The organism is Halomonas flagellata, from assembly GCF_022487945.1.
GTDB classification, from domain to species: domain Bacteria; phylum Pseudomonadota; class Gammaproteobacteria; order Pseudomonadales; family Halomonadaceae; genus Halomonas; species Halomonas flagellata.
The window spans coordinates 1-57,671 of the sequence record NZ_JAKVPY010000022.1; the positions used below are offsets into that span (position 1 = coordinate 1).

Annotated in this window: 29 protein-coding genes and 2 pseudogenes (1 of these 31 running past the window's edge); 22 read left to right on the forward strand and 9 right to left on the reverse strand. The window is 63.5% G+C overall.

What is annotated here, in order from left to right:
* Positions 1–126: 126 nt before the first annotated feature.
* Positions 127–270, reverse strand: a pseudogene (locus MKP05_RS16355) (transposase); the annotation flags it as partial.
* A gap of 255 nt (positions 271–525) precedes the next feature.
* Between MKP05_RS16355 and glmS the strand changes: the two are divergent.
* From glmS to MKP05_RS16415, 12 genes and pseudogenes are all read left to right on the forward strand, one after another.
* Positions 526–2,396, forward strand: a pseudogene (gene glmS, locus MKP05_RS16360) (glutamine--fructose-6-phosphate transaminase (isomerizing)).
* A gap of 223 nt (positions 2,397–2,619) precedes the next feature.
* On the forward strand, positions 2,620–3,786 hold the full coding sequence (locus MKP05_RS16365) for a DUF8607 domain-containing protein (protein WP_240569287.1): 1,167 nt from the start codon (positions 2,620–2,622) through the stop codon (positions 3,784–3,786).
* A gap of 189 nt (positions 3,787–3,975) precedes the next feature.
* Positions 3,976–5,412 (forward strand): glycosyltransferase family 4 protein, encoded by a 1,437-nt coding sequence (locus tag MKP05_RS16370; protein ID WP_240569288.1) that lies wholly within the window; start codon positions 3,976–3,978, stop codon positions 5,410–5,412.
* A 7-nt stretch (positions 5,413–5,419) separates the two neighbouring features.
* Positions 5,420–6,625 (forward strand): dTDP-glucose 4,6-dehydratase, encoded by a 1,206-nt coding sequence (locus MKP05_RS16375; RefSeq protein ID WP_240569289.1) that lies wholly within the window; start codon positions 5,420–5,422, stop codon positions 6,623–6,625.
* Between the two features lie 38 nt (positions 6,626–6,663).
* On the forward strand, positions 6,664–7,572 hold the full coding sequence (rfbD, locus tag MKP05_RS16380; protein WP_240569290.1) for a dTDP-4-dehydrorhamnose reductase: 909 nt from the start codon (positions 6,664–6,666) through the stop codon (positions 7,570–7,572).
* Between the two features lie 61 nt (positions 7,573–7,633).
* Positions 7,634–8,530, forward strand: coding sequence for a glucose-1-phosphate thymidylyltransferase RfbA (gene rfbA / locus MKP05_RS16385; protein WP_240569291.1), 897 nt, complete (start codon positions 7,634–7,636; stop codon positions 8,528–8,530).
* A 17-nt stretch (positions 8,531–8,547) separates the two neighbouring features.
* Entirely contained in the window at positions 8,548–9,102 is a 555-nt protein-coding gene (rfbC, locus tag MKP05_RS16390; RefSeq protein WP_240569292.1) for a dTDP-4-dehydrorhamnose 3,5-epimerase, read from the forward strand.
* Between the two features lie 24 nt (positions 9,103–9,126).
* Complete coding sequence (locus MKP05_RS16395) at positions 9,127–10,851, forward strand: class I SAM-dependent methyltransferase (protein WP_240569293.1); 1,725 nt, start codon at positions 9,127–9,129, stop codon at positions 10,849–10,851.
* 266 nt (positions 10,852–11,117) lie between these two features.
* Positions 11,118–13,862 (forward strand): glycosyltransferase, encoded by a 2,745-nt coding sequence (locus MKP05_RS16400; RefSeq protein ID WP_240569294.1) that lies wholly within the window; start codon positions 11,118–11,120, stop codon positions 13,860–13,862.
* Between the two features lie 14 nt (positions 13,863–13,876).
* Positions 13,877–15,358: a class I SAM-dependent methyltransferase gene (locus MKP05_RS16405; RefSeq protein ID WP_240569295.1), complete on the forward strand. Its 1,482-nt coding sequence runs from the start codon at positions 13,877–13,879 to the stop codon at positions 15,356–15,358.
* A 230-nt stretch (positions 15,359–15,588) separates the two neighbouring features.
* Positions 15,589–17,718 (forward strand): glycosyltransferase family 2 protein, encoded by a 2,130-nt coding sequence (locus MKP05_RS16410; RefSeq protein ID WP_240569296.1) that lies wholly within the window; start codon positions 15,589–15,591, stop codon positions 17,716–17,718.
* 70 nt (positions 17,719–17,788) lie between these two features.
* Positions 17,789–18,826 (forward strand): glycosyltransferase family protein, encoded by a 1,038-nt coding sequence (locus MKP05_RS16415; RefSeq protein ID WP_240569297.1) that lies wholly within the window; start codon positions 17,789–17,791, stop codon positions 18,824–18,826.
* 26 nt (positions 18,827–18,852) lie between these two features.
* On the opposite strand, the gene MKP05_RS16420 is transcribed toward MKP05_RS16415, so the two are convergent.
* The 8 genes from MKP05_RS16420 to MKP05_RS16455 all read right to left on the reverse strand — a co-directional run bounded on the left by MKP05_RS16420 (position 18,853) and on the right by MKP05_RS16455 (position 35,377).
* The gene (locus MKP05_RS16420) at positions 18,853–19,548 is read right to left on the reverse strand and encodes an outer membrane beta-barrel protein (protein WP_240569298.1); all 696 of its coding nucleotides are present in this window, start codon (positions 19,546–19,548) and stop codon (positions 18,853–18,855) included.
* A 412-nt stretch (positions 19,549–19,960) separates the two neighbouring features.
* Positions 19,961–21,313, reverse strand: a complete 1,353-nt coding sequence (locus MKP05_RS16425) for an aminotransferase class I/II-fold pyridoxal phosphate-dependent enzyme (RefSeq protein ID WP_240569299.1) — start codon at positions 21,311–21,313, stop codon at positions 19,961–19,963.
* Positions 21,310–28,833, reverse strand: coding sequence for a type I polyketide synthase (locus MKP05_RS16430; protein WP_240569300.1), 7,524 nt, complete (start codon positions 28,831–28,833; stop codon positions 21,310–21,312). Before MKP05_RS16430 ends, MKP05_RS16425 begins: the two co-directional genes overlap by 4 nt.
* Entirely contained in the window at positions 28,830–30,434 is a 1,605-nt protein-coding gene (locus MKP05_RS16435; protein ID WP_240569301.1) for an LTA synthase family protein, read from the reverse strand. The genes MKP05_RS16430 and MKP05_RS16435 overlap by 4 nt, the downstream gene beginning before the upstream one ends.
* Before the next feature lie 5 nt (positions 30,435–30,439).
* A complete protein-coding gene (locus MKP05_RS16440) occupies positions 30,440–31,216 on the reverse strand; it encodes an SDR family NAD(P)-dependent oxidoreductase (RefSeq protein WP_240569302.1) in 777 nt (258 codons plus the stop codon).
* A complete protein-coding gene (locus MKP05_RS16445) occupies positions 31,195–32,454 on the reverse strand; it encodes a capsule polysaccharide biogenesis protein (protein ID WP_240569303.1) in 1,260 nt (419 codons plus the stop codon). Before MKP05_RS16445 ends, MKP05_RS16440 begins: the two co-directional genes overlap by 22 nt.
* Complete coding sequence (locus MKP05_RS16450) at positions 32,455–34,350, reverse strand: capsule polysaccharide biogenesis protein (RefSeq protein WP_338072361.1); 1,896 nt, start codon at positions 34,348–34,350, stop codon at positions 32,455–32,457. It abuts the gene before it with no gap.
* Positions 34,351–34,660: 310 nt separating this feature from the next.
* On the reverse strand, positions 34,661–35,377 hold the full coding sequence (locus MKP05_RS16455) for a hypothetical protein (protein ID WP_240569305.1): 717 nt from the start codon (positions 35,375–35,377) through the stop codon (positions 34,661–34,663).
* A gap of 160 nt (positions 35,378–35,537) precedes the next feature.
* Here MKP05_RS16455 and MKP05_RS16460 point away from each other — a divergent pair, with 160 nt between their 5' ends.
* The 10 genes from MKP05_RS16460 to MKP05_RS16505 form a co-directional block, all read left to right on the forward strand.
* The gene (locus tag MKP05_RS16460; protein WP_439109002.1) at positions 35,538–35,744 is read left to right on the forward strand and encodes a helix-turn-helix domain-containing protein; all 207 of its coding nucleotides are present in this window, start codon (positions 35,538–35,540) and stop codon (positions 35,742–35,744) included.
* Complete coding sequence (gene pglW / locus MKP05_RS16465) at positions 35,741–39,913, forward strand: BREX system serine/threonine kinase PglW (RefSeq protein ID WP_240569307.1); 4,173 nt, start codon at positions 35,741–35,743, stop codon at positions 39,911–39,913. The genes MKP05_RS16460 and pglW overlap by 4 nt, the downstream gene beginning before the upstream one ends.
* 11 nt (positions 39,914–39,924) lie before the next feature.
* Positions 39,925–41,286, forward strand: a complete 1,362-nt coding sequence (locus tag MKP05_RS16470; RefSeq protein ID WP_240569308.1) for an AAA family ATPase — start codon at positions 39,925–39,927, stop codon at positions 41,284–41,286.
* A complete protein-coding gene (gene ptuB, locus MKP05_RS16475) occupies positions 41,279–41,908 on the forward strand; it encodes a retron Ec78 anti-phage system effector HNH endonuclease PtuB (protein WP_240569309.1) in 630 nt (209 codons plus the stop codon). Before MKP05_RS16470 ends, ptuB begins: the two co-directional genes overlap by 8 nt.
* Before the next feature lie 32 nt (positions 41,909–41,940).
* Positions 41,941–45,654: a BREX-2 system adenine-specific DNA-methyltransferase PglX gene (gene pglX, locus MKP05_RS16480; protein WP_240569310.1), complete on the forward strand. Its 3,714-nt coding sequence runs from the start codon at positions 41,941–41,943 to the stop codon at positions 45,652–45,654.
* Positions 45,655–45,673: 19 nt separating this feature from the next.
* Positions 45,674–49,393 carry a DUF6079 family protein gene (locus MKP05_RS16485; RefSeq protein WP_240569311.1) on the forward strand — a complete coding sequence of 1,240 codons (3,720 nt, stop codon included), beginning with the start codon at positions 45,674–45,676 and terminating at the stop codon, positions 49,391–49,393.
* On the forward strand, positions 49,393–52,233 hold the full coding sequence (gene pglZ / locus MKP05_RS16490; RefSeq protein ID WP_240569312.1) for a BREX-2 system phosphatase PglZ: 2,841 nt from the start codon (positions 49,393–49,395) through the stop codon (positions 52,231–52,233). The genes MKP05_RS16485 and pglZ overlap by 1 nt, the downstream gene beginning before the upstream one ends.
* A gap of 10 nt (positions 52,234–52,243) precedes the next feature.
* Positions 52,244–53,563 (forward strand): BREX system ATP-binding protein BrxD, encoded by a 1,320-nt coding sequence (gene brxD / locus MKP05_RS16495; RefSeq protein WP_240569313.1) that lies wholly within the window; start codon positions 52,244–52,246, stop codon positions 53,561–53,563.
* Positions 53,560–55,692 (forward strand): DEAD/DEAH box helicase, encoded by a 2,133-nt coding sequence (locus MKP05_RS16500; RefSeq protein ID WP_240569314.1) that lies wholly within the window; start codon positions 53,560–53,562, stop codon positions 55,690–55,692. The genes brxD and MKP05_RS16500 overlap by 4 nt, the downstream gene beginning before the upstream one ends.
* A gap of 193 nt (positions 55,693–55,885) precedes the next feature.
* Positions 55,886–57,671, forward strand: partial view of a tellurite resistance TerB family protein gene (locus MKP05_RS16505; protein ID WP_240569315.1) — the 5' portion only. 443 nt of this gene lie beyond the right edge of the window; 1,786 of the gene's 2,229 nt are visible here — the first part of the coding sequence; its start codon is at positions 55,886–55,888; its stop codon lies beyond the right edge, outside the window.

Consider the following 57,671-nt stretch of genomic DNA (forward strand, 5'->3'; position numbering starts at 1 on the left):
TCAGGGATTCAAAAGCCTCGCACTATCAGAATCTCGCTGCTCGGTAGCGAGATGGTGGAGGAACTGGCTGAGCGTTGCTGAGATGCCGGAAGTGCCGCTCAGCAAAGGGCCTGATGAAAGAGGCGGGCTTCTGCCGTGCCAGCTCATGGAACACCTCACCAAGGTGCTTGCGTATCCTTCCGAAAATCATTTTCTTACGCTTTTTAGGTATAAAACAACATGATACCTGCAATTCCATGTCGTATGGGAAAGACTCTGGTACTCTCTCATTGGGAACATCCTATCTCTTGGCCGAGATTGGAGGCTCCCTGTGACCGCATCACACGGTCAAACCTCGGGTAGTCCCCCGGCAAAGCCGGGGGATTACCTTATTTATTTAAAAAATTGCAAGCTTTTCTCTCGGTATTTTTTAAGCTTTTTAACATGTTTTTCTGCTGGTCTGGCTGTTTTTAGTGCCTTTGAATAATTTTTTGATGGGAATTTAGTAGATCTTCCTCTACCAATCACCACTCTACTGGAACCACCATGTGCGGAATTGTCGGCGCCGTGAGCGCAACGGAATGTACTCCCTTTCTTATCACGGGCCTGAGAACCTTGGAATACCGCGGCTATGACTCGGCGGGGCTGGCCTTGCTGGATGATTCCGGTGCGTTGCGGCGTGCCCGCGCCAAGGGCCGCGTTTCCGAGCTGGAGGTTCGGGTGGCGGAGCAGGGCGTGGCGGGCCGGGTGGGCATCGCCCATACCCGTTGGGCCACCCACGGCGTGCCGGCGGAGCGCAATGCGCACCCCCATGTCTCCGGGGGCGTGGCCGTGGTGCATAACGGCATCATCGAGAACTACGCCGAGCTGAAACAGCAGCTGCAGGGCCTGGGCTATGAGTTCACTTCGGATACCGATACCGAGACCATCGCCCACCTGGTGCAGGCGTGTCTGAAAGGCCAGATCGGTGAGGCGGCGGGGGATCTCTTCGCCGCGGTGCGCTGTGCCGTGGCGCACCTGGAGGGCGCCTACGCCCTGGCGGTGGTGCGGGAAGAAGAACCGGACTGCCTGATCGTGGCTCGGGAGGGCTCGCCGCTGATGCTGGGCGTGGGCGAGCAGGGCCACTATGCCGCCTCGGATGCCTCGGCGCTGCTTTCGGCCACCCGGAAGATGATCTACCTGGAAAACGGCCACGTGGGCCGCCTGACCCGGGAGGCCATCGAGCTGGTCGACGGCAAGGGCCAACCGGTCACCCGCGAGGTGGTCACCTCCAGCCTTTCGGCGGACGCGGTGGAGCTGGGTGAGTATCGCCACTACATGCAGAAGGAGATCTTCGAGCAGCCCCAGGCCCTGGGCAATACCTTGGAGATGCTGGGCGGGGCAGGGCGCCTGCAGCCGGGCATCTTCGGCGCCGAGGCTGAGGCCATTGTCGCCGAGGTGGATTCCGTGCTGATCTTGGCCTGCGGCACCTCCAGCTATGCGGGGATGACCGCCCGCTACTGGATCGAGCAGCTGGCGGGCCTGCCCTGTAACGTCGAGATCGCCAGCGAGTACCGCTACCGCCAATCCGTGGCCAACCCTCATCGGCAGCTGGTGGTGGTGATTTCGCAGTCCGGGGAAACCGCCGATACCCTGGCCGCGCTGCACCACGCCAAGGGCATGGGCCACCCCCACACCCTGGCCATCTGCAACGTGCCGGAGTCCGCCATCGTGCGCGAGACGGCGCTGCGCTTTATCACCCAGGCAGGCCCGGAGATCGGCGTGGCCTCCACCAAGGCCTTTACCACCCAGCTGGCCGTGCTCTTCCTGCTCACCCTGCTGCTGGCCAAGGCCAGGGGGCGCCTGGCGGATGATAGTGCCAATGATGGACTGGACGACTCGCCGGAGCAGGCCTTCCTCGCCGAGCTGCGCCACCTGCCGGTGGCGGTGGAGAAGGTGCTGGCCCTGGAGCCCAAGATCGAGGCCTGGGCTTCGCGGACAAGCAGCACGCGCTCTTCCTGGGTCGTGGGCACCACTACCCCATTGCCCTGGAGGGGGCGCTCAAGCTCAAGGAGATTTCCTATATCCACGCCGAGGCCTACCCGGCGGGGGAGCTCAAGCATGGCCCCCTGGCCCTGGTGGATGCCGAGATGCCGGTGGTGGTGATCGCCCCCAACGACGAGTTGCTGGCGAAGCTCAAGGCCAACATGCAGGAGGTCAGCGCCCGGGGCGGCGAGCTCTACGTCTTCGCCGACGGCTGCAGCCGGGTGGAGGCAAGCGACGGCATCAATGTGCTCACCATGCCGGAACACTACGGCCTGCTCAGCCCGGTGCTGCACGTGGTGGCCCAGCAGCTGCTGGCCTATCACGTGGCGCTGGTGAAGGGCACCGATGTGGACAAGCCGAGGAATCTCGCCAAGAGCGTGACGGTGGAGTAGCACGGTTGGGCCGGGTTTGTTCTAGCGGCACGCTTCAGCGAGTGAACCGCTGTGCAGCAGTGGAAGGTGGTAGTGCGGGTGTGGACATTGCCGATGAGGGGGGCATTGTCGGTGTGCTTGATGGTGCCTTCGCTCGGCAAGCGAGTTCCTATAGGGTGAGATCTCGCCAAAGTGCATTGAGCTTTTTTGTGTCCCCATCAGGGGTAAGAATGGAGCACCTAGTATGGTGCTCGAAGTGTATAAGAAAAGGGGAAGAAAGTTGAACGTAAAAAAATTAAATATCAAGAGCGCAGGGAAATCACTGACGCTGGCCGGCATGGCCGTGACAGTTATTGATCTTTTACAACCATTGGCAGTGTTTTCAGCATATGCCATCATTATCTCACTGATGGCTGTTGCCGTCCTTTGGATTATCAAGAAAAAGGCTGCGAGCTGGCACGAGGACTGGGTGGCTGGTCTTTATTTCTTTAGTGGCGTGCTGGTGCTTTCATGTGTCGTCTATTTCTATCAAGTCCAAGATGTTGAGGCAGAAGATAAGGGTGTGCTTGCCTCAAGCTTTACAGTGGTAAATAATCTTCAGCAATCACTTGGGCTTGTTAATGAACGGTTGGAAAGTATAGACTCGGGTGTTGCTATCATATCGAAGAATATAGTAAATGTAAAAAAGGAGGTGAGCTCTGATCCAAGGAAGGAGCTAGCTAATATGGGGGTTTCCTGGAGCTTCGATAATTTTTACGAGTCTATCTATAATCACGACATGAAAGTTGTTGAGCTTTTTTTGAGTGGCGGCATGAAACTTAAAAGTTCGCATTTTTCTCGCTATGTTCACGATGATTTTTCAGAAGATACCTCGGAGCTTTTGGTGAGATTCGAGGGGGTTGAGAACAGCGATGGTTGCCCGACACGTAGCTTTGAACATCTTGGTTTTTATGGGTTTAAGCCCTACTATGTTGCAGCTAAAGATGAGGATAGGTTAAGGTTTGTCCGGCATGTTTGTGCAACAGATCAGTTTATCGAAATCTTGGATAAAAAGATTGAAGAAGAGAGTGTGAAGATACAGGAGGTGGTTGATTACAATAGCTCTATTGATGAAAATATTGAGCGTTGCGTGAGGGGGCTTGAAAGCAAGCCTAAAAAGTACTTCTTGGATAGCGCTCCAAAGTTCAGCATGTTTGGCGATAATGAAGGCTTGAGCCCACGTGAGGCTTCAGTTGTAGGAAATATTTATGTTGCATTGCTGTCTGGTGATCCAGATTACAGGCGTGACCCTTTTGGTTATGTAGATGTGGCTATAAATAAAGCCTGCATTGATATATTCCAGGAGCGGGAAGTTGATTCAAATGAGCTTAAAAAACTCAAAGAAGTTAAAGAGATTCTTGTTGGTGCCTGACCATAGCCAGTGAGCTTTACGTCGTTGATAACGGCAGTGCCAGTGTTGCGGGAGGAAAGTAGTGGGAGCGAACTTCAGTTCGCGAATGGTGGGGCCACTCAAGGCTTGGGCAACACCGCCTTCGCGCAGCAAGCTGCGCTCCCACGGCAAGCTGCGCTCCTGCTATCACCCGCTGGATAAGGACATTGCGTGCACCTGCTGATTCCGGTCTTCTTCAATGCTCCCCAGGGTGGCCTGCACGAGAATGTGCGGGCCACCGTGCTGTTCATGCTGGTGCGGCGGCACCGGGTCACGGTGGTGTGTCGCCCGGGGCCCTTCGCCGAGCAGATGCGCGAGCACGGGGCGGGGGTGATCGCGACCGACTACGCGGAGGGCTCCTTCGCCGCGGCGATGGCGAAAATCCGTGCGCTGCATGAGCGTGCGCCCATCGATCTGGTGCATGCGCATCCGTTCATGGCCCGTCGGTTGGGGATGATCGCCGCCCGGGTGCTGGGGCTGCCTTGCGTGGTGACCATGCACGGCAAGTACCTGGATTCGCTGCCCCGGACCATCGCGCAGCTGGATGCGGTGTTCACGGTCTCCGAGGGGATTCGCCACTACCTGCTGACCGAGGGGGAGGTGGGCCAACCGGAGAAGCTTCAGGTGGTGCCCAACACGCCGGATGCGCGGCTGTTCAAGGCGGTGAAGGTGGCGCCGCCTGAAGAGGCCGAGGGGCGGGTGGTGGTATCGCTGGTGACCCGGCTGGACCTGGACAAGGCCTTTATCCTGGATATCTTCTACCAGGCGGTGGCACATGCCGCCGAGCGCTACCCCGGGCGCATCCACTGGCAGGTGGTGGGCCAGGGCAAGCTGTGGGAGGCCTTTGCCGAGCGGGTGGAGGCGCTGCGCGGCGAGAACAGCGTGAGCTATACCGGCTGGCTGCAGGGCGAGGTGCTGCGCGACGCCTACTGCCGCAGCGCGGCGGTCATTGCCCCGGGGCGCTGTACCCTGGAGGCGATGAGCTGCGGCGTGCCGGCCATCGCCCTGGGCAGCAAGGGCTACAACGGCCTGGTGGACGGCGAGAACTGGCAGCAGGCGGTATTTACCAACTTCGGCGGCGTGGGTGAGAAACAGGCAGGCTACAAAGAGGGTTCGGTGGAGCGGGATCTCGACCGGCTGATGCGCTCCCGCGCCGAACGCCGTCGGCTGGGCCGCTTTGGCCGCCAGGTGGTGCGCCAGTGCTTCAACGCCCGCGAGATGCATCAGCGGTTGCTGGGCTTCTATCGTCTGGCGGTGGCGGCGTACAAGACCGCCCCGCGCCCGCAGGTGGCGGAGGCGGAGTTCCTCGAGCTGCGCCTGCGCGGGCTCAACCAGCGCCAGCTGAGCCCGGACCGGTTGGCCGTTCGCCTGGAGTGCGAGCACGCCGAGGAACTGCAGTTCGCCTGGTACCTGCTGCGCGACGGCGAGGTGATCGAGAAGCTGGGCTATGGCCCCGAGCCGCACCGCGAGATTCCTCTTCCCGGCCCGGGGCGCTATCGGGTGCGCTGCTATATCAAGGATGGAGAAGGGCGCAAGATCGCCTTTCTCAGCCCGGAGGTGGCGGGGCCGGACGAGTCAACCAGCGATAGCGTTACATCTGGAGCCTGAGACCACTATGCCCAAGACCTTTCTGATCACTGGTGGCGCCGGCTTCATCGGCTCCGCGGTGGTGCGCGAGCTGATCGCCAACACCGACCATAGTGTGGTCAACGTCGACAAGCTCACCTATGCCGGCAACCTGGAGTCGTTGGAGGAGGTGGCCGATAGTCCACGCTACGCCTTTATCCACGCCGATATCTGCGACGCGCCGGCCATGCATCGAGCCTTCGCCGAGCATCGGCCGGATGTGGTGATGCACCTGGCCGCGGAGAGCCATGTGGATCGCTCCATCGACGCCCCCGCCGAGTTTATCCAGACCAACGTGGTGGGCACCTCGGTGCTGCTGGAGGCCGCTCGCGGCTACTGGAAAGCGCTGCAGGAGAGCGATCCCGAGAAGGCCGCCGGCTTCCGCTTCCATCATGTCTCGACGGATGAAGTGTATGGGGATCTGGGCGAATGTGAGGAGAGAGGTGTGAGGAGTGAGGGGCAAAGCGGAGAGGAGAAACCCCTCGCCAGCGAAGCGCTCACCCCTCACACCTCACAAGCGCGTAGCGCGCTTACAAGCCCGCAGGGCGCTCACAAGCCCGCAGGGCGCTCACTCTTCACCGAGGAAACCCCCTACGCCCCAAGCTCCCCATATTCCGCCAGCAAGGCCGGCTCCGACTACCTGGTACGCGCCTGGCAACGAACTTTCGGTCTGCCCACGCTGCTTACCAATTGCTCCAATAACTACGGGCCCTACCAGTTCCCCGAGAAGCTGATTCCGCTGATGATCCTCAACGCCCTGGCCGGCAAGCCGCTGCCGGTCTACGGCGACGGCCAGCAGGTCCGGGACTGGCTCTACGTGGAAGACCATGCTCGTGCTCTGATCAAGGTGGCCACCGAGGGTCGGGTAGGGGAGACCTACAATATCGGTGGCCACAACGAGAAGGCCAACCTCGAGGTGGTGGAGGCGATCTGCGAGATTCTGGACGAGCTGGTGCTGGATGAGGGGAGAGGAGTGAGGAGTGAGGAGAATAACCCCTCACAAGCGAAGCGCTTACCCCTCACCCCTCACCGGGAACTAATCACCTTCGTCGCCGACCGCCCCGGTCACGACCGGCGCTATGCCATCGACGCCGGCAAGATCGAGCGCGAGCTGGGCTGGGTGCCCCAGGAGACCTTCGAGACCGGCCTGCGCAAGACGGTGGAGTGGTACCTCGACAACCGCGAGTGGTGGTAGCGCGTGCTGGATGGCAGCTACCAGGGGGAGCGGTTGGGATGAAGATCCTGATAACAGGCGGTAGCGGCCAGGTCGGCTTCGAGCTGCAGCGCCAGCTGTGCCTGCTGGGCAGGGTGCTGGCCCCCACGCGCCAGGAGCTCGATCTCGCCGACGCCGATGCGGTAGTGCAGTGGCTGGCTCAGCATCAGCCGGAGTTGATCGTCAATGCAGCGGCCTATACCGCGGTGGACAGGGCCGAGGAGGAGCCTGTGCTGGCGCGGCGGCTCAACGCCGAGCTGCCCGCCCAGCTGGCCGCATATAGTGCGAGCCGAGGCCAGTGGCTGGTGCACTACTCCAGCGATTACGTCTATCCCGGTAGCGGTGAAACGCCCTGGCAGGAGCAGGACGACACCGGCCCGCTCAACGTGTATGGCCACACCAAGGTTGAGGGGGACGAGGCGGTGCAGGCTAGCGGTTGTGCGCACCTGATCTTCCGCACCAGCTGGGTCTACAGCGCGCGCGGCCACAACTTCATGAAGACCATGCTGCGTCTGGGCCGTGAGCGCGATGCACTGAAGGTGGTCAGCGACCAGGTCGGCGCCCCCACCCCGGCTCGGCTGATCGCCCAGGTGACGGCACTGGCCCTGCATCGACTCTCCCTCACGCCTCACGCCTCGGCCCCAAACCCTTGCATCCCCCCGGGGATCTACCACCTGGCCCCGCGCGGTGAAACCAGCTGGCATGGCTTTGCCCGCGAGATCTTCCGGCAGCTGCGTGAGCAGGGAGAGCCGCTGGCAATTTCTCCCGCTGGCGTGGCACCCATTTCCAGCGCCGAGTATCCTGTGCCCGCAGCGAGGCCGCTGAACTCGCGGCTGGCACTGACCCGGCTGGAACAGGCGTTGGGGCTGCGTATGCCTGAATGGCAGGAGCAGCTGTCACTGACCCTGGCCGAGGTGCTGGCCAGCTAGCAGGAATACGCCTGGGTGCTGTCTGCCTGTCGGCCCAAAGGATGAACAGGGGAGTGTTCGCATGGAGCGAAAGGGTATTGTGCTGGCAGGAGGCTCTGGGTCTCGGCTCTATCCGCTTACGCTGGGGATCTCGAAGCACCTGCTGCCTGTCTACGACAAGCCGATGATCTATTACCCGCTTTCGGTGCTGATGCTGGCCGGGATTCGCGAGATCCTGATCATCACCACGCCGGAGGATCTGCCCCTCTTTCAGCGGCTGTTGGGTAACGGTGACGCCTTCGGTGTTCGCCTGGAGTATGCCGTTCAACCCAGCCCCAAGGGCCTGGCCCAGGCCTTTCTTATCGGCGAGGCGTTCCTCGGTGACTCGCCCGTTTGCCTGGTGCTGGGGGATAACCTCTTTCATGGCCAGCACTTCACTGGTCAGCTGAGGCAGGCGGCTGCCCAGCCCAGCGGTGCGACGGTGTTCGGCCACTATGTGAACGATCCTCGGCGCTTCGGGGTGGTGGAGTTTGATGAGTCCGGGCGCGCGGTGTCGATCGAGGAAAAACCGGCTCAGCCTCGCTCGCACCATGCCGTTACGGGGCTCTACTTCTACGACAATCGCATCGTCTCGCTGGCCCGAGAGGTTACGCCCTCGGCCCGTGGCGAGCTGGAGATCACCAGCCTGAACAACGCCTACCTGCAGATGGGGGAGCTGGAGGTGGCTAGCCTGGGGCGGGGCTTCGTGTGGCTGGATACCGGTACCCATGACAGCTTGCTCGAGGCGAGCCAGTACGTTCAGGCGATCGAGCATCGCCAGGGGCTCAAGATTGCCTGCCTGGAGGAGATCGCCTGGCAGCAGGGATGGATAACCCTCGACAGCCTGGCGGCACGCGGGCGGACGTTCCACAACACCGACTATGGCCGCTACTTGTTAAATGTGGCCGACAATGCCAGTCGATACGGTGCCAACCGATAAGGAGAAGGGAGTTGCCGATGCAGGTCGTTGCCCTGGATATACCCGATGTGAAGTTGCTGACGCCCGACGTCTTCGGTGATGCGCGTGGCTTCTTCATGGAAAGCTATAATCGGCGCACCTTCGCCGAGGTCATCGGCGAAGAGGTCTCCTTCGTTCAGGACAACCATTCCCGCTCCGCGCAGGGAGTGCTGCGCGGCTTGCATTACCAGGTCCAGCAGCCCCAGGGCAAGCTGCTGAGGGTACTGCAGGGCGAGATCCTCGATGTGGCGGTGGACCTTCGCCGCGAATCTCCCGACTTCGGCCGCTGGGTGAGTGTGCTGTTGGACGCCGAGGCCCATCAACAGCTGTGGGTACCGCCGGGGTTTGCCCATGGTTTCGTGGTGTTGAGCGACAGTGCCGATGTGTTCTACAAGACCACCGACTACTATGCGCCCCAGCATGAGCGGGCCATCCGCTGGGATGATGCCGTGCTGGGCATCGACTGGCGGCGTGAGCTATGGCAATGGGGAGGCGAGCCACTGCTGTCGCCGCGCGATGCCGCCGCGCCTTCTTTTCACGAACAGACCAACTGAACCGTTCTGATGCCTCAATCCTTGATGACCGATACCGCCATTGAGCGGCGTGTTTCCGAGCAGGTGCTGATTCCTCAGCTGTCGCTGCAGTCGATGTTCTGGCGGCCCAAGTTCACCGACGACTCTGCATGGTACCCACATGTGCCGGTGGCCTTCTGGCTGATCGAGGCTCACCACCCCCAGCGAGTCGTGGAACTGGGGTGTGATGAGCCGGTGGCGTATTTCGCGTTCTGTCAGGCGCTGGAGCGCCTTAACCCGCTGTGTGAAAGCCTGGCCTTTACCACCCAGCCGCCACGACGGGCCTGGCTCGACTATAACGACGCCCAGTATCAGGAATTCTCTTCACTGCAGCAGGCTACCGAACAGCAGGCCTTGCAGGCCCTGGATGACGGCGATGTTGACCTGATGCATGTCTCGCCGAGTGCCGCCGCCGCGGTGCTGGAGAACTGGGAGGCGTGGGAGCGCAAGCTGTCTCCCTCTGGGCTGGTGGTCATCAGCGAGGCCCAGGGCCGTACGGGGAGTCACCATGGCGCGGAGCTCTATCGCTATCTCAAGGGGTATTTTCCGCATTTCCTGTTTGCGCAAGGCGCTGGTCTTGGCATCGTGGCCGTCGGCGATCAACAGTCCGACGTCGTGTCGCGACTGCTGGCGTTCTCTCCACGCGACCCTTCTGCGCGGCTGATTCAACAGGTCTTTTCGCGCCTCGGGTTGGCCTGTGCCCCTGTCTCGGCCGGCGATTCGCCCGCCGCGGGCAGGCCGAGTGCAGAGCTCGCCCAGGCGATCGCCGAGCGAGATGAGCGCATCGGGGAGTTGGCAACCCTCACCCAGCTGCTTGAAAGCGCCGAACGGCGTGAACAGCAAGAGCGTCAGCAGCGTGAACAGGTAGAGCAGGCGAGGGCGCGTGCAGCCGAGGAGCGCCGGCTCCTGGAGCGGGCTCACGCCGAGCTCGAAACCCAGCTGAAGGCGGTGTCCGCCGAGCTGGCGGCCCTGAAGCAGGGGGCTGACAAGGCCCGAGCCGACCAGCAAGCGGAAGTGAAGGCGCTCAAGGCATCTCTGGATCAACGCAGCCAGGAAGTCGCTGAGCAGCAGGCAAAGCGGGAGCGAGCCGAGGCGCGACTGACAACGCTTGAGACTGAGCTCGGGAAGGAACGCGCCGCCAGGCAGGAGGTCGAGCGGGCTGCCGCGGTCGAGCGTGAGCAGGCGGAGCATCGCCTGACGGCACTGCGTGAGCGTGCCGACCAGCTGGGAGCCCAGAACAGTTACCTGCAGGCTGAGCAGGCGCAACGCTTCGATGAGATCGCGCAACTGACAAGGATGCTGGAGGAGCGCCCTCCCGAGGTGCATGACGAGGTCAAGGCGGAGCCTGACGCCAGGCAACCCCAGGTAGCTGAAGCGCCGGTTGCTTCCGGGGAGGCAAGGAAGCCGCGCCTGGTGGAACGCTTCGTCATGCGTGGCAAGGATGCCCGCAAGCTCAAGCGCCAAGCCCAACTGGTGCAGGGCTCCGGGCTGTTCGATGCCGAGTGGTACCTGGCGACATATTCCGACGTTCGAGAGGCTGGAATGCCGCCCCTGGAGCACTTCCTGCGCTTCGGTGGCCAGGAGGGAAGGTCGCCCGGGCCGAACTTCGATAGCCACTGGTACCTGACCGAGTACCTGGATGTCGCCGAGTCAGGCATGAACCCGTTGTTGCACTATCTGAAGTTTGGCCGCTCCGAGCAGCGGTTGCCGGTGCCGGGAGGCGTGCGCTGAGACCTCGGGAACCGCTGCAACGCTCCCGTTGGGGGAGTTTAAGCCGGCGACTGGTGGCGAGGCTTGGCCTAGCGAAGAAGTCGTCTGAAGGCCCTCCGCCCTGGTTCGATGGGAATTGGTATCTGGCCGAGTACCCCGACGTAGCCGCCGCCGGAATGGACCCGTGGGTTCACTATTGTCGTCACGGTAAGGCGGAGGGACGCCTGCCGCGTCGCAACCGTGCCCTGGCCTGGGAGCACCACCTTTGGCGCGGTGGCGAGGCGGTGATGGCGCCGCGGCTGTTGGGGCTTGTCGAGAGCGGTGAGGCCACGCCGGAAGAGCAGGTCTACGCCCGTTGGGCGCTGGGACGCTGGCATGCCTTCAAGGGCGATTGGGCGCAGGTAGTGGCCTATCTGATGCCAGAGTGCCAGCCGGTGGCGATGTCCGGGCAGCCCGGCATGTTGCTGCTGGCCCTGGAGGCGCTTTGCCGGTTGGCCAAGGGTGAACCTGAAGTTCACTCCCACAGGGGGCTCGTGGGCCATGGTGTTGAGGAGGGGATCCAGAGGGTGCTGGCCGAGCTGAAGCAACGCTTCCCGCAACTGGCCGATACCGAGCTTGCCGAGGCCAATACCCTGAGCGTACAGCCACGGAGTGATAGGCAGCGGCTGGCCCTCTGCAATCGGATGTTCTCCCGGTTCGGCCTGATGCCCGTGAAGCTGCAAGATCCGGCATGCCCCCTCGGCCTGGACAACCTGGCGGTGGCATCCTTCACCCCTCACGCTTCACCCCTAGCGACTCAATCGCCTCCCCTCGTCTCGGTGATCGTGCCGCTCTACAACGCCGAGGCAACGATTGCCACGGCGCTGCACAGCCTGTTTGCTCAGACCTGGCGGCCACTGGAGATCATCGTGGTCGACGATGCCAGCGAGGATAACGGAGCTTTCGTGGTAGAGCGCTTCGCGGGTGAGTGCCCCGAGGGCCTGAGCCTGCGTCTGTTGCGGCATGGCGAGAACCGCGGTGCTTATGCGGCACGCAACGTCGGCCTGGCAGAGGCCCAGGGTGGGCTCATTACCACCCACGATAGTGATGACTGGTCGCATCCGGAGAAGCTGGCGCGCCAGGTTGAGGCACTGCTTGCGGCCCCGCAGGCGCTGGGGTGTCTGTCGCACTGGGTGCGTACCACGCCGTCGCTTTTCTTCCACCTCTGGCGAACCGAGCTGGAAGGCTGGACCTACCGCAATATCTCCTCGCTGATGTTCCGCCGCCGGGTATTCGATGCATTGGGTTTCTGGGACGATGTCACGGTCAATGCGGATACCGAATTCCACCAGCGGGTGTTGGCCGCCTTTGGTGATTCGGCAGTGGTTGATGTGCTGCCTGGCGTACCGCTGGCCTTTGGGCGAGCCGATGAGGGCTCGCTGAGTCAGCACAGCACGACCCATCTGATCACCCAGTTTGTCGGGGGGCGCCACGACTATATGGCCAGTGCGCGGCGCTGGCATGCGTCGGCTACCCACCCATCCGATCTCCACCTTCCCCGCCGGCCTGGCTATCGCCCCTTCGCGGCACCTGCCGCTATGTGCCGCCAGGCGCTGCCCGTGCGCTTCACTCATCCCATGGATGAGCTGCAGGCCTGTGGGCTGTTCGATCCTGGCTGGTATTGCCGTACCCATATCGACCTTCAGCATCACCGCATCGAGCCGCTGGTGCACTATTGGGAGGTCGGGGCATCCGAAGGGCGTGACCCCGGCCCGAGCTTCAGTACCTCGGGCTATCTGGCTCGCTACCCGGATGTGGCGGATTGGCTGGCGGAGAGTCGGCTCACTCCTCTCCATCATTTTGTGCGACATGGCCGCGAGCTGGGTCATGAGCCGCTCCCGGTCTTTGAAGGCCGGCAGCCGCACCGTGAGGGCAGGCCGACACTGCTGCTGGTGGGCCATGCCGCCGGGAAGGCCCTGTATGGCGCGGAACGTAGCCTGCTGGATCTGGCGCGTGGCCTCGAGCACCTGGAGCTGAATCTCGTGGTGGCCTTGCCGTCGGCGGTGAATGGTGACTACCTGCGCTCGCTTCAGGCGGTGTCGCTGGCCGTTGCCGTCTTGCCTTATGGGTGGTGGCAGAACGGCAAGGTGCCCGAACCGGCTACGGTTGGCCATTTTCACGACTTGATGCATCGCTTCCGGGTCGACCTGGTGCATGCCAATACCATGGTGCTGGATGAGCCCCTGGTTGCCGCACATGGGTTGGGAGTGCCGGCCCTGGTGCATGGTCGCGAGTTGCCCGAGCACGACCCGGCGCTTTGCGAGACGCTGAATGCCACACCGGAGCGCCTGCGCAGGCGGGTGCGGGAGAGCGCCACCGGGGTCATCGCCAACTCCCGGCATGTTGCGAAGTGGCTCGGTGATGGAGTGCCCACGGCAGTGGTCCCCAACACGATCGATATGTCGGCGCTGCTGGCGCTTTCTGAACCGACACTTGATGGAAGCCCCCCTGCAGTAGGCATGCTGAGCAGCAACCTGCCGAAGAAAGGGCTTGATGACCTGGAGGCGATGGCAGGTCATCTCGAGCCCCTGGTGCCCGACGCTCGGATCATGATCTTTGGGCCCCACACCCCTGCCGTGGAGGCGCTGCTGCAGCGGCAGGCGGTAGGCGAGGCGCCGCGTAATATTGAATATTGTGGCTATGTCGATGATCCTGCCCAGGCATTGGCTGAACTTGACGTTGTGGTGAACCTGTCGCGTTTTCAGGAATCCTTCGGGCGCACGGTGCTTGAGGCAATGACCGCGGCCAGGCCTGTTGTGGCATATGCCTGGGGCGCCTTGCCGGAATTGGTAGAACACGAGGTGACCGGATGGCTGGTGCCTTTCGGGGATCATGCTGCGGCTGCTCGAGCGGTGTCTGGTCTGCTTCTTGATCACGCTCTGGTGCGCAAGATGGGAGCGGCCGGTCGACAGCGAGCCATGGAGAGCTATGGTGCCAGAGCCTTTGCAGAGGCGCTGTGTGCTGCCTATGCGCCCTGGTGGCCAAACCGATAAGTGAGTTCAATGGAATGCAGTATCAATCTTTCCCAGGTGTAAAAGGCAGCTCGGATTCCCTACGGAAGCTGGCAGCGCTGAGGTTGCCCAGTCTGGCCGGCAAGCGGTGCCTGGATGTCGGCTGTAATGAGGGGTTCTTTGCCGGCTATGCGATTTTCGATGGTGCCGCGCGAGCCGTTGGTATCGACCGCTCGGCGGCTGCGATCCGCAAGGCCCAGCGCCGCTTCCCCGAGGCAGAGTTTATCCAGCAGAGCTGGGAGACATTGCCGGAGGGCGAGTATGAACTGATTACCCTGCTGTCGGCCTTGCACTATGCAGATGACCAGGAGGCCTTGATCCATCGCCTGATGGAGCAGCTTTCGGATGATGGCTTGCTGGTGCTGGAAATCAGCATGGCACCCCAGGCCGAGGATGCCTGGATCCAGGTGGAGCGCTCCATCGATCGGCGCTTCTTCCCGACTCGACGCAAGCTGGCCAGAGTGCTTGAGCCCTATGCCTGGAAGGTGATCGGTCACAGCGTGAACCAGCCCGGGGATCCCCTGCAGCGCTATGTGGTGCATGTGCGGAAGCTCAAACCCTGTGCCTATCTGCTGATGGGGCGTCCGGGGTCGGGCAAGTCCACCTTGGCTCGCAAGCTGTTCAAGAAAGCCAGGGTGCCGGTGATTTCGGGCGATGCCTTCTATCAGCAGGTTGCACAGGGCAAGCATGATGCCCCTGCGCCACTTCAGGAGCTGATCAGTGCTGACTTCTCGACGGCTAGTATAGATAGCACGACGCGCAAGGTGTTTGAAGCTGGACACGCTCGCGATATGGCAAGGCTGTGGAGTGCCTCCGTCGGCTATGAAGATTTCGCGCTGGATACCTATGTGCCCGAGGCCTTCCAGCCAGCGGTATGCGATGCCTTCGCCGAGGTAGGGTACTTCCCGGTGCGTATGGAGTGGGGCCTGGGTGAAGGGCTGATGCCGAGGCAGGATGCCGAGTACAGAGCCGATGCCTATGCACAGTATCTGGCCACCAAGCGTTTGCCCGAGATGCCGTTGGCCCGGGTCACACGGCTGGCTCGAGGTGATGCCGCACAGCAGCAGTTACGTTGGCACCTGGACTCTCCCGTGACGGGGGAGGAGTTAGAGGCCGGGGCACCGGTGATGCTGGCTGGCTGGATACTGACGTTGGATGGAGCAGGCGGTGAGGCGGAAGTCTATCTCGATTTGCCTGGAGGGCGAGAGGTGCAGGCGTTCAACAAGCCCAGGGAGGATGCCCTGAAGCATGTGTTCGGTACTGCCGAGTCGGTTCCCGTCTTGTGGCAAGAGCAGCCTTGTGGCTTTCGCATCGAGGTACCCGTTTCGTTGCTGACGGAAGGGGTGGAGATTGGCATCCTGCTGGATGGACAGCCCCTCCCTCTGGCGCGAGTTTCTCTGGAGATGCCTGATCAATCCGATACGTCGGGCATTGCCGGCAGGCTGTTCAAGAAACTGACATCCCGGCCTGGTTCATGAGTCCAAGCTACCCGACAAGGACCTTTCGTTCTCTGGCATGGCGGCTTGACCGTTACCTGCCAGGAGGCAAGGGCAACGGTGACCAGGACGCCTTGCCGTTCTGGCACCGAGCCTCACCGTTGCACCCCCTGGCGCAGGTGGAGTGGCTTGAGGCGTCTGCGGCGTGGATGGCGGCGGGTGACTCGCCTTCCTTCGAGCTGAAAGGTCCGCAGCCTTGGCCGGGCTGGAACATGCTGGAACTCGATATCGAAAGCGAGGTGATGCGCGGCCTGGCCGAGCTTGACGTGGAAACCGCCAAGGGGCGTTTTTCCGTGTCACTGCCATTGCGCCCGGGCAGCCGGTCCAAGCGGCTGGTGTTCATCCCCCTGGGGGTGAAGCGCATCACCATGACCCTGTTGGATGCCCATGGCCGTTTCAGGCTGACGCGCCTGCGCTGGGTATGGTTGACCCCTTGGTTTGCCCACGACCGCCTCGCGCGGCGGCTGGCCAATGTGCTGCCGGCCTACCGGGGGATGTCGGTGGGGCGCGTGAAGCGTGCGCTGCACCGCGAGTCGGTGGCTAGGGGGCTGAGCTGGCGTCAGCTGGCGCTGGCCGAGTACACCCAGTCATTCTGGCGCGCCTGTGCCAACCGTCACTATCCGTACTGGGTCGAGGAAGTCGAGCCCGTGCGTTGCCGGGCCTGGCTGGCAGGCAGGGCGCTTGAGGCGCTTAAAGAGCAGCCGACGCTCTCGCTGCTGCTGCCGTTGGATGACGCCATCGAGCAGGTCGGCATCGAGGGTCTGCGGCAATCGCTGGCGTCGCTGCAGGCGCAGAGCTATCCACGCTGGGAGCTCTGCGTGGTGCATTCGCCCGCGCTGGATGCGCAACTGGTGGGTCTGGTGGCGGAATGTCTGGGAGAGGACCCCAGGTCTCGGCTGCTCGAGGGGCATCAGCGGAGCCTGGCTGGCCTGACCCATCAGGCCTTTGTGGCGTCCTGCGGGGAGGGCGTGATGACCTTCTCGGCAGGGGACACCTTGGCACCGGCGGCCCTGGAGCGCGTAGTACGCGCCTGGAACGATTTTCCCGCTAGCCAGCTCTTCTATGCAGACCAGGACGAGATCGATGCCTCGGGCAGGCGCCTACACCCATGCTTCAAGCCTCGCTGGAATCCGGATCTTCTGAAGGGCACCGGTTACCTGGGCCGATTTGCCGTCTATCGGCGTCGCCTGTTGTGGCAGCTCGAGTCGTATCGTGACATTGGCCGACAGTGTCGCGAGCGGCTGTCTGCCGAGGAACTGGACCATGCCATGGCGCTGCGTTTTCTCGCCTGGACGTCAGGGCATGCTGACACGGCTGAACTGCCGGTTTGCCACCTGCCGGGCGTTCTCTATCATCGTCACGTGAACAACCGTCATGCGGGGGCGGCCCGGTCAGAAGTGACCGTTTCTCTTGTTGGTGAGTTCGTCGCGCGTCTGGGCAAAGAGCACGACGTGACTGTCGAGCCAGGGCTTCTGCCCGGCAGCGCCCGACTGCGCTGGCCCGTTGCCGAACCGGCCCCTCTGGTCAGCCTGCTAGTCCCCACCCGGGATGGCATCGACATCCTCAAGCCCTGTGTGGAGGCGATCCTCGAGCGCACCGACTATCGCCATTTCGAGCTGCTGATCCTGGATAACCAGAGCCGTTGCCCGGAGACCCTGGCCTATCTGGAGGAGGTGGCCAGGCGTGATTCTCGCGTGAGGGTGCTGCGGTGGGATCAGCCCTTCAACTATTCGGCCATCAATAATTTCGGTGTCAGACAGGCTCGTGGAGAGATCCTGGGGCTGATCAATAACGATGTGGAGCCCGTCGATGGTGGCTGGTTGACCGAAATGGTCAGCCAGGCGCGCCGACCGGAGATCGGCTGCGTGGGGGCCAAGCTCTATTACCCGAACGACATGCTGCAGCACGCCGGCGTCGTCCTGGGGCTTGGTGGCGTAGCGGGCCATGTGCATCGTTTCTTTCCTCGCCAGGATGCGGGCTACTGCGGTCGACTGAAGCTGGTGCAGAACCTCTCCGCCGTGACGGCCGCGTGCCTGCTGGTGCGTCGTGCGGTGTTCGAGGCGGTGGGCGGGCTCAACGAGGCGGATCTTGCTGTGGCCTACAATGACGTGGACCTGTGTATCAAGGTACGCGAAGCCGGCTATCGCAACCTGTGGACGCCCCATGCCGAGCTTTACCACCATGAGTCCGTGTCACGGGGCGCCGATGACACCCCTGAGAAGCATGCCAGGTGGATGCGAGAGATGGCGTACATGAAGCGGACCTGGGGGGAGAAGCTGCGCGATGATCCCGCCTACAATCCCAACCTGACGCTTGTGCATGAGGATTTTTCATTGCGCTAATGGAGTGAGGAGCCCGGCTGTGCCGGGAGCTGTAAGCCGTGCGCTTGACGCTAGAAAAAGTGAGTCATGAATGCTAAGTGGTGAGCGCTGGCTGGTGCTGAGCGATGGGGCGCGGCCGACCGAGGATATCTACTTCCTCGCGTCGGTCGCGCCCCTTTTGCGTTTCGGGGGCGCCGATGTGGGGCGGCTGGACGTGCGTGGCTGGCGCTGGCGCATCGCCCGCTGGGTGCTGTCGCGCCAGCTGGGGGCCCATCTGGTGCTGTGTCGTACCTTGCCCATGCAGGCCCTGCGTTGGCTGGAGCGGGAGCGAGGCCATTTCGGGCGCATCGTCTACCTGATCGATGATGATCTGGATGCGGCGGCCGCGGATGAAACGTTGCCATTGGCCTATCGAGCGCGCATGGCGCGAGCCGCAGCCCAGCAGTCGCGCCTGCTGGCGCTGGCAGATGAGGTGGTGGCATGCAGCGGTCAGCTGGCCGATCGGCTGAGCGAGCGGCATGGCAATGTGCGGGTAATGACGCCACCGCTGATTTCGCCACTGCCTGAGCTTGCCCACTTCGAGCGTGGGCCTTCCGCTGAGCAGCCGTGGCGCATCGGTTTTCATGGCACCCGGGCCCACCTGGCGGACCTGGTCCACATTGCCCCGGCACTGAAGGCCCTGCAGCGCGAACGCGGCGATACCGAGTTGGAGCTGATGCTGGGCGAACACACGCCGGAGGCGTTGGTTGATCTGCCGCGGGTGGTGTGCCCTTCGCCGCTGCGGTGGGGCAGGTTCCGCGCCTACCAGGCGCGGCGGCGCGTCCATATCGGCCTGGCCCCGCTGCTCGATACACCCTTCAACTGCGGCAAGTCCTTCATCAAGTTTCTGGACATCGCCGCCATGGGCGGCGTGGGCATCTACTCGCGGCGCCCCCCCTACACCGAGATCGTCGAGGATGGCATGAATGGGCTCCTTGCCGATGACGACCCCGCCGAGTGGCAACGCTGCCTTGAATGGCTGTTGGTGCATCCCGAGGAGGCGCGAAGCATGGCCACCAGTGCTGCCTTCACTGCCTGCAGAGTTGGCAACCCTGAGGCGGCGGCTGATGTCTGGGGGTGCGGTCGGTGAAGGCGTCAGTCACTCGGTGTTAGATATCAAAAGGTGTAGGTGACCCCGGCGGTGAACAGGTCAAGGTCACTGTCGCTTCCATTGTCACTCTGGCCGAAGCCCCCCAGGTAGCGATAGTCGAGCCGTAGACCGAGATGGGCCCCGAACTGGTACCAGGCGCCGATGCCGAGGATACCGACGGTGTCCTCGAAGTGATGCTCGACAGTGTCTCGGGAAGACATCGGCTCGCCGAGCACCTCGCCACTGCGTGTCGTCACCGCCGTGATGTCGGTGTCGATGCGGGCCACCCCGGCGGTGAAGGTACCGTTAAGCGCCTCTGTGATGGGGAGCAGCAGCTTGCCGTTCAGCCCCCAGCCGCGCGCCTTCACATCGGTCACCGTTCGCGAGCTGAGTTGCTGGGACGGAGCAGTGAGCGCGCCCCTTGTCTCGAACTGATAGGACCCCAGGTGGTAGTAGGCCAGTTCGAGGGCCAGATAGCGGAAGGGCTGGATTCCCACCCCGATGGTACCGGCACCGCTCTGGTCATCGACGTCCCTCAGGGCGACGCCGCCGTTGTCGGTAATGCTCTCCGCCATTCGCTGGTGTCTTCTGTCCAGGGTATCCATGTCGGGCTCGGCGAGCCCTGCGTCCGCAAAGAGATAGATATCCGCCGCTGAGGCGTTGACCGCCAAGGCCGGCGTGGTCAAGAGCCAGGTCATGGCAAGGACGGTGTGCCTTTTCATCGACACCTCCCGAGAGCGAGTAGGGTGAAGGACTCGTCACTGATGCCAGGCCCTTTCAACCGTCTTTGTTACTCGAAGGCCTGAGTGATGTTGCTTATGAAAGACGCTAGCAACATTCTGTAACATGATGTTGCAAAAAAGGATTTTTTGGCGAAATATCAGTAGGATGGGTGACAAGTCTGGTGCTTTTCTTCAGCGATAATGGGGGTGCTTCTGCTGAAAAAGTTTGAGGGATATCATCCCTATCGACGGCGTGGAGAAGCTGCGGTACCGCCCTTGGGCAAGTGAGCGTCGTGCGGCAAGTATCTTGCACACAGGGGCGTACGCCCCTGTTGGTTGCCCGGCCGGACAGTGGGCTTGCTTAGTCGCACAAGGGCAGGGCCAGGGTGGGCAAGCAGGAAGGGAAGGGAATCTAGTTGGTAGGGGAGGCGGCCGACTCGGCCATGGCGAACCTCAGGGCCTCGAGGGTGCCGTCGACCTGTTTCTCGCTGTGTTCGCAGGAGAGGAAGAAGCGCAGGCGCGCGCTCTTCTCGGGTACGGCGGGGTGGAGAATCGGCTGGACATTGATGCCGCGTTGGAAGAGGTCGTGGGAAAGTCTCGCGGCAAGCGGTGAGCTCCCCACGATCACCGGCACGACGGCGGCGCCGATGCTATGGCCGGTATCCAATCCCATATGGCGGGCCTGCTCCAGGAAATAGCGCGAGATGGCATGCAGTTTCTGCACGCGCTCGGGTTCCTCGTCCATCAGCTCCAGCGCCTTGAGCGAGGGGGCGGCAACTTGGACGGGGAGGCCCACGCTGTAGAGAAAGCCGGGCGCGAGGTAGCGCAGCGTTTCCACGAGTTCGCGGCAGCCGGCGATATAGCCGCCGCAGCCGGCCAGGCTCTTGCTCAGGGTGCCCATCCAGATATCCACGTCGCCGGTGGGCACAGCGAAGTGCTCGCTCAGGCCCAGGCCGTGGTCACCCAGCACGCCGAAGGAGTGCGCCTCGTCGACCATCAGCCACGCCTGGTGGCGCCGCTTGAGCTCAACGAAGCGCGGCAGGTCGGGCACGTCGCCGTCCATGCTGTAGAGGCCTTCGATGACGATCAGCACCCGCTCGAACTGACCGCGGTGGCGGGTCAGCAGGGCATCCAGGGCACTGGCGTCATTGTGCGGGAAGGAGATGCGCCGTGAGCCGGAGAGCTGGGCGCCGACCAGTGAGCTGTTGTGGATGTACTCGTCGTGCAGCACCAGGTCCTTCGGCCCCATCAGGTAGCCAAGGGTAGAGACATTGGTGGCGTGGCCACTGACGAAGGCCACGGCGTCCTCGACCCCGTAGGCCGCCGCCAGGGCGCGCTCCAGTTCACCATGGATCGGCCGTTCGCCGGAGACCACACGGCTGGCCGAGACCGAGGTGCCGTAGCGCTCCACGGCATCCCGGGCCGCCCGGTTGACGCGTGGGTCGCCGGAAAAGCCGAGGTAGTTGTAGCTGGCGAAATTCAGGCATTGGCGGCCATCGATCACCGAGGTCGCCCCGGCGTTGCCGTCATGCACCTTGAAGAAGGGGTCGGTCAGGCCCAGCTGGGCGGCCCCTTGGCGCATCATGGCGATCTGCTGGTAGCCCGGGTGGGCATCGAAGCGCGTGAAACGCTCCGGTATCGCGCCGCGAGGGCCCATACCGGCGGGCATCTCCTCGGTGGTGCTGGGTGCGGCCGCGCGTGGCTTGCCTTGCTTGAGAGCCCGAGCCAGCAGCTGCTGCTTGAGGTCGGTGCGACGCTCATTCATGGTGTGGCGTTCTCCACGGTCTCTTCGGTGGCCTCGAGCCCCTCGGCGCCGTGGCGGGCGGCGAGGGCCGCCATGTCGTCGGCGCTCGTTTCCCCGTCATCGCGGGCGTGCTGCTGAAGCTTCTGGATCAGCACACCGGCCAGCTTGTCGAGGGTCGAGGCTTCGCTGAGCACCATCACCGGCACCTGGACGCCCAGGCGCGCTTCGATGGCGGTCATCAGCTCCACGCCCATCAGCGAGTCGAACCCCATGTCGTAGACCGAGCGGTGCACGTCGATCTTCTCCTCGTCGAGCAACAAGATGCCGGCCAGTTCGGCCCGTAGCAGGTCGGTCACCGCGCCGTGCAGCTCCTCCGGGGAGAGAGACGCGAACAGATCGGCGAGATTGTCGCCGCCATCGCCCGCGCGGCCGTCGTCCTCGGCCGCGCGGGCGATCTCGTGGAAGCGCGGGCTCGACGCCGTGGGCAGGAAGCGTGCCAGGGCACTCCAGTCGAGCTCCAGCACACCGAGGTTGCGACCTCCCCGCTCCCCCTGCACCAGCAGCTGTTCGAGTACGTCCAAGGCGTCGTCTGAGTGCAAGGCGGAGCCGCCCAGGCGCTCCTGCAAGGCATCTCGGGTGCGAGTGTGTCGGGCCAGGAAGCCGACGTCCTCGATGGCGCCCCAACGCAGGCAGGTCGCCGGCAGGCCCTGGCGGCGCCGGGCGGTGGCCAGCGCCTCTAGCCAGTGGTTGGCCGCCACATAGTTGGCCTGGCCGGGATTGCCGAAGAGCGTGGTGGCCGAGGAGTACATGACGAAGAAGTCGAGCTCGGCGTTTCGCGTCAGGGCGTCGAGGTGGCGGGCACCGTCGATCTTCGGCGACAGCACGCGGCGGATGCGTTCGGCATCGAGGTTACGGATCAGGCCATCGTCGATCAGCGTGGCGGCGTGCACCACGCCGCGTAGCGGCGGAAGCGTCTCACGGCACTCGTCGAGCAGGGCGGCAAGGGCCGTGCGATCGGTGACATCGCAGGCGGCGGCTTTCACCGTCACGCCCCGGGCTTCCAGCTTGGCCACGCCGGCCCGGGCCTCGTCACTTGTCGCGCCGCGGCGGCCGACCAGGATCAAGTGACGCGCGCCACGCTCGGCCAGCCATTGGGCGGTCTTCAGCCCGAAGCCGCCGAGGCCGCCGGTGACCAGGTAGCTGGCCTCGGCGGGCAGTGCCAGGGTGTCGCGTGACAGGCCGGTAGAGGAGTCGGCCGGGATGAGGGGTTGCTCGTGGGTCACGACCACCTTGCCGATCTGGCGCGCCTGCTGCATGAAGCGGAATGCCTCGACCACCTGCTGGGTTGGGAAGGCGGTGTAGGGCAGGGCGCTGAAGGTGCCGTCGTCGAACAGCGCCATCATCTCGCCGAATAGCTGGCCGGTGAGCTCGGGCTGTTCCTTCATCAGCTGGTCGGAGTCGATGCCGAAGTAGCTCAAGTTGTTGCGGAATGGGCGCAGGCCGATGTGGGTGTTCTCATAGAAGTCCCGCTTGCCGAGTTCCAGGAAACGCCCGAACGGGCGCAGGGCGCGCAGGTTCTGGTTGATCGCCTCGCCGGCCAGCGAGTTGAGCACCACGTCGACACCCCGGCCGTCGGTGGCGTCGAGAATCTCCTCGGCGAAGGTCAGCGAGCGGGAGTCGTAGAGATGCTCGATGCCCATCAGGCGCAGGAAGTCGCGCTTTTCGGCGGAGCCCACGGTGGCGTGGATCTCGGCGCCCAGCCACTGGGCGACCTGGATGGCGGCGATGCCCACGCCGCCGGCGGCACCATGGATCAGCACCTTCTCGCCCGGTGCGAGCCGGGCCAGATGCTTCAGCGCGTAGTAGACGGTGAAGAAGGTGGTGGGAATGGTCGCGGCGGCCGCGAAGCCCACGCCGTCGGGAAGCGGCGCGATGGCGTGCCGGTTGGCGATCAACCGGTCGCTGAAGCTTGCCGGGCCAAAGCCGACCACGGCATCGCCCACGTCCACGTCGCTTGCGCCTGGCCCCACCGCCTCGACGATGCCGGAGAACTCCAGGCCCAGGGTGGGGCCGGCGAAGCCGTTCTCGATGGCTTCATCGGAGAGCAGCCCGAGGGTGTACATCACGTCACGGAAGTTCAGGCCGGTGGCCTGCACCTTGATGGCCACCTCGCCCTCGGCGGGCTGGGGCAGGGGCACGGCGGTCCAGGTCAGGTGGCGCAGCTGGCCGGGCATGGCGAAACCCAGCGTCATGGCATGCTGCGATGACCCGCCTTCCTCCGTTGCGGCACCGGGGGCCGGCAGGGTGCGCAACCGCGTCGCATAACGGTGGCCTTGCGCGTCCAGCACGACCTCGGTTTCGGCATCGGGCTGGCTCAACTCGTCGAGCAGCGCCGCGATCAGGGTGTCGTCGAGGTCACCCTCGGGCAGATCGAGCAGCCGCACCGGGTAGCCGGCGGATTCGTTGGCCAGCGAGCGGCCAAAGCCCCATAGCGCGGCATCCGGGCCAGGCAACCCCTCACCACTCACTCCTGGCCACTCACCACTCACCCATTCACTACTCACCCACATGCCGGCCACGCCCCGGGTGATCAGCCATAACGCGCCTTGATCACCGAGCGGCTCGAGATCCCGCGCCCACTGTATGGCCTGTTCGCAGCGTGCTTCACCCTGGCGAAGATCGACGATCCGAACCGGGGAGTGGCCTTCGTTCGCGAAGGCGTCAACGACGCGGGCCTGCTGGCCGCGCTCGATCAGGCCGGCGGCAAGCCGGTCGGCCAGCGGGCGTGTGCCGGCATCCGCCACCAGCTGGACCGTGCCTAAGTCCCCTGTGGGGTCTGACCCCAAATTTTGCTGTGGGGTTTGACCCCACTGGGCGTGGATCAGGTAGGCACCGCGGGTCTCGTCTTCCAGCGGGATCGGCTGGATGTGGGTGGCCCCGAAGCGCTCGAGCGTGGCGATGGCCTCGGCCTGTTCCGTGGCGAGCAGGGGGGGGCCGTCGTCCTCGAGGCCAGGCGTGGCCAGCAGGGTGTCGAGCCAAGCGCCGGGGTGCACGCCGAGCAGCAACAGCTGGGCGCCCGGGGCCAGGCGCGTGGTCAGCGCCTCCAGCAGGCGGCGATTGCGCTGGCGGTGGCCCATCTCGAGGCTGATCAGGGCGAGCTGGGCCGGCGCGGCCTCGGCGGCCAGGGCCTCGAGACGCTCGATGTCGATCAGCGGGTGGCGCTCCTGGAGCTGTTCGGCCTGGTGCCAGGCGCCATCGCCCACCGCCAGGATGCGGTAATCGCAGCGGTCGGGGTCGAGCAGGTCGCTGAGCCGCTCACCCAGCGCCGGGGCCGCGGGGCCGGCTTCCAGCAGGCGCAGGCGTTGGCCGGCAGGCATGCCGTCGAGGACGCCTCGCAAGGCGTCGTGTAGCCCCTCGGCCAGCGCTTGCCAGCCCCGCGCGTCGATCAGCTGGCGGCTGAGCGGGGCCAGCGCATTGGCGTCGAGACCCAGCGTTTTGGCGTTCTCCTGGCCCGTCAGCAGCGCCGGCAGGTGCAGGCCGAAGCGGCCCAGGCGCTGTACCGGAGCGAAATAGTCCGGGTAGTCGCGCACCAGCAGCTGCCAGATGGTGGCGGCCGCGACGGCGTCGTCATCCTCGATCAGCGCCCAGCCCTGGTCGCTTTCCACCAGTCGCTCGTTGTTGATGAGCAGGCCGATCAGCTGGTCGAGCAGCGGCTGGCTGGCGAAATGGGTGTGCGTCAGTTCTCGATAGCGAGCATGGCTGAGGTGTTCGCCGCCGGCCAGTGCCTGCAGGGCTTGAGCGGCGAAGGCGTCGGTCAGGCTATCTAGCAGCGGGTCGACCTCGCCGGCGAAGCGCCGGCCAGTGCAGCGGGCGAAGTCGTCTAGCAGCCGCGGCATCGCGGCATACAGCGGGCTCAGGTCGAGCGCGGCGGCGTCGCTTTGGCGCGGGGTCGGGGTCAGCTCGACATCCAGGTAACTCAAACGCTGGTGGTGTTGGCGCTTGAGACGAACCGCCTTGAAACGGGTCTCGCTGAGCACGGCGATGGCGCGGCCCTGGGCGTCGAACAGCGCGAAATCGGCGGTGAAGGAGTGAGGCGAGCGCTTGCCCAGACGGGCCTGGGCGAGCGTCGGGGTGCCGGCGCCGGGCAGGAACTGCACGCGGCCGACACGGACCGGCACGAAGGCCAGGCCGTCGTCGTCGCGGCCCTGGGCGCGGGCTTCGAGCGCCAGCAGCGGGATGAACAGCTGGAAGGCGCTGTCGAGGATGCCAGGGTGCAGATGCAGTGCCTCGAGGCTCGCGTTCAGTGTCTCGTTCAGCGTGATCTCGCCGATCACGCTGTCACCTGCGACCCAGGCGTGGCGGATGGCCTGGCAGGCGGGGCCATAGTGCAGCCCGAGGTGCTCGGCCATCGCCAAGTGCTCGGCAAGCGTGACATCGGGGGCGCGAGCCGGCCGGACCGGGGCCTGGCGGCGCAGCAGGAAGCCACGGCTCTGTGCCATGACGCGCGCCACGGCGTTGAGCTGCCAGTCGCTGCCGGTGACCGGCTCGCGGGAATGGATCTCCACACGGCCATCCTGCGGGGCCAGGTGCACCCGCACGCGACGTCCGTTGGCGGCATCGAGCAGCAGCGGGGCATGGATCTCGAGCTCTTCGATATCGACGAGCGGCGCTTCCTTGCCGTGCTGGGCGGCGGCCAGGGCCAGTTCGACGAAGCCGGCGCCCGGGAACACCGCTCCCTCGCCGACCACATGGTCGGCCAGCCACGGCACGCGGCCGATATCCAGCTGGCTCTCCCAGGTATTGGCCTGCTGGGCCAGTCGGTAGCCGAGCAGGGGGTGTTCGTAGTAGCGGTCGAGCAGGCCCTGGCCGTCGGTGGTGCCTTGAACCCAGTAGGGGTCGCGCTGCCAAGGATAGCGGGGCAGTTCGACGACGTGCCCCGCGACCGGGAAGTGACGCGAGACGTCGAAGGCGATGCCGGAGAGCAGGACCTGGCCAACCGCCTGAGTCATGCAGTGGGCGGCGGGCGTGTCACGCTCCAGGGTGCCGATGACCTGGCCGTCGCGCGCGCTCGCGCGCAGCATGTCGGTCAGGTAGCGGCGCAGGATCGGGTGGGCGCCGATTTCGACGAAGACGTTGATGCCGTCGTCGATCAACGCCTGAATGGCCGATTCGAATCGCACCGGCTGGCGAATGTTGTGCCACCAGTACTCGGCGCCGAGCTCGCTGCCGGCCAGTTCACCCCCCGATACCGTGGAGATGTAGGGCAGCGTCGTCTCGTGGGGGGCGATGCCAGCGAGCGAAGCGAGCACGCCGGCCTGGATGGGGTCCATGGCCGGGCTGTGGAAGGCGTAATCGAGCGGCAGGCGCTTGGCGAAGGTGCCCAGGTCGCCGAGCCGCTGCTCCAGGCGAGCAAGCGCGGCCGGGTCGCCGGCGAGTGTCACGCCGTTGGCGCTGTTGATGCCGGCGAGGTGCACGCCTTGATACTCGGGGGCGGCGAGCAGCTCGCCGACCGCCCCGGCGCCCATCGCCACGGCAGTCATCTTGCCCTGGCCTCGGGTCTTGCCTTGGTAGTGGCTGCGGTAATAGATCACCTTGACGGCATCGGCGAGGTCGAGCGCCCCGGCGGCCCAGGCGGCGGCCACTTCTCCGACGCTGTGGCCGGTCACGGCAATCGGCTCGATGCCGTGGTCACGCAGCAGGGCGGTGATGCCGACCTGCACGGCGAACAGCGCCGGCTGGGCGATCTCGGTCAGTGCGAGGCGGCTGCCGCCATCCGCCAGGGCGTCGTTGCGGCCCTCGAGCTCGGCGCGCAGCGGGAAGTTGCCGAGGCGCTGGAACAGCGCGTCGACCTCGTCCACGGCGGCGGCGAATACCGGAGCGCTTTTGAGCAGCGCGGCCCCCATGGTGTCCCACTGGCAGCCGTTGCCGGTATAGACGAAGGCCGGCCCCTTGGCGTTCTCCAGGTGCTGGCCTCGGGCCAGGCCGGCGGGCAAGTCAGCAGGTTGCACCGCGGTATCGGGAGCGGCCCAGGCGGCGAGGATCTCGGCGGCTTGCTGTTTGGTATCGGCGAACAGCAGGGCGCCGTCGCGGTGCGCTTCACGATGGGCGTGCAGCGTATGAGCGATGTCGTAGAGGCTGGCCTCGGTGCGGGTCAGCCACTCGGCGAGCTCGCCGGCCATGGCCTTGAGCGCCGGCTCACCGCGCGCGGACAGCCGAAGCGGCAGCGCCCCGGCCGGCACGTTCTGGTACTTGTCGGGGGCGGCGCGTTCGGGTGGGCTTTCGAGAATGACGTGGGCGTTGGCGCCACCGAAGCCGAAGGAGTTGACGCCGATCACCAGGCGGCCTTGCGGCCTGAGCGGCTGTGCCTGGGTCACCACGCGCAGGTTCCACTCGTCGAACTTGATACGCGGGTTGAGGGTCTTGATGCCGATCGTGGCCGGCACCTCGCGGTGGCGAATGCTGTACAGCGCCTTGGCCAGGCCCGCCACGCCGGAGGCGGTTTCCAGGTGGCCGACGTTGCTCTTCACCGAGCCGATGGGCAGCGGCGTGGCGCGGTGCTTGCCCAGCGCCTCGCCGATGGCGCGGGCCTCGATGGGGTCGCCCACCGCCGTGCCGGTGCCGTGGGCTTCCAGGTAGTCGATCTCGTCGGGCGAAATGCCGGCCTGTGCGTAGGCCTGGCGCATCAGCGCGATCTGCGCCGTGGGGTTGGGCACGGTCAGCCCCGACTTGTGGCCGTCGGTGTTGACGGAGGAGCCCGCCACCACGGCCAGGATGTTGTCGCCATCGGCCACCGCACAGTCGTAGTCCTTGAGCAGGAACAGGCCGGCGCCCTCGGAGCGCACGTAGCCGTTGCCGGCCTCGTCGAACACCTGGCAGCGGCCAGTGGGCGAGAGCATGCTGGCCTTGGAGAAGATGATGAACCCATAGGGGTGCAGGTGCAGGCTGATGCCACCCGCCAGGGCCATGTCGGTCTCGCCGGCGCGGATCGCCTGGCACGCCTGGTGGAAGGCCACCAGCGAGGAGGAGCAGGCGGTGTCCAGCGACATGCTCGGACCGTGCAGGTCGAAGACATAGGAGAGTCGGTTCGAGGCGATGCTGGAGGTATTGCCGGTGGCCGTCGATGCATCGATGGCGTCGAGATCATCGGCCAGGCGATAGGAGTAGTCGAGGCTCGCCACGCCTAGAAATACGCCGCACTGGCTGCCGCGCAGCCGCGAGGGCGGCACGCCAGCGCTCTCCATGGCTTCCCAGGCGAGCTCCAGCAGCATGCGCTGCTGCGGATCCATATGGGCGGCCTCACGTGGCGAGATGCCAAAGAACGCTGCATCGAAGCCGCTGATGTCACCTAGGCTGCCGGCGGCGAAGGTCACGCTGGTGCCGGGGTGGTGCTTGTCAGGATGCTGATAGGCTCGCTGGCTCCAGCGGTCTTCGGGGACCTGGCTCACCAGGTCGCGGCCTGCCATGAGGTCGGTCCAGAAGGTCTCCGGGGTGGTGCCGGGCAGCCGGTGGGCGGCACCCACGATGGCAACGCGTCGTGTCATTCCTGCTCCTGAGTGTGACGACTGGGCGTCGCGTTCTTTTCGAAATGGTGACCCCCTGCCGGGGCAAGGGCGTTGCGCTCGGCATGGGCGTGGATCCAGCCAAGCAGCTCGACGGCCAGCCGTGAGACCTCACGTTCCACCGGGGGAGGTCCGAGGGCAGTGTCGTGACGGGTCGACCAGATCAGGTAGTCGGTCATGCCGTCCGGCTCCCCCAGTCTTTGGTAGGCCTGGTCCAGGATCGGCACATGGTCCCCGTACCAGCACAGCAGGCCGTCACGTGGGCTTTCGGCGAGCCGACGGCTGAGGTCGTCCAGCATGCGGTCGGCATTGGCCAGGTGACGCAGGTAGACCTGCAGGTCACGGTAGTGGGCCTGGTGGGCCGCCGCTTGACAGGCGGGCGACAGGCGCCGTGCATCGGCCTCGCCCGGGGTCTCCAGATGCAAGGGGCCATGGTTCTCCATGGTGATGACAAAGAGAAACAGGGGCGCATTGTCCCTGTCATCGAGCAGGCTTCCAACCCGGCGGGCCAGAGCGGCATCGCCGATGTATTGCCCGTCACGGTCGGCGGGGTCGAAGTCGCTGATGTCCAGAAAGTGATCGATGCCCAGAGCCGGCAGAACACGGTCGCGTAGATAGAAGCTGGCCGGCCAGGGATGCAGGGCCACGGTGCGATAGCCAAGCCGGCGAGCGCTGGCCAGCAGGTTAGGCATGGGCTGGCGGGCGAGCTGGTGATAGGGGTTGAAGCGGTGGATGCCCAGCTCCCCGGGGCCGAGGCCGGTGAGGAAGGCCGCCTCGCTGCGCACGGTATTGGCGCCCCAGGCGGGCACGCGGAGCGGGCCATGGGCGAGGCTCCCAGTGGAGAGGCGGTCCCAGTGGTTCAGAATGTCCGGGTGGACATGATCGCTCCAGCGGCGCGGATCGAAGAAAGACTCGCTCTGTACCACCACCACATCGGGCAGCGCCTCGGGGTCAGGTGCGGTGGCTGGCTGGCGAAATTCGGGCGGCGAAAGCCGGCTGTCCAGCGGGCGTCTTGCCTGACGCCCATAGCTCCACAGGAAGGCGTAGAGGCCGAGCGGGGACAGATCCTGCGTCGGCACCAGCGTGACCGGCGGCAGGCGCCGAAGTCCTGCCATGAGCAGGGCAGCGCCGACCACGCCCTCGAGGACGAGGGCGAGCAGCCCCTTCCCTGGAGTGAGTCTGGTGAATAGCCACGGCTCGAGCCAGAGGAAGGCGGCGATGGCGACAGCACCGGCGAGCATGGCCCCGGCGGCGAGCCAGAGGCCGAAGAAGGGCAGGTAAAGTCGCGGGTGACGGACGGCGTCCAGGAAGTAGTCGAAGTCCTGGTAGAGGAAGGGTTCCTTGAGCGAGCGCCACTTGGTCAGGCTGGTCTGGATGACCACCAGTTGGAGACTGAGGATGAAGGCGCTGGCGAACCAGGGGCGTTGGAGCACGGCGAGGAAGGCCGCATGCAGCAGGCACCAGCTGCCCAGGTGGACCAGCAGGGCCGCCGTGGGGCGACGCCACGGAGCCGCCACCCGCGGGCGGAGGAGCCCTTCGAGTGCAAAACTGGCCATGCCGCCGAGCAACAGAGCGAGCGCCATGACTATCATCGTGGTGCCCCGTAGCCGAACCAGCGCACCAGGCGCTGGGAAAGGCCCGCCGGCAGCACGCCGAGCCACCAGCTGCCGACGTTCAATGGAAAGGGGAAGCTGATCCGCGCCAGGTCTTGCTCGATGCCACGGCGGATGACGCGGGCGGCACGCTCGGCCGACCACTGCCAGGGCTTGGGGCCGGGCATGGCCGCGGCCATGGGGGAGGCCACATAGCCGGGCATGACAACGCTGACACCGACCCCGTAGGGGGCGAGCCATCCACGCAGGGCTTCGCCATAAGCCTTGATGCCGGCCTTGCTGGCGCTGTAGCTGGGCGTGACGGGCAGGCCATGCCAGGCCGCCAGCGAGCTGATGAATACCAGCTGGCCGCTGCCGCGTGCCTTCATGCGCGGGGCCAGGACATTGGCCATGGCCATGGGGGCTCGCAGGTTCAGTGCCAGCAACTGCGCCGACTGCTCCCAGGATTCCCCGGCGCCGTCCCGGCCGATATCGATATTCATGCCGGCGCAGGCGATGACCAGGTCGGGCAGGGTGTCATGGTGAAGTTCCTCGAGCCAGTTGTGTAGCTGGTGGTCGTCAGTCAGCTCCACGCTCGTCAGCTCGGTGTGGGCGCCAAGAGCGCTGCAGCGGTCAGCTACGGCCCGGAGCGCCGTGGCGTTCCGGCCATGCAGCAGCAGTTGCACGCCGGGCTCGGCATAGGCGCAGGCCAGGGCTCCCCCGATGGCGCCGCTGGCCCCGGTGATCAGGATCAGGCGGCGATGGGCAGGCATGTCAGCAGCTCTTCCAGCGGGGAGTGGTCCGCTTCCAGGCGGTGCCGGGTGTTTTCCACGGCGAGCTCGGTTCCGGTGGCACAGTAGAAGCCGCCGTTGATTTGGACGGAGTGCAGCAGGGTCGTGCGGAAGGCCTGGACCAGGGCGGCCTGCGGTGGCGTGCCAGCTCGCCAGAAGTCATCCAGCCGGCCCTGGAACGTCAGGCCCCGCATGGCATAGATGGGCGTGCTGAGCGTCAGCGTTGGGCAACCCTGCTCCAGGGCCACCAGGCCCGCCGTGCTGTTGACCGTGACCAGTCCGGCGGCACGGGGCAGCAGGCGATTGAGGTCACCGGTTTCCAGGTAGTCGACTCGGCCACCGATGCCAAAACCCTCTGCCAGTCGATCGATCACCCCTAGGTAGTCGACCAGGCCCATGTCGAGGGGGTGGTTCTTGATCACCAAGTGTGCGTTGGCGGGGGCATGTCGGGTGAAGGAGGCCATCACGTGTTCGATGACCTCCTCCATGCCGGCGAACGGGGAGTGGTCGCGGATCTGGGCGTCGCTGTTGAGCTGCAGCGGCAGCACATAGTAGGGCGCGTTGCCGCCCGCCAGGCGCTCGATGCAGCGAGCGTCATGGGCGTGGCGGCGTTGCAGACGCAACTGAAGGAAGCGCTTGAGGTAGCCGGCATACTCCACCGGTGCGGTGACCGGGGCATGGTTGCGGTAGCGGGGAAACCCCACCGGATTGGTCAGGCCGGCCAGGTGATAGGCCACATCATGGGCCGCGCGGACCTTGAACGAGGAGCGAAAGCGGACCGCGGGCGGCGGCGGGCCCAGGCGCGCGGCGGCCTCACGGAACCAGTCGGGGTCGCGAGGTAGCAGCGAGTGGCCGTTGACGCCCTCGCGCTCCAGGGTGATCCAGAACGGCCGCAGGTAGCCCTCCTCGAAGATATGGTTGCGGATGCCGCGGCTCGCGGCGCCCTCGATGGCGGGCCGGTGTACCGCGCGGCGGTCACCGAACATCAGCTGGTCGGTGATGCCGAGGCGCTCCCATATGCCCTCCAGGAAAGCCGGCAATTCGCTCGGCCGGCCGCGAAAGGCATAGGACGGGAGGCCGCGGCGATAGGCGCGGTCGCCGCCGTTGAAGTCCACGAGGGTGACGCGGTGCCCCTGGTCGGCCAGGCGCAGGGCGAGGCGTCGGAAGAAGGGCGTGCAGGGCCCCTGCAGCAGAAGAAAGGATCGTCCTTGATCGTGCATCTAGTGCCTTCCGATGAAAGAGTTGCGATACCAGCGATAGAGCCGACGCGAAAGGGGCAGCCGAGAGCGCTGCTCGCGATGCCGTTCCAGCCAGTCCACCACCGTTTCCGCGTTGACCAGCTGCCGTGAGCGCGGGTCGACGTAGAGGGGATAGAGAATCAGGCAGCCGGCGACCAGCTCGTCAAGGCTAAGCTGCCGTTGCCGCCGGGGGCAGGCTGGCCCCCGCTCCTCGGTGAGCCCCCAGCCGGCATAGAAGGGCAAGCCGTAGGTGACCACGTGGCAGCCGCGCAACAGGGCCTCGAAGCCGGCCAGGGAGCTCATGGTATGAAGCTCGGCCACCTGGGGTAGCAGATCAGTAATGCTGACGTCGGTAATTTGCTCATCATACAGCGGTTCGGTGTCAGCTTCGAGTCGACCCAGGCGGGCACCGCTGACCACGTCCGGGTGGGGCTTGTAGATCACCCGGGCATCCGGAGCGGCGGCACGAACCCGGCGCAGCAGCTCGCCGTTGGTGGTGACGTGCGGGGAACCGAAGCGAACCGAGGCGTCGCTCTCCACCTGGCCGACCACGAGCAGGCTGCGGCGATCGCCGGGCCGCTGGGGCTGGGGAGCTCGGGAGGTGCCGACGTTGTATTTCGAGAGCCCGCTGTCGACCAGCCGTTCGCGCAGCCCGCGTGCCCGTTCCAGCAGGTGGGGCGAAAATGTTTGCGTGGCTAGCAGATGTTCCAGGTCACTGGGCTGGCGTGGGTCATAGTGGATACCGCGGCTATCCAGCGCCAAGGATAGCGGTTTGACCAGGTCGACGCCGAGGCCGATGGAGCGGATAAAGCCATCCTCCATTCGCCACAGCGGGGCGGTGCGAGCCGAATCTGGCAGCCCTTCGAATGTCTCCTGCTGGCTGGACCAGAGCAGCAGCCGTTCGCTGTGGGCGGGCTGGGCACGGGCGGGGCGCGATGCGTGGCGCAGCTTGGCCTGCTCCCCCAGAAAGTCGCCGACGAAGCCGCGTTTCCAGGATGAGAAGCCCATGCCTAGCCAGTCACCGGCCAGTTGCGCCTGACGGCGCGTCTGGTCGGCGATCAGGTCGATGGTGGCCTCGAGGCTGGAAGCCTGACCGGTATAGGGGTTGGCATAGCGTGCGTAGCGAAGGTAGGCGGCGGCGAACAGCTGCAAAAGGCTGCGTGGCTGATGGCGTCGCGCGCAGTGAGTGCGGTCTTCTGTCAGTCCCCAGCCGGCATAGAAGGGCATGCCGTGGCAGGTGACTGGCTTGCCCGCGAGCAGGGCCTCGAAGCCGAGTTGACTGGTGACCACGTGGACCGCCTCGACGGTGTCGAACAGGCACCAGGGGTTGAGGTCCTCGGCGATCAGCCGGCAGCGAGGGTGCTGTCTGGCAGCGTCCAGCAAGTGACCTTGCTTGCGGCCGGCCACGACATCCGGGTGGACCTTGACCAGGATCTCGGCCTCGGGATGCTCATCCAGCGCCACTTGGAGCATGGAGCGAAAGCGTTCGGTATCGGCCAGGCCATAGTGGATCGAGGCATCGCCAGCTGTCTGATCGACCACCAGCACCCGCTTTTTCTGGCTAACTGGCAATGAGCGATCAGGTGCATGGTTGTACTTCGAGAGCCGGTAGTGCCGGATCAGCGCCATGCAATGGTCTGCGCGCTTCAGTTCATCCCCGCTGAACGGTGCGTCAAGTATCAGCTGCTCGAGGTCGGAGGGACGTGTGGCGTCGTAGTAGATGCCCGTGGTGTCCACGATCAGGCTGTGAGGCTGATAGCCGTTGACGCCCAGTCCCCAGGAGCGCAGGAAACCATCTTCCAGTGAGACATAAGGAATGCCCCGTTGCCCAGCCAGCTGCCTGGCTTTCAGGCTGGTCGGCTTAAGCCCCCATCCCAAGGTGACATCGGGACGCTGCCAGGGCTTCAGCGGGGTAAAGCCTTGGTACTCACTGAGACAGGCGGGGAGGATGGATAGCCTGCAGATGCCACGGGAGGCACAGGCAGCAAAAGGGAGTCCCATACGGCTAGCGCTTTCCATGCGACCTCTGGCGTAGTACTGGTACGGCGGCATGAAGCAGAGGCGACCAGTAGCGGGAGAATCAACGACGAGGGCACATGATGCCCGAAGGATGCGCGAGTATGAAGCAGGCTTAGCCGCCTGGTAGTAAGTGACAGTACATAAGATTTATCTAGACTGGCTGTCAGCTTCAGTATTTTCGAAGTGGAAGCATGTCAGCCATAAAACAGGCCAGCAGTTGATGGTAGAAATCCACACGTAGACTAAAGGTGCATTTGAGCGCGTCGGCGACGAGCTCTAGCGTTCTGGGGTGTCCTGGGCGATTGGTGTCGGCGATGGCACTGCCGTAGGCTTGAGTCTCTTGTGAGGTGAGCAGCGTGTGGTGCCGGCAGGTTTCGCAGAAGGCAGTACGTATTAGTGAAAGCTTCTTCTCAGTCGGGGCATCAATGTTCCCGGCATTATGAAATGCCAGCACCAGTTGGCTCTCAGCCGCGGATCGCTGCTCCAGAAAAGCGAAGGTCAGGGGAAGGTCCAGCTTCATTGGCTGGTGGGTATTGATTCCTGCAAGGAAGCTTTTTGCTTCTTGCAGCCACTTCGCCCCATTGGTGCCATTCACGACAGGCTCGGTTGGAACGACCTCCTCGAGAAGGTCCGTAAACCCCTTGGCCCTGGCTGCCTCATGGATGTTTGCCTTGATCATTTCGGCAATGCGAGGCGTCACGCCATCCTGGCAGGCCTTCCGGAGAGTCTTCAGGTCCGGCTTGCCCAGCCCCTGTTCCTCCTGCATCCAGTAGAGAGGCGTATGCAACCCTTTGGGAGCGCCCAGCCAGCTCATGAGCTCAGAAACCGGCGGAATGAAGGGGAACGGGCTATCCGGAATATCGATCCTCACCTTCTCTTTCGCCATGCCGCCTCATGTGGGCACTGTCCCCTGTGGTTCTTCGCTCAACCTTGCCATTTCTGGCTTTGGTAGGCCATGTCAATCCTTGTTAGCCCTCTAACCTATGACTAAACTGCCCAGGATTGAACTCTTTTGACAGGCCGGGCAAGGGATGACAGAGCAGATCATGACCATCAAGGAGGTGGCAGGCTACCTCAAGGTCCACGAGCGGACTGTCTACCGGCTCGCCGCCAAGGGCGAGCTGCCGGCCTTCAAGGTCGCCAACGCCTGGCGTTTCCGCCTTCAGGATATCGATCACTGGATCAGCCAGCAGACTGGCTCACCAGCTGGTGCCGCCCGCGGTGCTGAGGCAGGTCAGGGTGGTGAGTCATGAGTATGGCCACCCACTGGAAGCAGATCACTCCCTCCGACTACGCCTGGGAGCGCGAGGCGCTGGAGTTCCTGCGCGAGTCGCTGCCGGATCACGATCCCTACCGGGCCTGGTCGAATTTCGAGTTCATCGCTCAGGATGGCTCCATCAACGAGATCGATCTGCTGGTCCTGACGCCCAAGGGCTGCTTCCTGGTTGAGGTGAAATCGCACAGCGGTGAGCTGAGCGGCGATGCCAGCACCTGGGTCCAGGTAAAGCGGGACGGTCGCCGGCAGTCGTTCGACAACCCGCGCCTGCTGGCCGACCGCAAGGCCAAGAAGCTGGCGTCACTGCTGCAGGCGCAGGCCTCCAGCCGCAGAACCAACAAGGAACGGATCCCCTTCATCACCTCCATGGTGTTCCTCTCGTCGGAGAACCTGACCACTCGCCTGGAGGGTCCGGCGCGCATCAATGTCTGCACGCGCAACGACGTGCTGGCGACGCTGACCGAGATGCACGAAGACTGGCCGCATCGGGTCATGACGCGCCCGGTGGCTACGTTGCTGTCGCGGGCCATGGAGGAGGCGGGGATCAAGGAATCTAAGCGGCTGCGACGCGTCGGCCAGTATGAGCTGACCGAGCTGTTCGACGAGTCGGACTACTACCAGGAGTGGCTGGCTCGGCACCTCGATGTGGGCATGGCCCGCAAGGTGCGCATCTATCTGACCCAGCACCGTCCGGCGGAGGAGGCCAGGCGGCTGCAGAAGGCCGCCGAGCTGGAGTTCCGCATCCTGGAAGGCATCGAGCACCCCGGCATCCTGCGCGCGCTGGACCTTCAGCAGCATGACCACGGGCCGGCGCTGGTCTATGAGCACGACCCTGAAGCCTTCCGCCTGGACCTGCTGCTGCGTAACAACATGCGTCGCCTGGACACGCTCCAGGCCATCGACCTGATAAGACAGATCGCCGAGGCGGTGAAGTTCGCCCATGGGCAGCGTCTCTACCATCGCGCCCTCAGCCCGCAGAACGTCTACGTCAAGCAGCTCCCCGATGGCGAGCTGCGCTGCAAGATCGCCAACTGGTCCACGGCGACCCGCATCTTCGAAAGCGACACCCAGCAACTGAGCGTGCTGAGCCACCTGACCTACCTGGTGCGCGAGGAAGCTGGGCCCTACGTGGCGCTGGAGGCTCACCAGGGCCAGGGCGACGGGGTCCAGATGGATGTCTTCTCCCTGGGGGCCATCGCCTACCACTTGTTCACCGGCAGCAAGCCGGCAGAGAGCGACCTGGAGCTGCAGGACAAGCTGAGCCACGGCAAGGGGCTGCAGGTCACCGATGCGCTTAACGGGGCCAGCCCCGAGATGCAGTATCTGGTGCAGTACGCCACTCATCCCAACGCCAGCAGCCGCATCGACTCCGTGGAGGAGTTCCTTGAGCTGCTCGACACGCTGGAGCAGTCGCTCGCCCATGCCGAGGGGGAAGTGCCGGTATCACCCACCGAGGCTCAACCCGAGCAGCTGCTGGCCGAGGGCATTCGCGTCATCAAGCGGCTAGGGAAGGGCGCGTCGTCGGTGGTGTTCCTGGTGGATTACCGGGGGCAGGAGCGGGTGCTCAAGCTGGCGGTGACGCCGGACCACAATACGCGTCTGCAGCAGGAGGCCAATACCCTGGCCAGCCTGCGTCACCAAGCTATCGTCGGCTATCACGAGAGGGTCGAGCTGGATGGGCATGTCGGCCTGGTACTCGACTATGCCGACAAAGGAACATTGGCGCAGCGCCTGCGGCGCGAAGGAGCCGTGCCGCTTGGGATGCTCGAGCGTTTCGGCGAGGACCTGCTGGGTGCCCTGGTGCACCTGGAAGACCACGCCATCTTCCACCGCGATATCAAGCCGGAGAACCTGGGGCTGCTCAAGCTGGGCGGCAGCCAGCTGCACTTGGTGATGTTCGACTTTTCGCTCTCCAATGCGGGTGCCGACAATATCACCGCTGGCACCCTGGCCTATATGGACCCCTTCATCCGGGATCCTGGCCGGCGCCGCTGGGACGACTATGCCGAGCGCTTCGCCGCTGCGTTGACGCTCTATGAAATGGCGGCGGGCAGCTTGCCGGGCTGGGCTGGGGATAGCGGGCTTCCTGCGCTGATCGAGGGTCAGCTTCAGATCGACAGCACGGTGTTTGATCCCAACGTGCGCGATCGGCTAACGACCTTCTTCCACAAGGCCTTGACCCGCGATGTGCGCAAGCGCTTCGCCAATGCCGAGGAGATGCTCAAGGAGTGGCGGCTGGTCTTTCTCAATGCCCAGCCCGCCACACAGTTCCCTCGCGTCGAGGCATCCGGCACCTGTCCCTTCGACGAGGCCTCGCTCGATACTCAGATCGGCCTGCTGCCGCTCTCCGCCGCCGCCCTGGATGCGCTTACCCGCCGCGGTGTGAACACCGTCTCCGACCTGATTGGGCTGAACCGCAGCAAGGTGAGGGTGTGGGTCGGCGCCAGCAGCCAGACCCGTGCGGATCTTTCCGAGGCGATCGGCACCCTGCAGGAACGGCTGCAGACCGAGCAGCAGTCTCGCGAGCAGGTCCAGAGCAGCGATGAGCACGCTAGCATCGATCGCCTGTTCGGCATGGTGATGCCCTCCCGGCGTGCCGACCCCCAACGAGAGCAGTTCCTGAACGAGTACCTGGGGCGCCTGGATGGCGACAAGCCCAGCGACAGCCACTCGGTGCACTGGCCGACCATGCTCAGCATCAGCGCCCACACTGGCCTCGAAACCAGTGAGGTGCGCGCCTTCCAGGAGAAGGTGATTGCCCTGTGGAGCAAGAACAAGGCGATCACCGAGGTCCGCGACGAGATCGCCGAGATTCTGGCCGACAACGGCGGCGTGATCACCGCACTGGAGATCTCCGAAGCGCTGCTGCTGCGCCGTGGTTCCCTGCAGGAGAGCCCCCAGCGGGAGCGCTGGGCCCAGGCCGTGGCGCGTGCCGCTGTGGACACCGAGCTCGCCAAGCAGGAGCCGCGCTGGATCATCCGCCGCATCGGCCGGCGCCTGGTGCTGGCCGACAATGTGCTGGGGCGCGGCGAGGAGCTCGCCGATTACGCCGAGGCGCTGGGGCAGCTGGCCGACGAGTGCGCGGAGCAAGAGACCCTGCTGTCGCCCAGTCGTACCCTCGACAAGGTGCGCAGCGTGCCCGCACCCGAAATCTCCATGGGCCTGAGCAATGCCCGCCTGCTGCGCCTGGCGGCAGCGGCATCGCAGAGGGCGGCCCTCTCCAGCCGGGCCGAGTTCTATCCCATCGGCATGAAGGCCCAGCGTGCGCTGGAGCTGGCTCAAGGGGCGCTGCTCGGCAGCAAGGCGTTGACCATGAAGGAAGTGCAGGAGCGCGTGCAGGGTCGCTATCCCATGGCTGAACCCCTGCCGGGCAGGCCCCAGTTGGACGACCTGATTCGCAGCCTGGACATGGGCTTCGACTGGGATGGTGACTACGAGATTCCCGGCAAGCGGCGGGGCGCCTACTGCCTGCCGCTGGCCAATTTCAGCACCAGCGGCAGCCGCAGCCTGAGCCAGAGCCACCTCAGCAGCAGCGACGAAGGTCCTGGTGTCACCCTGCAGGACGTCAAGGCCCTGGAGCAGTCGATCGACAACGCCCTGGAAGGGGCTCGCTTCCTGGCGCTGACCGTACGGCCGCGTCAGTGGGAGCAGGCCAAGGCCAAGCTGCGGGCCAACTACCCCCTGACGCTGATCAGCTTCGACGAGCTGCTGCTGCGCCATCTACATCAGCTGTGCGACGGCATGAAGCGCCCGCCGGACTGGTCCGTGGTGCTCAAGGCCGATGCTGCCGAGCGTACCAGCCGCGACTGGCAGAACCTGCAGCGCCTGGTGGCCCGGGTGCTACCGGCCATGGCCGATGAGATCCGTCAGGCCGGCCAACCGGTGCTGCTCACCGAGCCAGGCCTGCTGGCCCGCTATGAGCTGGTCACCACCTGGCTCAACGACCTGCGTCAGCAGCTGGTGACCTCTGCTGGCGATGGCACCACCACTCATGCCTTGCTGCTGTTGATCGCCGCCGATGCCCAGCACGATGGCGCCACCATCGATGGCGTGACCGTTCCGCGTGGGGCCGGCACGCGTGAATGGGCAAGGATTCCCAGCGTCTGGCTGGAGAGTGACACCATGGCCAGCGTGGCTGTGGCCTAAGGAGCGAGGCAATGAAAGTCACACAGCTATCGCTGGAGAACTTCCGGCACCTCGCCCACTTCGAGACCACGCTGGATGAGCGCTTGACGGTACTGGTGGCCCGCAATGGCCAGGGCAAGACCACCGTGCTGGATGCCCTCGCCGTTCTGCTGGGCTCCTTCGTCGGCGCCTTCGACATGGGCAAGGGGCGTCATATCGAGCGTTCCGATGCGCGGTATCGGCGTCAGGGCGAGGATGCCGAGCAGGAGCAGCAATATCCGGTACGCGTGGCGGCTACGCTCACCGGCCTGGAAGACGATCAGTCGACCTTGATTGCCCGTGAGCTAACTGGCCCCAAGAACCGCACCACCGTGAAGGATGCCGCTCCCCTGGCACAACACGGCAAGAGGCTGATGCAGCAGGTGCGTGACCTGGAATCGGTCACCCTGCCCCTGGTGAGCTACTACGGTACCGGTCGGTTGTGGCGGACCCACAAGAACCTCAAGCGCAAGGCGGTGCTCAGCGAGAGCCGTACCCTGGGCTACGAGGACTGCCTGACCTCGGCCTCCAACTACCTGCAGCTGCAGGAGTGGATGGGCAAGGCCACCCTGGCCACCCTGCAGCAGAATGAGCTCAAGAAGGGCGAACCCTCGCGGCTGGTCGGTCAGCTCAACGCGGTGCTGCGTGCCGTCGACAAGGTACTCGAGGCCGAGGGCTGGTCCGGCATCCACTACAGCCTGACCCACGAAGAGCTGGCCATGCAGCAGGCAGGGCAGGGCATCCTGCCGGTCAGCCTGCTCAGCGACGGCGTGCGCACCATGGTCTCCATGGTCGCCGACATGGCCTGGCGCTGCGCCAAGCTCAACCCCCACCTCGGCGCCGACGCCGCGGGGGAAACGCCGGGCATCGTGCTAATCGACGAAGTCGACCTGCACCTGCATCCGGCCTGGCAGCAACGGGTTATCCAGAGCCTCGCCTCCACCTTCCCTAAGGTGCAATTCATCGTCACCACCCACAGCCCCCAGGTGCTGACCACGGTCTCCCGAGAGTGCATCCGCCTGATCGATACCCAGTGGGATGAAGCGCGCGAGGAGTGGGCCTGGACGGCCATCGAGCCGGACTTCCAGACCCGCGGCGTGTCCAGCGTGGAAACGCTCTCGCGGATCATGGGCATCTACCCGGTCCCCGATGTGAAGGAAGCCCGACTGCTGGACGACTATCGCCAGATGATCGAGCAGGGCCAGGAGGAGAGTCAGCCAGCGCAAGAGCTCTACACACAGCTCATCGCGCATTTCGGCGCGGACCATCCGGTGATGATTGAGTGTGAGCGGCTGCAGCGTTTTCAATCGATGAAGCGGAGGATGAAAGGCAGGGAGCCCGCATCGGATGCATAAGCTGGAAAGACCCGCAGCACCAGGCTGCCTTGCCCGCTACCAGCAGGGTCCGCAGGACTGGCGGCGCATCAGCGTGGCGGAGAAACGCGAGATATGGCAGCAGTTGGATGCCATGCAGGGACAACGCTGCGCCTACTGCGAGTCTGGCCTTCCCGAAGGTCGACGCCATATCGAGCACTTCCGCCAGCGCTCCCGCTACCCTCAGGGAACCTTCCAGTGGGACAACCTGTTTGGTTCTTGCGATAAGAGCGATAGCTGTGGCCGGCGCAAAGACAGAACCACCTATCGTGATGGCGATATCCTCAAGCCCGATGTCGACGATCCGGATAACTATCTGCAGTTTCTGGCTGATGGCCGCATCGTGCCGCGCAACGACCTGACAGAAAGGCAGCGCCACCGCTCCGAAGAGACGCTGCGTGTGTTCAACCTCGATCATGAGCGCGGCGCCCTGCGCCAGATGCGCCGGTCGGCAGTGCAGGGCTACCTCGGAACGGTGGAGGACCTGCTGGAATGCACTGAGCTGGACGAAGATCTGTACTTCGAGTACCTCCACGAAGAACTCGAGGCGATCGCCGGGCAACCGTTCGAGACGGCCATCCGGCATCTGCTGACGGCGCACTGAGTGCTGCACAACGACTACGTAGGGAACAGGGAATGATTGATCGCGAGAAGCTGCTGAGCGACCTCAAGGGCGAGCTACCCAAGATCGAAGAGGATATCCTCCAGTACAGCGAGCGCCACGTAGAGCTGGGCCAGCACCTGAAGGAGGAGTACGACAAGGCCGTACAGGCCGGCCGTACCGCCGAGCACTTCATCGCCTGGCGGGAGGCGCAGATCACCCAGGCCGCAGCGGCCTGGGTGTTGACCTGTGTGTTCGTGCGCTTCCTGGAGGACAACGGCCTGCTGGATGAGCCGGTGCTCTCCGGTCCGGTATCCCGCGAGGATGGTAGCCGCCCGCTGGCCCATGCCAAGGAGCGCATCACCCACCACTTCAGCGAGTACCCTGCCCACGCCGAGCGCGAGTACCTGCGTGACTTGTTTCGCGAGCTCGACCAGTACCCGGTGATCGATGCGCTGCTGGACCCGCGGCATAACCCCCTATGGCAGATCCCGGTCTCCGACGACGGTGCCAAGCGCCTGGTGGACTTCTTTCAGCGCATCGACCCGGAGAGCGGCGAGCTGGTGCACGACTTCACCGACCCCGAGTGGGACACCCGCTTTCTGGGTGACCTCTACCAGGACCTCTCCGAGGCAGTGCGCAAGCGCTATGCGCTGCTGCAAACGCCGGAGTTCGTGGAGGAGTTCATCCTCGACTACACCTTAAAGCCGGCAATGGAAGCCTTTCGCTTAGAAGAGCTTCGCCTAATCGATCCGACCTGTGGTAGTGGCCACTTTCTGCTTACCACCTTCGAGCGAGTGTTCGACGCCTGGCAGCGCCAGGAGCCGGCCACCAACGCTCGCCACCTAGCGCAGCGGGCCCTGGATGTGGTGCATGGGGTGGATATCAACCCCTACGCCATCGCCGTGGCCAAGTTCCGCCTGCTGATCGCCGCGCTCAAGGCCGCAGGCTCAAACAAGATCCGCAACGCCCCGGACTTCGATTTCCACTTGGCGGTGGGTGACTCGCTGCTGCACGGCAAGCGTCATGAGACCCAAGGCCAGGGCCTGCAGCTGGATACCTTCGATGACTCGCTCAAGCACGCCTTCGAGACGGAGGATCTGACCAAGCTGAACCAGATTCTTGGGCAGCGCTATCATGTGGTGGTGGGCAACCCGCCCTATATCGTGGTCAGGGATCAGGCGCTGAATGCGGCCTATCGAGCGCTTTATCCGACCTGCCATCGGCAGTATTCTCTGGGCGTCCCCTTCACGGAGCGTTTCTTTGATCTTACGTTACCCGCGGAAGGCAGCCGGCCAGCAGGCTATATGGGCATGATCACTTCCAACAGCTTTATGAAGCGGGAGTTCGGCAAGAAACTGATCGAAGAGTACCTGCCGAAGAAGGATCTAACGCACGTCATCGACACGTCGGGTGCCTATATCCCGGGGCATGGCACCCCGACGGTGATTCTCTTTGCGCGAAACCGGCAGTCCAGGCTTGATCAGATTCGAGCCGTCTTGGGCATAAGAGGCGAGCCCAGCACTCCTGAGGACGCGGCACAGGGCAATGTATGGCAATCCATTGTAGAGTTGCTGAACAAGCCTGGCAGTGAGAATGACTATGTGAGTTCTACAGAGCAGGGACGAGCGCTCTATGCGACGCATCCCTGGAGTGTTGGTGGTGGAGGTGCTTTAGAGATAAAAGAATTGATAGAATCTAAAAGCTCCAGTCAGCTCGATAGTTATTTATTGGCGATTGGGTTTGTGTGTATCACCAAGCAAGATGATGTTTTTGTTCAAAATAAAGAAACATTCCGGCGCTTCGGTGTTTTTGAAGAATTAAGAAGAAATTTTGGAGTTGGTGAAGAGGTAAGGGATTGGGGGCATGAATCGTCTTTAGAAGTGATATTTCCCTACGACAATAATGTCTCTACCTTGCATCCGAGAAGGCTTCAGTCTGCTATAGTCTTCATGTGGCCTTATCGTGAAATACTTTATTCAAGAAAAGTTTTCGGTGGTCAAACGTATCGAGAAGCAAATAAGCCATGGTATGAGTTTGGTCAAATACCTGTTGAAAGGTTCAAGATTCCACGTTCTATCGTTTTTGCGGAGGTCGCTAGCCATAATCATTTTTATTTCGATCGTGGTGGTAAGGTCTTCAACCGTACCGCACCAGTAATAAAGTTGCCAGCGGATGCATCAGAAGACGACCACCTGTTTCTGCTGGGATTGCTTAATAGCTCTACGGCGTGTTTTTACATGAAGCAGGTTAGCCACCAGAAGCAAATGACTGGTGGAGATGGTGTTCGTGTTGACTCCAAGGCAAAAGTGCCGTTCCAGTTTGCTGGGACTCAGCTAAAAAACCTGCCGATACCCACATGCATCGACGATAAAAATTTTCATAAATTCTTGCGGACTTTGACTAGGCATGCTGATCAAATCTCACAGGCCATCACTAGACTTTCTGCGAAAAGTGTACTGAATAAAGCCATTCAAGAAGGGGGGTCACCTAAAAAAGCTTGGCAGGAGGCACTTGCAGAGCGGATCGCTTTGCGGAGCCGTTTGATTCTGATACAGGAAGAGCTCGACTGGCGGCTGTACTGTGCATATGGGATTTGCGATGAATCGCTTATTTCTAATATTATCGGTTGGATGGATTCTGAGCTGGCACCTGGTGAGCGGCCCTTTGAAATCCTTTCTGGATTCAATCAGGAAGGATTTGATGTGCCCGATGGCATACCCAGCTATTGGCCACAAGACATGCAGGATAAGTGGCATCAGCGGATGCAGGCGATTCGCGATAATAAATCTCTGCGTGTGGTTGAGGATCCCCTATACAAGCGCCGCTGGATTGGCCGTCAGGGACTCTTCAACCATTCCGCTCGATCAGATGAGTTAAGAGTTGCCTGTAAAGAATGGCTATTAGATTCTCTGGAGGAAGAATCCAAGGCTCTTGGCCCCGAGCTGATCACCGGCGCCCAGTTGACCGACCGCGTGCGCCACGATGACAAGTTCCAGCAGGTCGCCGAGCTCTACACCGACAACCCGCTCTTTGATGCCCAGCAGCTGGTCACCGAGCTGATCGCCGTCGACGAGGTGCCGCAGATGGCCCCGGCGCGCCTCAAGCCTGCGGCAATGAAGAAGTTTCGTGCCTGGCAGGAGACATGGGACAAGCAGCGCCAGGAAGACGCCATCGATGCCGAGTTCGGCGTGGCCGAGCCGCTGAGCCCCGAAGACGCCGAGAATGCCGAGAAGGTGAAGGCCCATGAGACTGCCAAGAAGCAGGCCGAGGCCAAAAAGGCTGCAGAGGTGGGCACCATCCCGGTGCCACCCAAATATGCCGCCACCGACTTCCGCAGGGGCAGCTACTGGTCGCTGCGCGGCAAGCTTGATGTGCCCAAGGAGCGTTTCTTCAGCCTGCCCGGCTGCGAGAAGCCCGGTGATAGCACACCGGTCATCGGCTGGGCCGGCCTGGATCACCTGCAGCGTGCCCAGTCCATCGCCGGCTGGTACATGGAGCGCAAGGACCAGGACGGCTGGGAGGCCGATAAGCTGATGCCTATGCTGGTGGCCCTGGAAGAGTTGATTCCCTGGCTCAAGCAGTGGCACAACGAGCTGGACCCTGAGTATGGCGAGCGCATGGGCGACTTCTACGAGGGCTTCCTGTTCGAGGAGCTGCGTCAGCTCGAACTCACTCGCGACGACCTGCTGGCCTGGCAGCCCCCGGCCGCCAAGCGTGGCCGCCGTCGCAAGACCACCAGCGCCTGACAGGGAAGGAAAGGTACCGATGACACTGATCAAAGAGCTGATCGAGATCCCCGAGAAGGTCCAGCGTGGGGATTTCGTGCTCAACCTCTCCCAGGGGCTGGAGGGCGACGCCGTTCACCAGACCCTGGCCCAGTATGTGGTGACCCCGCAGCTGGCCAAGGCCTTCGATGAGGCCCTGGCCTTCATTAAGAGCACCGTGGCGGACAACCAGAATCGCCAGAAGGGCGCTTACCTCCACGGCAGTTTCGGTAGCGGTAAGTCGCACTTCATGGCGGTGCTGCACCTGCTGCTGCAGGGCAACACCGAGGCGCGGGCGATCAAGGAACTGGCGCCTACTATCAGCCGGCACGACGACTGGCTGCAGCAGCACAACATCCTGCTGGTGCCCTACCACATGATCGGAGCGCCGAGCATCGAGGCCGGTATCCTCGGTGGCTATGTGCGCTACATCAAGAAGCGCCATCCGGAGGCTCCCCAGCCGGGCTTCTATCTGAGCGACCGCCTGTTTCGTGATGCCGAGGGCATGCGTAGAAGACTGGGCGACGACCAGTTCTTTGAGCTCCTCAACCAGGAAGACGCTGGCCCAGCTAATGACGATGGCTGGGGTGAGGTGGGCGACGAGCGCTGGACGCCTCAGAGCTTCGAGGCGGTACTGCAGGGGCGGGCCAGCATGGAGGACCACACCGCGTTGGTCTCCGCACTGGTGGGCACCTTCTTCCAATCCATGAGCGACTTGGCCAACGCCTCCAGCGACGAGCTGAAGTCAGGCGAGAAGGTCGGCTACGTCGACTTCGACGAGGGTCTGCGCATCATGACCCAGCACGCCAAGTCGCTGGGCTACGATGCGGTGGTGCTGTTCCTCGATGAGCTGATCCTGTGGCTGGCCAGCCATATCTCCGATCATCAGTTCATTGCCAACAACATCCAGAAGGTCGTGAAGCTGGTCGAGCCCAGCGAGCCCCGTGCGCTGCCCGTGGCCAGCTTTATCGCCCGCCAGCGCGACCTGCGCGAGTTCGTCGGCGATCAGGCGGTGGGGGCGAGCCAGGTAGCACTGAGTGACTCCCTGAAGTACTGGGAGGGGCGCTTCCACACCATCACCCTGGAAGACCGCAACCTGCCGGTGATTGCCCAGCGGCGCCTGCTCAAGCCCAAGGATGAAGCCGCACGTCAGCAGATCCAGCAGGCCTTTGATGCCATCGACAAGAGCCTGCGCGAGGATGTGCACAACATCTTGCTGACCACCCAGGGCGATCGGGAGATGTTCCGTGAGCTCTATCCCTTCAGCCCGGCGCTGATCCAGGCCCTGGTGGCGCTCTCCTCGGCGCTGCAGCGCGAGCGGACCGCCCTGAAGGTGATGCTGATGCTGCTGGTGGAGCAGCGCGACACCCTGGAGCTGGGCGGGGTGATCCCGGTGGGGGATCTCTACGACGTGATCGCCTCCGAGGCGGAGCCCTTCTCCGAGCAGATGCGTGCTCACTTCGAGAACGCCAAGCAGCTGTTCGAGCGCAAGCTGATCCCGCTTCTCGAAGCCGAGCACGAGATCAGCTACGCCGAGTTCAAGGCGCTGCCGGTGGGAGATGCCAAGGCCCGGGCGTTCAACAACGACCTGCGGCTGCTCAAGACGCTGCTGTTGGCGGCGCTGGTGCCGGAAGTGGAGTGCTTCAAGCAGCTGACGGCCAACAAGCTGGCCGCCCTCAACCACGGCACCATCAAGTCACCGATTCCCGGCCGTGAGGCCCAGGCAGTGATGACCCGCTGCAGGAAATGGGGAGGCCAGGTCGGTGAAATCAAGATCACCGACAATAGCAATAACCCGACCATCGCCATTCAGATCGCCGGGGTCGATACCGAGAGCATCCTCGAGCAGGCGCAGATCCACGACAACGACGGCTCACGCCGCAAGATGATCAAGGATCTCGTCTACGAGGCCTTTGGTATTAATGCAGAAGGCCAGCTTTTCATCGAGCATCGCTGGCTGTGGCGGGGTACCTGGCGACACGTCGACGTGCTGTTCCAGAACGTCTGGGAGATCGACGACTTTAACATCTTCGAGGCCAATGGCGACGACTGGAAGCTGATTGTCGACTTCCCCTTCGATACCGGTGGCCACACGCCGGCGGACGATCGTGCTCGCGTCCAGGACTATCTTGATACTGGCAATACCACTCGTACTCTATGCTGGTTGCCCTCTTTTCTCAGCCGGTCGGCCCAGCGCGACCTTGGCATCCTGGTGCGGCTCGACTACGTGCTCAAGAGCGATGACCGCTTCAGCTCCTTCAGCAAACACCTGACGCCGGTGGACCGGGCCCAGGCCCGCACCCTGTTGGAGAACCAGCGTAGCCAGCTGCAGCAGCGCTTAAAAGACTGTTTGCTTGGTGCTTATGGTGCTAGCAGCCCCGTGCCAGGCAGCCTTGATGAGTCTACGACCCTCGATGAGCAGGTGATGTCGCTGGAGCCGAGCTTCAAGCCGCGCCTGCCCCACGGCGTTAACCTCGGCCAGGCCTTCGAGCAGCTGCTCGATCAGGCGCTGCGCTTCCAGTACCCCGAGCACCCCGAGTTCAAAACTGAGGTGCGGGTGAACGACCTGGGCAAGGTGCTGGCGGAGATGCGGCGTGCGGTGCATGCACCCAACGGGCGCATCGACGTGGAGGGCTCGCTGCGTGGCTTGATGGAGAAGATCGCCGAGCCGCTGGGGCTCGGCACCATGCACGAACGTCATTTTGTCTTCAAGGACACCTGGCCCAATCTGCTGCGCACCAACCTGGCAAAGATGGGGCAGGGCAACACCTCTCTGAATGTGGCTCAGCTACGCAGTGCCATCGATCACCTCGAGCCCAAGGGCCTGCCAGTCGAGGTGCAGAACCTGCTCATCCTGGTGTTCATGGAGCACGGCCACTATGCCTGTCAGCTACATGGCCAAGAGTACGACCCTGGCCTCAAGGGCAAGGAGTTGCCGGATAACCTGGTGCTGAGCAAGCAGGAGCTGGCCGAGCCCGCGGTGTGGAAGGGTGCACTCGACAAGGCCGGCGCGATCCTCGGGATAACACTGCGCAGTCAGCTGCGGACCGCCAACCATCAGAATGAGCTGGTCAAGCAAGTGCGTGAGGAGGCAGAGGCCTATGTGCCCAGCGCCGAGGCGCTGGTCGAGGTGCTGCGTCACCGGCTTGCCCAGCTTGGCGTCAGCGATCAGGGGCAGCGATTGGCCACGGCAGAGTACGCCCTGTCGCTGATGAACGAGCTGCATGACTGTGAAGGTACGGCGCTCATCGAGGCACTGGCCGATTGCCAGGCGCCCAGCTCGGATCAGGCACTGGGGCGCAGCCTCAAGACCGCCCAGGAGGTAGCCAGCCGGGTCAAGCATAACAACTGGACCCTGCTGGAAAAGATCTGGAAGGGGGGCAACGCAGAGGCGCAGGCCATCGAGGAGCGTGTGATCGAGGCGCTCAAGGCGGACGAACTGGCCAAGGCGATCGGGCCGGTGCTGGAGCGGGCCCAGGAGGATGCCACTGCGCTGATTGCGCCGACGCCACCCGTGATTGATCCGCCGAAGCCGCCTGGTGGTGGAGACGGCGGCACGGGGACGGGGCCCACCAAGCGTGTGGTACGCCAGGAGCAGCGCCGCGGGCTGACTCGCCAGCAGGCCAAGCAGCTGTTTGCCGAGCTCGAGGCCGAGCTGTCGGATGACCAGGTCCTGGATGTGGACTTTACGATCACGACCCGTGAAGGATGCGATGTCTGATGCCGGCCACGCGACTCACTCGACACGCCGATACGCTGCCTGGTGCGATCTACAACCAGCTGCAGGCTATCCTTCAGCGTGATCCCTGCGCTGATAGGGTGGCGCTGATGTGGCGCGACCCACTGCAACCTGAGGTGCAGACTCGTCAGGTTGGTTCCCAGGAGGTCAAGCTCGTTTGGTGCCCCTCCGAGCTCGCCATACGTGAAGCGCTGGTCTCCCATGAAGGGCCAGAGAAGGAGGGGCCCGAGAAGCTGGTGATCCTGGCCAACCTGGATCAAAGCCAGTTGGGCAAGGATGTGCTGGCTCGTCTGTGGAAGAACGAGCCGCAACGCATCAGCCCCTGGCGAACCCTGGAACAGCTGGCTCAGGTGAAGTACATCGATCCCCGGCTGCAACGCCACCACCGCTGGATGGCCGACGCTCTCCTGAACGGCTTCAATCGTTTTCAGGGTCATATCGTGTTCGGCGAAGTGCTGGATCAGGAGACGGCGTGGCAGGCGCTGGCCTGGGGCTTTCTGGATTACACCGAAGCGAAGCCTGAGCTGCCGGCACTGTTCCGCTGGTCACTGCAGGACACTGCCAAGCCTCGAGTCGAGGCCTTGCCCGAGAGCGTTCGTGAGCACCTGGGGGAATGGCTAGCACCCCAGTTGCCGCTCGTGGGCGCGGTAGTAGAGACGCTGCTGCGAGAGTGCCATGCCCATGAGCTGCTGGCCGTGGGCCTGGCCTGCAGCGTGATGTACGCGAAAGAGCTGGAAGGCGCCGAGGAGATGACCGCCCCGGTGATCTATTCGGGGCGCGGGCGGTTCATCGAGCGCTACCTGGATGGGCGAAAGTTCTCCCCAGAGGTGCTTAAGGCTTTCGGCAGCGAGGCGCTGGAAACGGCGCAGTCGCTGCTTCGCCAGCAGGGGCTGATAACGGTCAGCGCGAGCCTGAGCCAGGCGGAGCAGATCCTGGCCAGCCTGGATTTCATGCCGGCCCTGCGGATCTCGCCTCTGTTGCCGGGGGCGCTGACGCAGCGCCTAGATGCCTTTGCGTTGAAGCTCGAGAAGGCCCTGGAAAAAGGCGCTAAGCCGCCGCTAGTGGCCCAGGCCGAACTGGCTTGGGAGCGCCTCCAGGCCCATACGCTGGCCCATGAAACCCAGCGCCATGACCAGATGCGCCGCGCCGAGATGGCGCTGCGGCTGCTGCGCTGGCTGGGAAAGACACCCTCCGCCGTAAACGGGACAGCGCCGCAGATGCTCAGCCAGTACATCACTGACGGGAGTTTCGTCGACTGGGCACGTACCCAGCTCTGGGCAGGGGAAGATCACGAGGCCCTGGCACGTGTTTACGCCGCGCTCTCCGAGGCTGTCACCCAGCGCCGTGAACAGCAGAACCGCGGCTTTGCCCGGCATCTCCCGGCCGTTGCCCGTGGAGACACCTTGCCTCCGGCCCTAGTACCAGTAGAGCGCGCTCTGGAGAGGGTCGTAGCACCGATCCTGGCCGAGAAGAAGCCGACGCTGCTTCTGGTATTGGATGGGATGAACGAGGCGGTCTACCGAGAGCTGCAGGAGGATCTGACCGCCTATGGGTGGATTGAGGTCAGTGAACAGGCCGACCCTCCGTCGCGCTGTCTGGTCTCCGCGCTACCTTCGGCCACTGAGTTCAGCCGCTGCTCGCTGCTGTCCGGTGCGTTGGCGAGAGGCAATGCGGCTCAGGAGAAACAGGCCTTCGCCGGCCACAACAAGCTGAGACAGCAACTGTCGACCCGCTTCCCGCCGGTGCTACTGCACAAGCAGGACATTCAGCAGCCGGGGAGTGGTGGACTGGCAGCCGAGGCCAGAGCTCGCATCGCCGGTACCGAACACAAGATGGTCGGGGTGGTGATCAACGCCATCGATGATCAGCTCTCCAGCAGTTCCCAGGTCGTGGTGCACTGGAACCTGCAATCGACCCTTCCCATGCTGCGCCAAGTGTTGGAGGCCGCGCGAGAGGGTGGACGCGCCGTGGTCATCACCAGTGATCATGGCCACGTGCTGGATCATGACTCCCAGTTTGCCCAGACCCAGGTCGAGACCCACAACGGCGAGCGCTACCGCGAGGAGGGCGCCGCGCCCAGCGAGCAGGAGGTCGAGGTCAGCGGGTCCCGCGTCCTGACCGCATCTCAGCGTGCCGTGGTGCCCTGGTCGGAGAAGCTGCGCTACACCAAGAGCCGCAACCGTGGCTATCACGGCGGCGGCAGTTTGCAGGAAGTGGTGATTCCCCTGGGCATCTATATCAGTGCCAGCGACCCGGCGGGCATGCCAGGGTGGCGCGAGTTGCCGCGACGCCTACCGAGCTGGTGGCAGAACGAGCTACAGGGTGGCGAAGCGATTGGCTCAGGGATCGAGTCACCTGCCGAAGCGTCGGCGAGGCCTGCCAAGACGGGGCGCAAGACGAAGAAGCTCGCCGAGCCCGATACCTCCATGCCGGATCTGTTCGAAGAGGCATCACCGGTGTATAGCGCTCCTGTCGAGGAGCCGGAGCATCGTCTCTCCGTCGAGCCTGTGGGAACACGCAGCTGGATCGATGACCTGTTTGCGTCACCGGTCTTCGAGCAGAGCTTCCAGCGTGCTGGGCGGGTGCCGGTGACCAATGAACAGATACGCCGCCTGCTGGAGCTGCTCGACCAGGGCAAGGGCAGTGCCATGGAGACTCAGGTGGCCAAGCACCTGGCGATTCCCAGCATCCGCCTGCGCGGCTTCCTCTCCGCGGTGCAGAAGATTCTCAACGTGGATGGCTACCCGGTGCTGAAGACTGACCGGGAAAGTCGTACCGTGGTGTTGGACAAGGAATCGCTCAAACTTCAGTTTGAGCTGTAAGGAGTACGCCGTGAGTATCAGCCGCCAGCGCCGCCAGGACATCATCGATGCGTTACGCCGGGGCACCGTGCCCCAATACGGCCTGGATGCCCTGGCGGTGGGGTTGGGCCATCTGGAGCAGGCCTTCGAGGATGAGCTGGCCAAGGTGGCTCGAGGCGGTGCCGTGTTCAAGGCGATCCGCGGCGAGTATGGCAGCGGCAAGACCTTCGTCAGCCGCTGGCTGCGCGAGCGAGCCCATGGCCTCGGCTTCGCGTGTGCCGAGGTGCAGGTCTCCGAGACCGAGACCCCGCTGCATCGCCTGGAGACCGTCTATCGCCGGCTGATGGAGCGACTGACCACAGCAGACTCACCCACGGGAGCCTTCCGCAGCATCATCGAATCCTGGTTCTATACCCTGGAAGAGGACGTGCTGTCCCAGCAGTCGATCGACCCGGATGACGTGGAAGCCCTGGTCGAGGCCACCGACCGGTTGATGGAGCAGCGCCTAGGTGAGGTGGTGCGTTCGGCGCCGGCCTTCTCCCTGACGCTGCGCGCCTACCGCAAGGCGCTGCTGGAGGGCGAAGAGGAGATCGCCGATGGGCTGCTGGCCTGGATGGCGGGGCAGCCCAACATTGCCGCCGCGGTCAAACGCTATGCGCGCATCAAGGGCGACATCGATCACTTCGGTGCCCTGAGCTTCCTGCAGGGCATCCTGACCATTCTCAAGGACTCCGGGCATCCCGGGCTGCTGCTGGTACTCGATGAGGTCGAAACGCTGCAGCGCATGCGGGGAGACGTGCGCGACAAGAGCCTCAACGCGCTGCGACAGCTGATGGACGAGATAGACAGCGGTCGTTTCCCTGGGCTCTACCTGGTGATGACCGGCACTACGGCATTTTTCGAAGGACCCATGGGCGTGCAGCGCCTGCCGCCTCTTGCCCAGCGTCTGGCGGTGGACTTCGCAACGGACGCTCGCTTCGAAAACCCGCGGGCCGTGCAGATCCGGCTGAAGGGCTTCGACACCGACCTGCTCCAGGAGGTGGGCTGCAAGGTACGCGACCTTTATGCCGCCAACAGCGAGGTGCCTGAGCGTATCCGTACTCGGGCCGATGATGCCTACGTCGAGAGCCTGGCGATGGCGGTGACTGGTGACCTAGGAGGCAAGATCGGCATCGCCCCACGGATCTTCCTCAAGAAGCTGGTAGGGGAGGTGCTGGACCGCATCGACCAGTTCGACGAGTTCGACCCGCGACAGCACTATGCCCTGACGATTTCCGACACCGAGCTGTCGCCTGTCGAGCGAGCGGCCCGGCGGGCCGACTCGACGGATGATATCGAGCTGGATCTATGAGTGCGTTCGACCGGCTGCATCCGGCGCTTCAGCACCATATCGTCAATAGCCTGGGCTGGCCGCGTCTTCGGCCCTTGCAGGAGGCGACCATCGAGCCGGTACTGAGCGGGGAGCATGCCATCCTCCTGGCACCCACGGCGGGCGGTAAGACCGAAGCGGCGTGCTTTCCTGTCCTCTCACGCATGCTCTCGGAAAACTGGGACGGTATCAGCGTCCTCTACCTCTGCCCGATCAAGGCGCTGCTCAACAACCTGCTGCCACGCCTTGAGTACTACGCTGGGTTGCTGGGTCGCAGCGTGGCGCTCTGGCATGGCGACATCAGTGCGTCGCGCAAGGCGAAGATTGTCGCGGAGCCCCCGGATATCCTGCTGACCACGCCGGAGTCGCTGGAGGCGATGCTGGTCTCATCTCGCATCGACCACCGTTGGCTGCTGGGTCGGGTACGTAGCGTGATCGTGGATGAGGTGCATGCCTTCGCCGGGGATGACCGAGGCTGGCATTTGCTTTCCCTCATCGAACGTATCCAGGGCCTGTCGGGCCAGGAAGTCCAGCGGCTTGGTCTTTCTGCGACGGTCGGCAATCCAGAAGGGTTGTGTGAGTGGCTGGCTGGTGGCTGTAGCGCTCGGCGCAGTGTCATCAATCCGTTGGCGGAGGTAACAAAATCGTCAGAGGTGGAGCTCGATTGGGTCGGCTCACTCAAGAACGCCGCCATCGTCATCTCTCGCCTGCACCGGGGTGAGAAGCGGCTGGTATTCGTCGATAGCCGATCTCGGGTGGAACTGCTGGCCATGGAGCTGCGTGGCCTGGGCGTCAACACCTTCGTCTCACACAGTAGCCTCAGCCTCGAGGAGCGCAAAGCTGCAGAGAGCGCCTTTGCCGAGGGGGCGAACTGCGTCATCGTGGCAACCAGCACCCTGGAGCTGGGTATCGATGTCGGCGATCTGGACCGAGTGATTCAGGTCGATGCACCTTTTAGCGTTAGCTCATTCCTGCAGCGCATCGGACGCACCGGGCGCAGAGCCGATGTGGCACGGAACTGCCTGTTTCTGGCGACAACCGAAGAGGCCTTCCTCAGAAGCATCGGATTGCTCTCACTCTGGCGTTCGGGCTTTGTGGAACCCGTTGAGCCACCCCCGCTCCCTTTGCACATTTATGCCCAGCAGATCATGGCGCTGTGTCTGCAGGAGCGTGGCATCATCAAGGCGGATATCGAGCGCTGGATCGGTAAGATGCCCGGCTTCGAGCGGATTGCCCCTGAGCAGCGCAACGCCGTGCAGCGCTACATGCTGGAGACCGGCATCCTGCACAGTGACGGTGGCCTGCTGGGGATCGGCGATCGCGGTGAACGGACATTCGGCTATCAGCACTTCATGGAGCTGGTCTCCGTCTTCACGACTCCCCCGATGGTGAAGGTGTTCCACGGCAAGCAAGAGCTCGGCGAGGTGCATGAGCTGACGTTTGCGGTGGGCGACTCAGAAAGTCCGACGCTGCTCACTCTGGGAGGAAGGAACTGGTCTACCACCTACGTGGACTGGCCAAGACGACGAGCCTTCGTGGAGCCCACGGAACTAAAGGGCCGCTCACAGTGGCTAGGCTCGGGACAACCCATGCACTTTTCCCTTTGCCAAGCCATCGAAGCCGAGCTGCTCTCTGAAGAAATCCCTGATGGGTACTCAAAGCGTGCCGAGGGGCTGCTTGACCAGCTGCGTGAGGAATTCGGCTGGCTGGAGTCGGGGCAGACCACGGTACTGATCGATAACGATCGGAATGCTACCTGGTGGACCTTCACAGGGGCTGTATTCAATGCGGCCATGGCCAACGCCTTGGGTGACCTGGCTGACAAGGTCAGCTCCGATAACCTGGCGATTTCGCTCAGCAAGGTCGTCGATACTGCTAGGTTAAAGGAGCGAATCTTGAAATTGCTGGATGCCAACGGAAAGGAAGGAGTGAAGGTGCCGCTGGATGTAGGATTTATACAGGAGTTGAAGTTTGCGGAGTGCTTGCCTCAGGATCTAACAGATGCAGAGCTATCCACGCGGTACTCCTGCGCGTGTCAACACGAAAAGCTTTCTGCGAGGCGGATGGTCATGATCAATTCCTATATTCATGCTGGGAATACCTCATCATGACATCAGGTAAATGATACGTTGGTTTGTGAAGCGAGAACGATAACGAGCAGGGAGAAGGCATGTGGACGGGATATGGTTCATTATCTTCACCATTGGGGGGATCTGGTTCCTAAGCCGCTTGTTCGGGGGGACGCGTAAAGGTGGAAACGGACCCCCTGGAACCCGCTCATCGTCCCGGGGACACTCAGACCCGATGCCGCGCTTCACTATCGAGGTGCGCTATGGCCAACATGACGAGGACGACGATCACTTGCCGAACGCGAATGTTACCGCGCAGAGCTGCTGGGTGCCAGCCGGCACCAGTAGAACTGTGTGCGGCGTTACGATTACGCGGGGCCGCATCTTTATGGGTAGTGGGCTTGCCGCGGGGAACGGCTTTAGCGTCGAACCGGCACTAGTAAACCCTGACTTAACGGTAGACTCGGGAAGAACCGACCTCCAAGATTTCGAGCTTGGATATTGGCCTCAGTACCATCGCATCGGACCCCAGGCGCGAGCGGGCTATCTGCAGTACCTGGCAACTGACCGTGACGATCCCGAGGCCCCTATGGGCTTTGTGTTCCTGTATTTCTACGGATTGGAGAGGCGTCTGCTCGTTGATGCCATAGACCCAGGGTTCGATGAGGCGGAATATCGTGATCTGATTGCCGAGATCGAGCGATTGCTGACTGTCTACGACCACAGTCGTAGCTTCCGAGGGTATGCGAACGGTCTGCTCGACTTCCTTCGGATCAGAGGAGTGTCGTTGGACCAGCCAGGCGAGCCTCCAGTAGTAAATGAGTATGCTCCCCACGTGCCTCTCTCCTTGCAGGTTGATCTGGGGATATTCTCGATTAATCAGCGGCCTATCACTGCTGAGTGGGCCTACGCATGGATTATGCAAGATCCGCAGTTCCAGTTTCGGCAGCGCAAGGTCGCCGAACGCTGTACCGGTGAGCTCCGAGAGCTATTCAGAGCTCTCTATCGTGAGCGCCATGGCGATGGGATCGTCGTGAAGCCAAACAAGACAATGATCAAGGCTGAATACCATCCCGCTAGTCCCGGACTGAGGCATGTTTCTGAGCCTTTGGAACTGCCAAACATCTCTATCCTGAAAGGACCCACCAAAAAGCTGGCCACGTTGATCGACACCTGTTGTGAGCAGCTGGCCTCTTATAGCCGCTTCATTGGCCGTTCCCCTGAACGTAAGGAGAGTCTCGAGGCCCTTTCACTGCTGCCGGCAGAGCTTGCCGCCTTGAGAAAGTCCGATGACGTGGCAGTCTTGGAGAGTACGTTGAGACAGCGTCTGGATGGTCAGGCTTTTTGTCGAGTGCCTTTCTCTGAGTTGACGCTAGACGAAGCTTTTTCCAGTGCCAGCAAGCCAAGCGCGAAAAGCATGCGTGGGTTGACCAGCTTCCTAGAACAATCTGGCATTGGTTTGGAGCCGGATGTGCGCTATACCGGTGCGGTGCCCGATCTAGAAGGCGATTGCATCCTCTTTGCGGTTCAGGGAGCGAGCGAGCTTCCGCCGAGTGAGGATTTCGAGCACGCTGCCGTGGTCATGCGGCTTGCGGGTTTTGTGCTGTACGGTCAGGCCGATAGCCTGACCGATCGACATACCGCCGTCATCGATGACTTCTTAGGTGGATTCAGTTCGCTGACATCATTGGAGACACAGCATCTCAAGGCTTATTTCTTCTGGGAGATGGGAAGGAAGTCGACCCTCGCTGGTATGCGTAAACGCGTGGATGGCATGAGCCATGAGGATCGGACCGAGCTCGAGCAGGTGCTTGTGAGGTTGGCCAGTGCAGATGGTGTCGTCGATACCCATGAGCTCAAGAAGCTCAGGCGCACTGCGAGTCTGCTGGGCCGGGATCCGGAGGCCTTGTATTCGCAAATCCACTCAGCGATGGCGGAACCTACCTTGGTTCGGCCAGCCAGCGTCAACGCTACGGGGTTCCGTATTCCTGCTCCTCCGGCTGAGCCAGACCCGGCATCAT

Excerpts from the sequence above, each read along its gene's own strand:
- MKP05_RS16365 (WP_240569287.1), top strand. The coding sequence starts at position 2,620 with ATGGTGCTCGAAGTGTATAAGAAAAGGGGAAGAAAGTTGAACGTAAAA.
- MKP05_RS16375 (WP_240569289.1), top strand. The coding sequence starts at position 5,420 with ATGCCCAAGACCTTTCTGATCACTGGTGGCGCCGGCTTCATCGGCTCC.
- rfbD (WP_240569290.1), top strand. The coding sequence starts at position 6,664 with ATGAAGATCCTGATAACAGGCGGTAGCGGCCAGGTCGGCTTCGAGCTG.
- rfbA (WP_240569291.1), top strand. The coding sequence starts at position 7,634 with ATGGAGCGAAAGGGTATTGTGCTGGCAGGAGGCTCTGGGTCTCGGCTC.
- rfbC (WP_240569292.1), top strand. The coding sequence starts at position 8,548 with ATGCAGGTCGTTGCCCTGGATATACCCGATGTGAAGTTGCTGACGCCC.
- MKP05_RS16395 (WP_240569293.1), top strand. The coding sequence starts at position 9,127 with ATGACCGATACCGCCATTGAGCGGCGTGTTTCCGAGCAGGTGCTGATT.
- MKP05_RS16400 (WP_240569294.1), top strand. The coding sequence starts at position 11,118 with ATGGCGCCGCGGCTGTTGGGGCTTGTCGAGAGCGGTGAGGCCACGCCG.
- MKP05_RS16405 (WP_240569295.1), top strand. The coding sequence starts at position 13,877 with ATGCAGTATCAATCTTTCCCAGGTGTAAAAGGCAGCTCGGATTCCCTA.
- MKP05_RS16410 (WP_240569296.1), top strand. The coding sequence starts at position 15,589 with ATGCTGGAACTCGATATCGAAAGCGAGGTGATGCGCGGCCTGGCCGAG.
- MKP05_RS16415 (WP_240569297.1), top strand. The coding sequence starts at position 17,789 with ATGCTAAGTGGTGAGCGCTGGCTGGTGCTGAGCGATGGGGCGCGGCCG.
- MKP05_RS16420 (WP_240569298.1), bottom strand. The coding sequence starts at position 19,548 with ATGAAAAGGCACACCGTCCTTGCCATGACCTGGCTCTTGACCACGCCG.
- MKP05_RS16425 (WP_240569299.1), bottom strand. The coding sequence starts at position 21,313 with ATGAATGAGCGTCGCACCGACCTCAAGCAGCAGCTGCTGGCTCGGGCT.
- MKP05_RS16430 (WP_240569300.1), bottom strand. The coding sequence starts at position 28,833 with ATGACACGACGCGTTGCCATCGTGGGTGCCGCCCACCGGCTGCCCGGC.
- MKP05_RS16435 (WP_240569301.1), bottom strand. The coding sequence starts at position 30,434 with ATGGCGCTCGCTCTGTTGCTCGGCGGCATGGCCAGTTTTGCACTCGAA.
- MKP05_RS16440 (WP_240569302.1), bottom strand. The coding sequence starts at position 31,216 with ATGCCTGCCCATCGCCGCCTGATCCTGATCACCGGGGCCAGCGGCGCC.
- MKP05_RS16445 (WP_240569303.1), bottom strand. The coding sequence starts at position 32,454 with ATGCACGATCAAGGACGATCCTTTCTTCTGCTGCAGGGGCCCTGCACG.
- MKP05_RS16455 (WP_240569305.1), bottom strand. The coding sequence starts at position 35,377 with ATGGCGAAAGAGAAGGTGAGGATCGATATTCCGGATAGCCCGTTCCCC.
- MKP05_RS16460 (WP_439109002.1), top strand. The coding sequence starts at position 35,538 with ATGACCATCAAGGAGGTGGCAGGCTACCTCAAGGTCCACGAGCGGACT.
- pglW (WP_240569307.1), top strand. The coding sequence starts at position 35,741 with ATGAGTATGGCCACCCACTGGAAGCAGATCACTCCCTCCGACTACGCC.
- MKP05_RS16470 (WP_240569308.1), top strand. The coding sequence starts at position 39,925 with ATGAAAGTCACACAGCTATCGCTGGAGAACTTCCGGCACCTCGCCCAC.
- ptuB (WP_240569309.1), top strand. The coding sequence starts at position 41,279 with ATGCATAAGCTGGAAAGACCCGCAGCACCAGGCTGCCTTGCCCGCTAC.
- pglX (WP_240569310.1), top strand. The coding sequence starts at position 41,941 with ATGATTGATCGCGAGAAGCTGCTGAGCGACCTCAAGGGCGAGCTACCC.
- MKP05_RS16485 (WP_240569311.1), top strand. The coding sequence starts at position 45,674 with ATGACACTGATCAAAGAGCTGATCGAGATCCCCGAGAAGGTCCAGCGT.
- pglZ (WP_240569312.1), top strand. The coding sequence starts at position 49,393 with ATGCCGGCCACGCGACTCACTCGACACGCCGATACGCTGCCTGGTGCG.
- MKP05_RS16500 (WP_240569314.1), top strand. The coding sequence starts at position 53,560 with ATGAGTGCGTTCGACCGGCTGCATCCGGCGCTTCAGCACCATATCGTC.